This window comes from Bifidobacterium vespertilionis, assembly GCF_008698145.1.
Classification (GTDB): domain Bacteria; phylum Actinomycetota; class Actinomycetes; order Actinomycetales; family Bifidobacteriaceae; genus Bifidobacterium; species Bifidobacterium vespertilionis.
The window spans coordinates 1-57,671 of record NZ_RZNZ01000005.1; the positions used below are offsets into that span (position 1 = coordinate 1).

36 protein-coding genes, 1 tRNA gene and 1 pseudogene (1 of these 38 running past the window's edge) are annotated in these 57,671 nt (G+C 63.7%); 13 read left to right on the plus strand and 25 right to left on the minus strand.

Translation table 11 applies throughout. From position 1 onward, the window contains the following. Positions 1-338: 338 nt before the first annotated feature. Together EMO90_RS04605 and EMO90_RS04610 are read right to left on the minus strand one after the other, a co-directional pair. A complete protein-coding gene (locus EMO90_RS04605) occupies positions 339-797 on the minus strand; it encodes an Hsp20/alpha crystallin family protein (protein WP_150355006.1) in 459 nt (152 codons plus the stop codon). Between the two features lie 202 nt (positions 798-999). After that, complete coding sequence (locus tag EMO90_RS04610) at positions 1,000-1,320, minus strand: helix-turn-helix domain-containing protein (protein ID WP_317909204.1); 321 nt, start codon at positions 1,318-1,320, stop codon at positions 1,000-1,002. Between the two features lie 188 nt (positions 1,321-1,508). On the opposite strand from EMO90_RS04610, the gene EMO90_RS04615 reads away from it, so the two are divergent. After that, positions 1,509-2,600 (plus strand): Ldh family oxidoreductase, encoded by a 1,092-nt coding sequence (locus EMO90_RS04615; RefSeq protein ID WP_150355005.1) that lies wholly within the window; start codon positions 1,509-1,511, stop codon positions 2,598-2,600. 626 nt (positions 2,601-3,226) lie between these two features. Continuing rightward, on the plus strand, positions 3,227-4,330 hold the full coding sequence (locus EMO90_RS04620) for an ATP-binding protein (protein ID WP_150355004.1): 1,104 nt from the start codon (positions 3,227-3,229) through the stop codon (positions 4,328-4,330). Positions 4,331-4,701: 371 nt separating this feature from the next. Here EMO90_RS04620 and EMO90_RS04625 read toward each other — a convergent pair whose 3' ends face one another. The 4 genes from EMO90_RS04625 to EMO90_RS12585 all read right to left on the minus strand — a co-directional run bounded on the left by EMO90_RS04625 (position 4,702) and on the right by EMO90_RS12585 (position 14,638). Further along, a complete protein-coding gene (locus tag EMO90_RS04625; RefSeq protein ID WP_150355003.1) occupies positions 4,702-5,904 on the minus strand; it encodes an NAD(P)/FAD-dependent oxidoreductase in 1,203 nt (400 codons plus the stop codon). Positions 5,905-7,236: 1,332 nt separating this feature from the next. Next, a complete protein-coding gene (locus EMO90_RS04630) occupies positions 7,237-11,574 on the minus strand; it encodes a murein biosynthesis integral membrane protein MurJ (protein WP_150355002.1) in 4,338 nt (1,445 codons plus the stop codon). Then, positions 11,571-13,853, minus strand: coding sequence for a DUF6049 family protein (locus EMO90_RS04635; protein WP_150355001.1), 2,283 nt, complete (start codon positions 13,851-13,853; stop codon positions 11,571-11,573). The genes EMO90_RS04630 and EMO90_RS04635 overlap by 4 nt, the downstream gene beginning before the upstream one ends. Continuing rightward, positions 13,850-14,638, minus strand: a complete 789-nt coding sequence (locus tag EMO90_RS12585; protein WP_150355007.1) for an NUDIX hydrolase — start codon at positions 14,636-14,638, stop codon at positions 13,850-13,852. The genes EMO90_RS04635 and EMO90_RS12585 overlap by 4 nt, the downstream gene beginning before the upstream one ends. Before the next feature lie 688 nt (positions 14,639-15,326). Here EMO90_RS12585 and EMO90_RS04645 point away from each other — a divergent pair. Beyond that, positions 15,327-16,745 (plus strand): CCA tRNA nucleotidyltransferase, encoded by a 1,419-nt coding sequence (locus EMO90_RS04645; protein ID WP_190972114.1) that lies wholly within the window; start codon positions 15,327-15,329, stop codon positions 16,743-16,745. Positions 16,746-16,923: 178 nt separating this feature from the next. Here EMO90_RS04645 and EMO90_RS04650 read toward each other — a convergent pair whose 3' ends face one another. From EMO90_RS04650 to EMO90_RS04665, 5 genes are all read right to left on the minus strand, one after another. Next, positions 16,924-17,586: a VanZ family protein gene (locus EMO90_RS04650; protein ID WP_150354999.1), complete on the minus strand. Its 663-nt coding sequence runs from the start codon at positions 17,584-17,586 to the stop codon at positions 16,924-16,926. A 110-nt stretch (positions 17,587-17,696) separates the two neighbouring features. Then, entirely contained in the window at positions 17,697-18,875 is a 1,179-nt protein-coding gene (locus EMO90_RS04655) for a hypothetical protein (RefSeq protein WP_150354998.1), read from the minus strand. Next, positions 18,865-19,536: a response regulator transcription factor gene (locus EMO90_RS04660; RefSeq protein ID WP_190972113.1), complete on the minus strand. Its 672-nt coding sequence runs from the start codon at positions 19,534-19,536 to the stop codon at positions 18,865-18,867. The genes EMO90_RS04655 and EMO90_RS04660 overlap by 11 nt, the downstream gene beginning before the upstream one ends. Before the next feature lie 189 nt (positions 19,537-19,725). Then, positions 19,726-19,851: a hypothetical protein gene (locus EMO90_RS12590; RefSeq protein ID WP_263390668.1), complete on the minus strand. Its 126-nt coding sequence runs from the start codon at positions 19,849-19,851 to the stop codon at positions 19,726-19,728. A gap of 52 nt (positions 19,852-19,903) precedes the next feature. Then, positions 19,904-20,305 (minus strand): hypothetical protein, encoded by a 402-nt coding sequence (locus tag EMO90_RS04665; RefSeq protein ID WP_150354996.1) that lies wholly within the window; start codon positions 20,303-20,305, stop codon positions 19,904-19,906. A 30-nt stretch (positions 20,306-20,335) separates the two neighbouring features. Between EMO90_RS04665 and EMO90_RS04670 the strand changes: the two genes are divergently transcribed. Further along, a complete protein-coding gene (locus tag EMO90_RS04670) occupies positions 20,336-21,649 on the plus strand; it encodes an ATP-binding protein (protein WP_150354995.1) in 1,314 nt (437 codons plus the stop codon). A gap of 122 nt (positions 21,650-21,771) precedes the next feature. On the opposite strand, the gene EMO90_RS04675 is transcribed toward EMO90_RS04670, so the two are convergent. From EMO90_RS04675 to EMO90_RS12365, 7 genes and pseudogenes are all read right to left on the minus strand, one after another. Then, positions 21,772-22,437 carry a LytR C-terminal domain-containing protein gene (locus tag EMO90_RS04675; protein ID WP_150354994.1) on the minus strand — a complete coding sequence of 222 codons (666 nt, stop codon included), beginning with the start codon at positions 22,435-22,437 and terminating at the stop codon, positions 21,772-21,774. Positions 22,438-22,466: 29 nt separating this feature from the next. Continuing rightward, positions 22,467-23,471: a 4-(cytidine 5'-diphospho)-2-C-methyl-D-erythritol kinase gene (locus EMO90_RS04680; protein WP_150354993.1), complete on the minus strand. Its 1,005-nt coding sequence runs from the start codon at positions 23,469-23,471 to the stop codon at positions 22,467-22,469. After that, complete coding sequence (rsmA, locus tag EMO90_RS04685; RefSeq protein WP_150354992.1) at positions 23,468-24,499, minus strand: 16S rRNA (adenine(1518)-N(6)/adenine(1519)-N(6))-dimethyltransferase RsmA; 1,032 nt, start codon at positions 24,497-24,499, stop codon at positions 23,468-23,470. Before rsmA ends, EMO90_RS04680 begins: the two co-directional genes overlap by 4 nt. A gap of 106 nt (positions 24,500-24,605) precedes the next feature. Further along, entirely contained in the window at positions 24,606-26,267 is a 1,662-nt protein-coding gene (locus EMO90_RS04690) for an aggregation-promoting factor C-terminal-like domain-containing protein (RefSeq protein WP_150354991.1), read from the minus strand. A 1,841-nt stretch (positions 26,268-28,108) separates the two neighbouring features. Next, positions 28,109-28,182: transfer RNA gene (locus EMO90_RS04695), tRNA-Thr, on the minus strand. 267 nt (positions 28,183-28,449) lie between these two features. Then, positions 28,450-29,385, minus strand: a complete 936-nt coding sequence (locus tag EMO90_RS04700) for a DsbA family protein (RefSeq protein ID WP_150355153.1) — start codon at positions 29,383-29,385, stop codon at positions 28,450-28,452. Between the two features lie 616 nt (positions 29,386-30,001). Further along, positions 30,002-31,240 (minus strand): annotated as a pseudogene (locus EMO90_RS12365) (serine/threonine-protein kinase); the annotation flags it as partial. Between the two features lie 1,199 nt (positions 31,241-32,439). On the opposite strand from EMO90_RS12365, the gene EMO90_RS04715 reads away from it, so the two are divergent. The 3 genes from EMO90_RS04715 to EMO90_RS04725 all read left to right on the plus strand — a co-directional run bounded on the left by EMO90_RS04715 (position 32,440) and on the right by EMO90_RS04725 (position 38,265). After that, a complete protein-coding gene (locus EMO90_RS04715; RefSeq protein ID WP_223849725.1) occupies positions 32,440-35,319 on the plus strand; it encodes a glycoside hydrolase family 3 N-terminal domain-containing protein in 2,880 nt (959 codons plus the stop codon). 298 nt (positions 35,320-35,617) lie between these two features. Continuing rightward, positions 35,618-36,745 (plus strand): ABC transporter ATP-binding protein, encoded by a 1,128-nt coding sequence (locus tag EMO90_RS04720; protein ID WP_150353832.1) that lies wholly within the window; start codon positions 35,618-35,620, stop codon positions 36,743-36,745. A gap of 98 nt (positions 36,746-36,843) precedes the next feature. Then, the gene (locus tag EMO90_RS04725) at positions 36,844-38,265 is read left to right on the plus strand and encodes a DUF4032 domain-containing protein (protein ID WP_150353836.1); all 1,422 of its coding nucleotides are present in this window, start codon (positions 36,844-36,846) and stop codon (positions 38,263-38,265) included. Positions 38,266-39,176: 911 nt separating this feature from the next. On the opposite strand, the gene rlmB is transcribed toward EMO90_RS04725, so the two are convergent. Then, the gene (rlmB, locus tag EMO90_RS04730; protein ID WP_150353831.1) at positions 39,177-40,163 is read right to left on the minus strand and encodes a 23S rRNA (guanosine(2251)-2'-O)-methyltransferase RlmB; all 987 of its coding nucleotides are present in this window, start codon (positions 40,161-40,163) and stop codon (positions 39,177-39,179) included. A gap of 222 nt (positions 40,164-40,385) precedes the next feature. Here rlmB and EMO90_RS04735 point away from each other — a divergent pair, with 222 nt between their 5' ends. Then, a complete protein-coding gene (locus tag EMO90_RS04735; protein ID WP_150353830.1) occupies positions 40,386-43,334 on the plus strand; it encodes a cation-translocating P-type ATPase in 2,949 nt (982 codons plus the stop codon). Positions 43,335-43,777: 443 nt separating this feature from the next. Here EMO90_RS04735 and dcd read toward each other — a convergent pair whose 3' ends face one another. Next, positions 43,778-44,359 carry a dCTP deaminase gene (dcd, locus tag EMO90_RS04740; RefSeq protein WP_150353829.1) on the minus strand — a complete coding sequence of 194 codons (582 nt, stop codon included), beginning with the start codon at positions 44,357-44,359 and terminating at the stop codon, positions 43,778-43,780. 609 nt (positions 44,360-44,968) lie between these two features. Between dcd and EMO90_RS04745 the strand changes: the two genes are divergently transcribed. From EMO90_RS04745 to EMO90_RS04755, 3 genes are all read left to right on the plus strand, one after another. Continuing rightward, positions 44,969-45,799: a sulfite exporter TauE/SafE family protein gene (locus tag EMO90_RS04745; protein ID WP_223849722.1), complete on the plus strand. Its 831-nt coding sequence runs from the start codon at positions 44,969-44,971 to the stop codon at positions 45,797-45,799. A gap of 222 nt (positions 45,800-46,021) precedes the next feature. Continuing rightward, a complete protein-coding gene (locus EMO90_RS04750; RefSeq protein WP_150353827.1) occupies positions 46,022-47,035 on the plus strand; it encodes a ribose-phosphate diphosphokinase in 1,014 nt (337 codons plus the stop codon). 180 nt (positions 47,036-47,215) lie between these two features. After that, on the plus strand, positions 47,216-47,533 hold the full coding sequence (locus EMO90_RS04755; RefSeq protein WP_223851258.1) for a DUF3139 domain-containing protein: 318 nt from the start codon (positions 47,216-47,218) through the stop codon (positions 47,531-47,533). Positions 47,534-47,732: 199 nt separating this feature from the next. Here EMO90_RS04755 and EMO90_RS04760 read toward each other — a convergent pair whose 3' ends face one another. Both EMO90_RS04760 and EMO90_RS12595 read right to left on the minus strand, forming a co-directional pair. Beyond that, positions 47,733-48,503 (minus strand): sugar phosphate isomerase/epimerase family protein, encoded by a 771-nt coding sequence (locus EMO90_RS04760; protein WP_150353825.1) that lies wholly within the window; start codon positions 48,501-48,503, stop codon positions 47,733-47,735. Positions 48,504-48,637: 134 nt separating this feature from the next. Beyond that, complete coding sequence (locus EMO90_RS12595) at positions 48,638-50,056, minus strand: hypothetical protein (protein ID WP_150353824.1); 1,419 nt, start codon at positions 50,054-50,056, stop codon at positions 48,638-48,640. Between the two features lie 774 nt (positions 50,057-50,830). Between EMO90_RS12595 and EMO90_RS04770 the strand changes: the two genes are divergently transcribed. Continuing rightward, a complete protein-coding gene (locus tag EMO90_RS04770; protein WP_150353823.1) occupies positions 50,831-51,592 on the plus strand; it encodes an alpha/beta hydrolase in 762 nt (253 codons plus the stop codon). A 615-nt stretch (positions 51,593-52,207) separates the two neighbouring features. On the opposite strand, the gene EMO90_RS04775 is transcribed toward EMO90_RS04770, so the two are convergent. Both EMO90_RS04775 and EMO90_RS04780 read right to left on the minus strand, forming a co-directional pair. Next, complete coding sequence (locus EMO90_RS04775) at positions 52,208-54,292, minus strand: Na+/H+ antiporter (RefSeq protein ID WP_150353822.1); 2,085 nt, start codon at positions 54,290-54,292, stop codon at positions 52,208-52,210. Positions 54,293-54,779: 487 nt separating this feature from the next. Then, positions 54,780-55,013: a hypothetical protein gene (locus tag EMO90_RS04780; protein WP_150353821.1), complete on the minus strand. Its 234-nt coding sequence runs from the start codon at positions 55,011-55,013 to the stop codon at positions 54,780-54,782. A gap of 262 nt (positions 55,014-55,275) precedes the next feature. Here EMO90_RS04780 and EMO90_RS04785 point away from each other — a divergent pair, with 262 nt between their 5' ends. Continuing rightward, entirely contained in the window at positions 55,276-56,055 is a 780-nt protein-coding gene (locus tag EMO90_RS04785; protein ID WP_150353820.1) for a rhomboid family intramembrane serine protease, read from the plus strand. A 1,240-nt stretch (positions 56,056-57,295) separates the two neighbouring features. Here EMO90_RS04785 and crgA read toward each other — a convergent pair. Beyond that, positions 57,296-57,671: the 3' portion of a cell division protein CrgA gene (gene crgA / locus EMO90_RS04790; protein ID WP_150353819.1), read on the minus strand. Its footprint extends 47 nt past the window's final position; 376 of the gene's 423 nt are visible here — the last part of the coding sequence; the start codon falls outside the window, past its right edge — the gene reads right to left on this strand; the stop codon is at positions 57,296-57,298.

The following is a 57,671-nucleotide window of genomic DNA, read 5'->3' on the forward strand; positions in this document are numbered from 1 at the left end:
GGTACGACAAGCCCAGTGAAAGGATCCTCGCGCTCATCAACGCCTCATGATATGATCGCGTCATCGCGAAGACCACCGTTCGAGGTGGCAAATCACTCAGGTGTTGCAACCACCACTAAAATCCGCCGTGCTCGCTTTGGGTGACAGAGGGGGAAGGTGTGATCACTCGGGATCGCGGGGAGTTGGCTGCGTTCGGAATGAAGGCAGATGCCATGTTTCACGTGAAACACAAAATGCCGGACGGCTGACGTACGCAGCGAGTGCGCACGCCGAACCGTCCGGCATTGCTTGGTTATGCAGTTCCGTGATTACGACCGATCACGATCGGCGCGAATCAATCAGCCTTCGATGGCGATCTGGTGCTTGGACTCAACCTGCGGCTTAGCCTCGATCTTCGGCAGTTCGATGCAAAGCGTGCCGTTGTTGTAGCAGGCGTGGATATCGGACTCCTTGATCTGATCGCCCACGTAGAAGCTGCGAGAGCAGGTGCCCACGTAGCGTTCGCGGCGAATCCACTTGCCATCGGTGTCCTTGTCGCCGGAGTTCTCATCCTTGCGAGCGGACACGGTCAGGTAGCCGTTGTTCAGCTCAAGGTTGATATCGTCCTTGTTGAAGCCAGGCATGTCGATGTCGACATCGTAGCCCTTGTCGGTCTCGCGCACATCCGTGCTCATCATGTTCATCGGGGAAGCGGTCATCGAACCGTTGTTGGCGGCCGTGCGCCAACCCTCGAAGAACGGATCATCGAACAGATCCGAGAACATCGTGTCATTCATCAAAGCCGGAAGCATTGCCATAATCGGTACTCCTCACAAATCAATGCATGGAGTGGAACGGTTTGGCTTGGCGGCATCCCGGAATCCTTGCGGACCCCGCGGCGCCGACCTATCGTGGCCGTTCCCGGAACCCCTGCCGGAGCTCCTGCCTTCGCCTTGCACTTCCCCCAACCCGTTTCGCGCCCTGTCATTCCCGGTGTTTACCCACGGTGAACAGGGGCATTCAGTTATGATGCTGTCGCTCTTCCTTCTCTGCAGCTTTGGTCGCTTTGATAACGTCGTCGATGGTGTTGTAATGCGGCTGGGCGAACAGGGCATCGAAGTCCTGCTCGCATTGCAGAGCGAATGCGATGCAGACCAAGGAGTTAAGGGAGATTTCGTGGCGTTGCTCGAATCGACGAAGTGACCCAAGACTGACGCCTGCCTTGCGAGCAAGGTCGGCCTGTGTCATGCCGTGCTCCTTGCGGCGCCTTGCCACGCGTTGCGCGATGGAGGCTAGAACATCACCGGGCATAGGTTCGTCCAATAACGCAAACATACTCATATTTTGGCAGATTTTGGCATTTTTTACTCAAATATGCGTAGTTATGATGGCATCCAATTCCCCTGTGTTTTATCTATCTGATTCATGTGATCGTTCGGGTGTACTGTGCAGACTGTATGGAGGACGATGTGGCAACGGCATCGTTTGAGCGTTAACCGCGTGACTTGGATGAAAGTGGAGTGCTGGCGATGGATAGTGCCAAGAAGGATGATGTGTTTGCGATCGAAGCCCTTCGCGATTGGGCAACGCGACTGTACCGTGCCTATGGGTTCGATGAGCGGGATGCTGATCGGATCGTCGACTCGCTGTTCTTCGCCGAGCTGCATGGCATTGCGTCGCACGGTCTGCAGCGCATCGGCATGTACGATATGCTGATCGGCAATCCGAACGGCGGCGTTGATGTGAATGCGAAGGCCGAAGTTGTTCGTGAGACGCCGGTGAGTGCGGTGGTCGATGGGCATCACGCGATGGGACAGATCACCTCGGCCATGGCCATGGAGCTGGCGATCAACAAGGCCCGAACGAGTGGCATCGGCATCGTCACCGTGCGGGAATCGAATCACTTCGGGGCGGCCGGCTACTACACCAACATGGCCGCCGAAGCTGGATTGCTCGGTTTCGCCTCCACTAATACGGGCCCGATCGTGCTGCCGCTGTATGCCACACATCCGTTCCTCGGCACTAATCCGATCGCGTTCTCCATGCCGGCTAAGCCGCATCCGTTCTTCTTCGATGCGGCGACCAGCATCGTCTCGCACGGCAAGATCGAGGTGTGTAAGAAGGAAGGTCGGCAGCTGCCCGAGGCATGGATGGTTGATGGACATTACCAGCCGATCTGGGATCCGAAGCAGGTGCCGGCTCGCCCTGGACTGGATGTGGATGGCGGAATGCTTCCGGTCGGTGGCATGAGCGAGGAAACCGGAGGCCACAAGGGATACGGCTTCTCTATACTCGCGGAGATCTTCTGCGGTATTCTGTCGCAGGGCAACACGTCCAGTGAGGTTGACGGGCTGGGCATCCGCCATGGTGTTGGCCACTGCTTCGCCGCGATCGATCCTGGGTTGTTTGGGGATCCGGACGTGATTATCGATCGTTTCTCTGATTATCTGGAGCAGATCCGGCGGGTTCCGGCTGCGCCCGGCCATCGCGTGTACGTGCACGGCGACAAGGAGGAGATCGCATATCAAGCGATCACTGCTGAGGGCGTGGTGCGGCTCGATCCGGAAACCGTCGCGTCGATGCGTTCGGTGGGGGATCGGATGGGTGTGGCGTTCAGATAATTGTCAGGGAAACGCTGGGTGGTCTTGGAGGTTGTGGCGGTTATATAGATACCAGCAGCAGCCGCAAGGCCGCCGATCATAATTGAACCTTTCTTCTTCTTTCCTTTCCTTTCTCTGCGTTGAAGGCCCGGCCTAATTGGTCGGGCCTTCAACGTTTGTGGGGGAGTGGCGGGATGTTTCACGTGAAACGTGGGTGGATTCCATTGCTGTCCTGAGTTGTTTCTCGGTGGCCCTGAGTTATTGCCCCTTTGTCATCCTGAGCGAAGCGAAGGATCCTTAATCTCTCGCACACGGTCGCAGTGCAGAAGTCGCAGTGCAGAAGGTTAAGGATCCTTCGCTTTGCTCAGGATGACGGAAAGTGCGTAGTGACGAAGGATCCTTCGGCACCGCTGCGCTTTGCTCAGGATGGAGAGAAACCTGGGATGATTCCTGAGCTGTTCTATTTGTTCTATTTGTTCTATTTCGTTTTTCGTCAGAGCTTGAAAGACATGGGATTTCAATGGTTTCTGGCTACTTGACCACAAACTGCCACAAACTGCCATTTGTTCTATAGATTTTCTATTTGTTCTATGCTGGATATTAGAGGGTGGTGATGCCACAGCTGTAAAGCGTAGTAAGGGGTCTAAATGGTGTTTCCAGCTAATCCGTTCAAGCCCACGGCTGGTGTGATGCCGCCCGTGCTGATCGGCCGTGAATCCATCAGCGCGGATTTCTCTGAGGGTCTCGATGACGGCCCAGGCGCCCCCGATCGTTTGATGTTGATTACAGGGCCTCGTGGCAGTGGCAATACTGTTATGCTGACGGAGCTGGGGCTTATAGCCAAGAAACGGCATTGGATCGTGATTGATGAGACCGCTTCTGCGGGGTTATGTGATCGGTTGATTGCGCGTATCGCACCTCAAGCGGGCCGCGTGGCAGATGCTACGCTTAAGCCTGCTTTCATGGGACTGAGTCTCGGAGAACTTACGTTTACCCCGGCGATGCGTCCATCCACGTTGCGGGATGCCATTGCCGCTCGTCTGAATAGTTTGGGTAAGGGTAAAGGTTTGCTGGTGACCATCGATGAAACGCAGGATGCTTCTCTGGAGGACATGACTGCCATTGCCACGGCTGCACAGCATATGCTGCGTGAGAATGCCGAGGTCGCGTTTGTATTTGCTGGATTGCCTTCATTAACGTCCGATTTGCTCAATGCCAAGGTGCTGACATTTCTTCGCCGCGCATCCATCAAAGAGCTCGGAGATGTTTCTCTGGTCGACGTGCGTTTGGCTTTGGCAAGGACGATTCGCCATGCGGGCGTATCGATCGATGATCCAGCGTTGGATGCGGCTACGAAGGCTACGGGTGGATATCCGTATATGATTCAGCTGGCTGGGTACCATATGTGGCGTCAAGCCCGTCGCAGAACCGAGGGGCCTGCAGATACAATCACCATTGATGATGTGCGTAGTGGAGTTGAGCAGGCGAGGGCGCGTTTGGGAGAAGGCGTGTGCGCGCCAGTGGTGAAGCGCTTGTCTGATCGATCGGTTGATTATCTACGAGCGATGGCTCAGGATGATGGCCCTTCCGTTACCTCGGAGGTGGCCAAACGGATGCATGAAAGCATGGATTATGCCAATATCTACCGGCAGCGTCTGCTTGATGAACACATCATCGCTGCTGTTAGTCGAGGGAAGGTCGATTTCGCCATCCCGTTCCTTCGCGAGTATTTGCGATCCATGGGGGAGTGAGAAACCGGTGTGAGTGGGATTAGGCGGGATTCGTGGCGAATGTTTCACGTGAAACATGGGTGGATTTCGTGTCCATCCTGTGTTGTCTCCCGGTGGTCCCGAGTTCTGCCTCTTGTCATCCTGAACGGCGTTTCCTGTCATCCTGAGCGAAGCGAGGGATCCTTAACCTTCTGCACTACAACCGTGTGCGAGAGGTTAAGGATCCTTCGCTATCGCTCAGGATGACGGAAAGTGTGTAGTGACGAAGGATCCTTCGGCTCCGCTGTGCTTTGCTCAGGATGACGAAACTGATCCAAACAGGCAAAAGGCTGATGTTTCACGCGAGTGTTTCACGTGAAACATCAGCCTGAAGAGGGTGATCAGGGTTATGGTCAGTTCTCACCCAGATAGGCTTGGGCGTCGAGCGCGGCGCGGCAGCCCATGCCGGCGGCGGAGATGGCCTGGCGATAGACACGGTCGACCGCATCGCCGGCTGCGAATACGCCCGGCGTGGAGGTGCGGGTGGAGGCGCCATCGACGGTGATGTAGCCATCGGCGTCCAGATCGACCTGACCCTTGAGGAAACCGGTGGAGGGGGTGTGGCCGATGGCGACGAAAATGCCGCGGGCCGGAATGGTGGTGAGCTCGCCCGTGATCGTGTTGCGCAGCTCCACGGCACCCGCATGCTCGTTGGCGGTCGCGGCTGCGGCTGGCGCGAGGGAGGGGAGGCTGATCGTGGGGTTGGACAGTCCGGGGATGCTGAGCTTCAGGCCGGAGCTCGCGTTGTTGTCTGCCGCATTGCCGTTTGCTGCGGCGGGAGCGGTGGCGGGTGCATTCAGTCCCGGAATCGACAGCAGGTTGACGGTCGGTGCTGCGGCGGCAGGTGCGGCGGTCTCGTTGTGACCGTCGGCAGGCGCTTCCGTCTCGGCCGGCAGAATGCGGTTGACCACGCTGTTGACGACCACGGTGATCTTCGGGTCGTTCATCACACGATCGACCATGATCTGCGAGGCGCGGAACTGGTCACGGCGATGCACCAAAGTCACGGACGAGCCGTAACGGGTGAGGAACAGCGCCTCCTCCATGGCGGAATCGCCGCCGCCGACCACCACGATCGGATGATCCTTGAAGAAGAAACCGTCGCAGGTGGCGCAGTAGGAGACGCCACGGCCGGAGAATTCCTCCTCGCCGGGCACGCCCAGTTTGCGGTAGTTTGATCCGGTGGCCACGATCACCGCACGCGCGCGGATCACATCGCCACCGTCGCAGGTGATGGTTTTGATGTCACCGGCAAGATCGGTGGAGACCACGTCATCGTGCAGGAGCTCGGCGCCGAACTTCTCGGCCTGTTCGCGCATGCGATCCATGAGCTCGGGACCAAGCACGCCATCCGGGAAGCCGGGGAAGTTCTCGACTTCGGACGTGTTGGTCAGCTGGCCGCCCGGCATGAGCGCGCCGGTGATGATCAGGGGCTTGTATCCCGCGCGACCAAGGTAGATGGCGGCGGTGTAGCCGGCCGGGCCGGAGCCGATGATCACGGCGTCGCGGACATCGTCGTTGGTGTTGGAAATAGTGGATTCTGCGGAGTCTGTCATGCAACCTAGCATACCGTTGCGTGGGTAGAAATGGGTGGTTCCTCTATGGGCGTTGTGGAGTGACCGGCTGCGTCATCCTGAGTCGCGTCACCTGTCATCCTGACCTCCCTTCGGTCATCCTGAGCTTCTCTCGGTCATCCTGAGCGAAGCGAAGGATCCTTAACCTTTGTGCACCAAATGATCAGTGTGTGGTGACGAAGGATCATTCGACTCCGCGATGCGGTGTCCGGCTGCGCCGGACCGTCGCCGCCTTGGCGGCGGCTCCCATCGCCTACGGACAGCCCACCGGGCTGTCCGCTTAACGGCTCAGTGCTCAGGATGGCCAAACGGTTAATTCCCCCGATGCTCCTATTAGTTTGTCAAGTGGTTTTGTCGGGGTGTCGCCGATGGCGTGGAAGTAGTCGAAGCAACGGCGTTCGAGCCCGGGAAGGAACCTTTTGCCCATCTCGATCTCGCTGATCCTCGAGGACGCCACGGCGAGGACCTCGCCGAGACGCTGCCGGCCGGCGCCCGGCGACCGGCGCGGCCGGACGCCGCAACGCAGTCGGAGGATCCTTGGGTTTCCCCATATTAGGGATCCTCCGCTGCGCCCTTCGGCTTCCGCTCGGGATCAAACCTCTCTCCGGAAGGTGGACTGGTATGTGACCGGGCGTGCGTGACCGGGCGTGTGACATGGCGTGCCCATTCCCGGTCACAGTGATTTCAAAATGGCTTTATTCCAACGATTCCGGCACCCCGTGACCGGGCGTGCCCACACCATGTCACGCACCCGGTCACACCGCACGCCGGGTCACACTCCCTGTCACACGCCGGGTCACGCCGGATCCCGGAACCGGCCCGATCTGCCCGGTTGGCGCCCGGTATGCGCCCGATCTGCCCAGTTCTCGCCCGATTGCGCCGCAAACTGGGCAGATCGGGACGTCCCCCGCGCAAACTGGGCGGATCCTGCCGTCTGGAGGCCGAAAACCGGTTGCAGAAGACCGGATCTGCCCAGTTTGCGAATCCAGTGTCCCGATTTGCCCAGTTTGTGGGTGGGCCACCGCAGATGGCACTTCCGTCATCCTGAGCTCCCCTCGGTCATCCTGGGCGAAGCGAGGGATCCTTACCTTTGTGCACCAAATGAGCAGTGTGTGGTGACGAAGGATCCTTCGACTCGCTCCGCTCGCTCAGGATGACAGGGGTGGCGCAATTCTGCGTCATCCTGAGCGAAGCGAAGGATCCTTGGCCATTTCGCACAAACGATTTGGTGCACAAAGGTTAAGGATCCTTCGCTTCGCTCAGGATGACGGATGAAAAAAAGGGGCTGCATATCAGCAGCCCCTTTTTCATCCGTCAGTACACGTTGACGCCTTGGAACGTGAGCCTGCCGCCGGAGGGCAGCTGGCCGGTCGGGAACCAGATCACGATCTCCTGCGTGTTCACCGGCTGCTCGAACTGCACGGTGGCGCTGCCGTTGGCGTCGATGGTGAACGTGCCCACGGGGGCGCCGTTGTTCGGGTTCTGCGCGTTCGAGTTCACGAACACCTGACCGGAGCCGCTGGACTGGCGGATATTGATCTCCACCTTGTACACATCGTGCGGCGCATCCAGCTTGATGTAGCGGCCGTAGCCGTTGAGTCTGGCCGGGCGGCTCAGGAAGGTGGATGTGGTGATCGGGTACGGCGTGGTGTTCGTGGGCGTGGGCACGGGTGCCGGGACGGGCGCGGCCTCCACGTCACGATCGGAATGATCGACCGCCTCCTCGGTATTCGCCGAGGCCGACGCCGAGCCGGATTCCGAAGCCGCACCGGAGGAAGGCGCCGCGCTTGTGGGCGTCTCGCGTCCGGGGAATCGGGCGTTGTCCAGATCGGTGGGCCACTGGCTGGCGGCCGGATCCTTGAAGCCCAGCGATCCGGCGGAATCGAACAGCTGGCTCATGGACAGCACCAGCGCGACCACCAGGAACAGCGTGCCGAGCACGATCACGAAGGACCGGGTGCGCATCTTGCCGAACACGACGGAATTGGATTCGTTGGAGATGTCGTCGGTGTTCGGATCGACGCCGGCATCAGCCCCGCCGCGCGCTCGCGAACCGGCGCCGGAGCCCGTACGGGAACCCGCGGCGGCGGACGAACCCGCGTAGGCATCGCGGTGAGGCCCGTACTCACCGGGCAGGAAGCTCGGCGGGGCGCTCTCCACATGCATCGGGCGCATGGCCTGTTCCGATTCGATCGAAACGGGCTCCTGAACCGTGGTCTTTTCCGTCAGATCCTCTTCCGATGCGGCGGTGCTTCGAGCCAGATCGGCCAGCCGCGGCGAGGCGGTCTCGCCCACGTGGGCGGCGGCATCGAGTGTGTTGATCGCCCCCGCGCGCTCGATCAGATCGTCGCTCGCGGCCTGACCGGCCTGGGCGGCTCCCTCCGCGCGTGCGGCCTTGAGCGCCTCAAGCGCCTCGGCCCGCTCCTGCGCAAGATTCTCGGTATCGCCCTCCATGGAATCGCCGGGGACGCCCTTGGCGAGGCCGTCTAGCGGTTGCGCGGGCTTCGGCGCGGCTGCGGCATCGGGCACGCTCGCATGGTCCTCCACGATCGGCGCTTCAACGAACGGAATGTCCGGAACCTGAACGTCGGAAATGCGGATGGGTCGGATCGCCGAAACGTCCACGGCCTGCGTGGGCTTGTTCTGCGGCAGCACGCTGGTGGACGGATCGCCCAGCGTGGCCAGCAGATCGTCCGTGCCGGTCTGCTGCGGCTTGATCATCTCCACTTCGTCGCGCTCGGGGAACAGCAGCTGGTTCGCGTTCCACACCGGTTCCTTGGGCTTGTTGAGATTGGGACGCGTGAGCACGCCGTCGGGCAGCGTGAGCAGCTGCGACTCGTCCACGTCCTTGACGGGCGTGCGCGCGATGGACGCCGCACCGGGCAGGTCCGGCCAAAGGATGTCCTGATCGGTGAGCCCGTCCAACGGCTTCCAGTAGCCGAGCAGCGCGATCAGCTCGTCCAGCGTGCTGATGGGGGTGGGCGTCGATCCATCCGGGTTGGGCAGTCCCAGGCCGCGCTGGCAGATGATCCAGAAGTCGTGCGGCTTGTCCGCCACGTCGATCAGCAACTTGGCCGGGTAGGTCTGGCCAGCGGTGTACGGGCGACGGGTGAGCATGTTGTACAGGACCGCGGCGAGCTGGCGGACGGCCAGCGCTTCGGCGGTGTCCATCGGATCGTCCGGATGCAGCATGGGCCCCTGCAGCACGGGGCTGACGGGGGCATCGGCGATGCGGATGTGCTTGGCGTCGAGGCGGATCGTGTCCGTGGTGACCGCGCGATCCGTGAGGCGCTGATCGATGAGCATCTGCAGGGCGAGCGCGCATTCGCCAATGATCACGCGCATCGCGTCGACGCTCAGCGTATCCTTGGCCGGGCTGAGCAGATAGTCGCTCAGGGACACGCCCTCGTCCAGATTGGTGACCAGCAGGGCCACGTCGTCGATCGAACGCATCTGCAGCACGGGGGTGAAGCGATCGTTCTTGGCCAGGGCCAGCGCGGAGGCGATCGCGTTGACGCGTGTGGAGGCGGAGGGATCCGTGACCAGGAACAGCTGGCAGTCGCGGGCGAGCACATGGTCGTTCACGTGCCATGCCTCCAGGCCGGGTTCGCGGCGCAGGGCCTTGACAAGCGTGTAGCGGTCGATCAGCACATCACCCGGTTGAGGCGTCATTCTAAACCTGTTCTTTCCTGTCCCCAGCGGTCGCACGGGCCGCGCGTTCATGGGCTCCATCCTATCGGTTGGGGTGTCCGATGGGATGGTTGTGTTCGATTGGTTTGAATCGTTTTTGAAATCGGTTTCAATTGGGCGGTTTTCATTTATATTGAAATCGGTTTCACTGGAATGGGATGTGGAAGGGGGCACGACCGATTCGGTCGCAACGGGGGAGACGGGTCGATCGGGCTGGCCGGACGGACTGGATTGATCGGCAGGGCCGGTCGGGTTGATCGGACCGCTCGTCGCCTTCGCATCGCCCGATCCATCGCCATCGGCGCCCCGGCGTCCCGCAAGCCGTCCCAGCCGGCTCTTCGCCATCGCCACGATCGATGTGAACTCCTCGGCCTTCAGCGCCCACAGCGCCACCGCGTAGGCCGCGCCGGCCGCGATCGACACCACGGCGCACTCCACCACGGCGAGCACCCATCGGGTGGCCGTATGCATCTGCGGATCGTCCAGCGCGATCACATGCCCCAACGTCCACTGGCACAGCCATCCGGCCGCCCATGCCATCAGACCGGCCACCAGCGCCTTGCCCAGCGACGTCATGATCCGCCGGCCGTCCAGATGCCCACCGAACCGCTTGCGCAACATCACGTAGATCGCCGGCAGCGTGGGCACATAGGACAGCGTGACCGCCACGGCCACCAGCGTGGCCCAGTACTTGGGCGGGAAGACGGCGATCAGACCCAGCAGCAGGGCCAGCTGCACGCCGTTCTGCAGCAGTGCGAACGTGAACGGGTGCTTGCCGTCCTCGAAGGCGTAGAACGTGCGCTGGATGACCAGCAGACAGCTCACGGGCACCAGATTCAGGGCCAGCGCGATGAGCGGATCGGAGATCAGCAGCACCTCGCTGTAGCTGATCGAGGGCACCAACGCGATCGTCACCGGCGTGGGGATGAGGATCAGCACCACGGTGAAGTACATCATCACCAGGCTCATCGAGCGGATGGACGAGCTCAGGTCGCTGCGCGCGGTGTCGTAGTCGCCGTCGCTGATCGAACGCGACAACTTGGGGAAGATGGCCGTGGCGATGGACACCGCGACCAGCGAGTACGGCAGGATCTGGATGGAATACGCGTACTGGTAGGAGGCGTTTCCGGCCACCCCGTGGGGGTCCCCGGCCATGGTGGGCGCGCCCGTGAGCACCTGCGAGTTGACCATGCCCATGATCAGGTTCAGAACCACCAGGGCCATGCTCCACACGGCCACGCGGCCCATGGAACGCAGGCCGATGCCGCGCAGGCCCCACAACGGCCGGTAATGGAAGCCCATGCGGATCAGCGGCACGAACAGGACCACCGCCTGGAAGGCAACGCCCGCGGTCCATGCGCCGGCCGTGAACGCGATCTTGTCCTGCGTCCACCAGCCCACCGGCTGCATGGCCGCGTTGCCGAACATCCAGATGAACACCGCGAAGCCCGCGCAGCTGACCACGTTGGCGCCCACGGAACTCCATGCGTACAGGCCGAACCGCTCCTTGGCGGCCAGAATCTGGCCCAGGACCGTGTACAGGCCATAGAAGAAGATCTGCGGCATGCACCACAGCGTGAAGGCGTTCGCCAGGGCCTTCTGCTCGCCGTTCCAGCTCGAGCTCACGTACAGCTGCGTGACCCACGGGGTGAGCAGCATCATCACGCCCGTCACCACGATCAGCAGCGTGATCGCGTCGGTGATGAGCTTGTTCAGGCGGTCCTGGGCGTCCTCCTCCTTGAGCGCGCGCACGATCTGCGGCACCAGCACGGCGTTGAAGATGCCGCCGGAAATGAGGTTGAAGACCACCTGCGGGATCTGCGAACCGGTCTGGTATGCCATTGCGGCGATGCCCGTGGTGCCCACGGCCGCGGCCAGCAGAATCTGACGGATCTGGCCGGTGATGCGGGAGGCGAAGGTGCCCACGGCCATGATCATCGAATTACGGCCTACGGAACTCATTCGTCGGGGTCCTTCTTCCTGTGGAACTGGCGCCACAGGCCGAGCACGCCGAGCAGCACGGCGATCACCACGATCGCCATGCCGCTCATGTCGCTCACCTGCAGGCGGCTGGAGATATGCGTTTCATGCGCGCTGCCGAACTCGGCGCCGTCGGAATCCTGCAGCGCCAGATGCGCGGTGGCGTGCCCGGAGGTAAGCACGCGGATCAGGAACGTGACCTGCACCTCCCCGTGCGCCGGCACCACGGCCTCCACCTCGCGCGAGGTGACGATCTGCATCGAATCGGTTTTGGACGTGACCGTGACGCGCACCGGGAAATCGTGGCTGTTGCTCACGGTCACCGGCATCTGCGCGGTCTCGCTCACCACGTTGATCGCCTCGGTGGGGGAGATGGACACCCCCTGGAACAATTCGTCGCCCAGACCCTTGGCCTGCGCGGCCAGCCCGCGGTTGAGCCCCGAGCCGTCCAGGGACATGAGCGCCAGCTCGTGCTGGGCCGCGTTGAGCCGATTGATCCAGTTGGTCGCGTCGCCGCTGCGCTTGGCCGTGGCGGAGGCGTCCTGACGGGCCAGAGCCTGCGTATCCGTGTTGGGGGAGGCGGAGGACGACGGCGATGCGCCGGCGCTCGCGGACTGGGATGCGTTCGGGGATGCGGTGGCGGATGATGATCCGTTGCCGGATGAGGATTCATTATTGGGCGAAGACCCATTTCCATCCGCGGTCCCACCCGCCGTGCCGGTGGACACGATCACCTTGGTGGCGAAGCGTTCGATGTTCTCCCGCGCCTGCGCCAGCGTGTCCAGCGTGCCGCCGATGGCCGCGATGGTCTGTGAGGGCACGCCGGACTCCTTGGGCAGCGCGGCGATGGCCTGATTGCCTGTGCGGTACGGCGTGGCCGCCTCGAGCTCGCCCAGATTACTCAGCGAGATCCAGGAGGCCTCCTCCATGGCCGTGATCATGCGCGAGACATGGGCCGCATCCATGCCCGGCGCGAACGTGACGAGCAGAATGCGTTCGGCGTACGGCTGCTCCATCTGGTAGAAGGCGCTCTGCGCGATGTACCGGGCCATCTGGCCGGCCTCGGTGGTCTCCGCGGCCGCCGCGTCCGATGTGGCCTGCCCCTGCGCCAGACGGGTCAGCGTGACCTGCGAGGCCAGGACGGTCACCATGCCCGCGTCGGTCTTCACCAGATACGATCCGGTGTGCGCGGCCGCGCTGGAGGCCGACGAGGCCGCTTCGAAATCGGCATTGGCGATCACCGTGGTATAGCCCTGCCGGGCCGCGCGGGTGAGGGCGTCCATGGTCCACGCGCCCTGGCCCTGCCATGCGATCGCGTTGGAATCGCCGGCCTTCCAGTCGTCGTCCGTGATGCCGGCCTCCGTGAACTCCCCGGTGGCCTGCGTGCCGGCGGCCGTGATGTCGAAGAACCCGTTCTGCATGGTCGCCGCGGTGTGCGGGGCATTGTCCCCGAATGTGGCCAGATACGACGGGTCGGCCACCACCTGCAGATCGGGGTGTTGGGAGATCAGACTGGCCTGCGTCTGGCGCTGCGCCTCGTCCGAGGCCATGATCGACTCGGTCTGCGTGGTGGCGCTGGCCGCATGATCGCCGGAGACCAGCGAGGTGAACGTGCCTGCGTTGACGTTCCACGCCCCGGCCGTCAGCGGCATGGCCACGGTGACCTTGAGCGGCGGGGTGTCCGCGGATCGCAGGCCGTCCGGGGAGCGCGTCAGGAAGCTGCACAGGGAGGCGTTCGTGGCCTTGGAGCCGGTGTCCAGACTGATGCGCAGCGGCTTGGGACCCCATGTGGTGATCGCCTTGATCTGGTCGTTGTCCGCCGGCACGCTGACGCTGGCCTGCGTGCTGGAGCCCGCCGCGAGGTTCAGCACGGCCGTGGTGCCCAGCACGTTGCGCGTGGGGATGGCCGTCTCGCCTTCGGCCCACGCCTGCATGTCCACGCGCGAGCTGAACGTGTACAGCGCGTTCGTGGCCACGTTCAGGGTGGCCTGCGGGATGTCCTGGGCCGTGGCGTTGGTGATGGTGACCGTGGCCTGGTATCCGGACGAGGAGGTCACCACGGGGGTGAGCGCGTTGGCGGTGATGCATACGGCGTTCTCGCACTTGGCGGCGGCTTGGGCGTCGGCCGCGAGTGCGGTTTGGGGTGCCCCGAGGGCCATGGCGAGCGCCATGGGCAGGGCGATGGCGAGGGCCGCGATCATGGCGCCGAAACGACGCGGCGCTTGCCACTTGCGGTTATGGGCGGTGGTTGGTCGTTTCATGCTTGTTTCTTGGTTTTCCTTGCGTACAGCCATGCGATTTTGCGTTCGTTGGGGTAGCTCAGCACGTCGTCCAGATCGCTGAAGTCGACCCAGATGGCATCCTCGGCCTCGTGGTCCGGATCGCCCTCCACGCTCAGTTCGCCGTCCACACGCCGCAGGGCGTAGTGGTGGACCAGCTTGTGCACGCGCTGGCTGGTTCCGGTGAACCAGTAGTCGATCGTGGCGATGGATTCGATCACCTCGCCCAGAATGCCGGTCTCCTCGTGCACTTCGCGCACGGCGGTCTGCTCGGGCGTCTCGCCCTTCTCGATGTGCCCCTTGGGCAGGCACCATTCCAAGTGTCCCGAGCGGGAGTGCCGGGCGATGATCGCCACGCGGCCCTGATCGTCGAAGATCAGTCCGCCGGCGGAGTATTCGCGGACCACGGGCAGCTCCTGCGCGTCCAGCGAGGCGAACGTGGACGGGGCGTCCTGCGTGCGCCGCTGAGGCATCATGGCCGGCGTGGGCGCGCGGGGGGCGAGCGGGTTGAGGCTGATGGCTTCCAGCGCGCCTAGGCCGTCGGTGCCCAGATCGTCAGTGCCCAGGCCGTCCTCGATTTCGTCCTCGCCGCGCACGATGGCCGGCGTCTCGTGGCTTTCACGGCCGCTGTCCTGACCGTTTTCCTGGCTGTTTTCCCGGTCCGGTCGGACTTCGCTGGCCTCGCCGGCGGCGGGCGTCCTGCCGGGCGCAGAGGCCTCCTGGGCGTCGTGATGGATGGCCGCGTGGATGGCGGCGATGGCCTTCATGGCTTCGGCGGGCGTGCGCGGGCTGGGAACGACGGGTATGGAGATGGGGACGAGCACGGGAGCGGGCTTGGGATGCTCGTACAGGCCGGGGCCGGGCTTGGGGGCCGCCGCGGCCTGCTCGGCTTGTGCGGCTTGCGTGGCGGATCGATGAATCGTGGCGCTGATCTCCGCCAGCGTGACCGGCTTGACGGGGGCGGGCTTGGCGTCCGGGGCGGTCTGACTGGGATCGCCGGGCTGCGCGGGATGATTGGACGGCGCGGCCGGGCTGGGCTGCGCGGTTTGGTCGTGCTGCGCGGGCTGGCTGGGCTGTGCGGGCTGTACGGCCTGATCGGTTTGGCCGGCCTGATCGGCCCGTCGTGCGGCTTCGGCCACCATTCTCGGGGTGATCGGGGCGATCTGCGTGGCCGGGGCGACCGGAACGGTCCGCGGCTCCGGCGCGCGCGTGGCCGTGCTGTACATCAGCTTGCTCGGCTCCTCGGGGCGGATGCGGGAATCGCGCGAATCGGACGAATAGAGCATTCCTCCAAGGCCGGTTTGGGTATGGTCGTCCGCATCATCGGCGGCACGCGAAAGCATGCGTGCGAGGTCTGCGGGCGTAATCATGCCTTCCACCTTACTCAATTCTGTGTGCAGGTGGGGTAACGGTATGCTGGTATGCGCACAGAAAAACGGCTGTGAAAGGTATCGAGTGGGATTTGAAGTCTGGCCTGAGGCCATCGAATTGGGACGATTGTTCGCCGAACGCGGGTATGAGCTGGCCTTGGTGGGCGGGCCCGTGCGCGATTTGCTGCTGCATCGCAAATCCCACGATCTGGATTTCTGCTCATCCGCGCGTCCCGAGGAGTTCGAACCGATCCTGCGCCATTGGGGGCGCGACGGCTTCTGGGACATGGGCCGCAAGTTCGGCACGCTGGGTGCGATGCGCCGCCGCCCGGACGGCACCGAGGTCAAGGTGGAGGTGACCACCTACCGGTCGGACACGTACGAACCCGATTCGCGCAAGCCGGAGGTCAACTACGGCGACACGCTGGAGGGCGATCTGTCCCGCCGCGACTTCACCGTGAACGCCATGGCCCTGCGCGTGCCGCAGCTTGAGTTCGTGGACCCCTTCGGCGGCGCGAACGACCTCGCCAAGGGCGTATTGCGCACCCCGGTGGACCCGTCGCAATCGTTCGATGACGATCCGCTGCGCATGATGCGCGCGGTCCGCTTCGTGGCCCAGCTGGGCTTCCGCATCGAGCCCGAAACCGCCGAGGCCATTTGCCGCATGGTGGACCGCATCGACATCGTCTCCGCCGAGCGCGTGCGCGACGAGCTGGTCAAGCTGCTGCTGTCCGATCGTCCGCGCGCCGGCATCGAGGCGCTGGTGGAATCCGGGCTGGCCGATCGCGTCTTCCCGGAGATCCCGGCCCTGCAGCTCGAGCTGGATGAGCATCACCGCCACAAGGACGTCTTCGAGCACACGATGATCGTGCTCGATCGCGCGGTGGCCCTGGAAACCGGCCCCGACGGCCCGGTCCCGCGCCCCGATCTGACCCTGCGTCTGGCGGCGCTGATGCACGACATCGGCAAGCCCAAGACCCGCAAGTTCGAGGCTGGCGGCAAGGTCAGCTTCCATCATCACGACGCGGTGGGCGCCAAACTGGCCCGCAAGCGCCTCAAGGCCCTGCACTTCGACCACCACATCATCGACGACGTGAGCGATCTGGTGGAGCTCCACCTGCGCTTCCATGGTTATGTGGACGAGCCGTGGACCGACTCCGCCGTGCGCCGCTACGTCAAGGACGCCGGCCACCTCTACGAGCGCCTGAACCGCCTGACCCGCGCCGACGCCACCACGCAAAACAAGCGCAAGGCGCAGATCTTCGCCTCCGCGATGGACGAGATGGAGCAGCGCGTGCGCGAGCTCAAGGAGAAGGAGGACTTCGACGCCATCCGCCCGGACCTCGACGGCAACGAGATCATGGCCCTGCTGGACCTGGCCCCCGGCCCGATGGTCGGCCGCGCCTACAAGCACATGCTCGAATACCGCCTCGATAACGGCCCGGTGGACCACGATGTGGCCGTGGCCGAGCTCCGGCGCTGGTACGCGGGGCTTGAGGAGTAGCGCAACAAGCGCGAAACGGGAAAATACGGGCTGCGCGGGCCGAAATCCGGAATTCACAGCGCAATCGGGCCGTTTTTGCGCCGATTTTCGGCCCGATCGTGCTGCGAATTGCAGATTTCGGCCCGCATAGCCCGTAAGTTGCCCAGTCCGGCAAATCGGTGCGCGTCGGGCGTGGCGATCAGTGCCGGAACGAGTCATCCGTGCTGATGATTGTCGTCCCGCGGTCCTGGCGCAGAATCCAGCCGTGCTTTTTGAACAGATCCGCAAGGATGACGCCGGAAACCGCTCCGAGAATATTCAATATGATGTCGATGATATCAAAGAACCCCGTTCGGAGTATAGGCTGTAATATCTCGCAAACAATGACCATTAAAGATAATGTAATTGCTGCTTTTATGTTTGATTTTAGCCAGTAGTTAAAGGCAATGCCGCAGGGGATAAATACTAGCAAGTTAAAGAGTGAGACCAGCGGATCATAGTGCAGTTGGTCGGCCAAATCGAATATATTGAAGTTATATCCGCTAATCCCTCGGCTTTTATTCATGATGGCAACAATGACTGCGATGGTGTAAATGATATTCACAAAGGATGCGTAGGTATAATTGATTTTATTGATGAGAATTTGATAAATAAATATTCCTAAAATAATAGCGTTGATGGCAAGAAAAGTAATAATAGTAACTGCTGATTGTAAGATATAGTCGTAAGGGTAAATTATGACAGTAAGCAATCCCCAGATTGGATAAACGCCTACAATAATATAGCGCAGTGTGAAGAACCATATTACGGCAATGATAAGCGATATTGCAGCGGATATTCGCTTGCTGGTGTTCTTGCTCATGATATTACTTTCTATTGTTGAATAGTCATTATAAATGGTTGCTCCAATTGGAGGTGTAGATGAGGTCCGCTATCGTTGCCCTCCTTGGCTGCGATGGTGGTGTGATCATGTCAATCATTGATTCCGATAATTGCTAGTGGTACTAGTAGGTAGCATTCCCATCGATTTGGTTGCTCGTTGATGTAGAAAACTCCACCGGCTTGTTCTATGGCACGACGATGCAACTGCAACCCGCCGGATCTGGTAGATCGAACGCGCGATTGCTGGGGTGTCTCCCACGTGCACAGCTCTGTGATTTCCACTGCAGAGGGGGAGCACAGTACGGACAGTTCGTAGTGGCCGGTGCGTGCCGGCAGATGCTTTTCGATGTTGACGCACAGCTCTTCGAGCATATCCGCGATTACCGTTGATCGGACGTCTGCAGTTGGAGTGTCGGCGGCATTGCCGCAGCTTCCGGAAATCTTGCAACCGCCATCAATCCCCTGTGCGCGCAGCCGGTCATCCCAGCGGCGGAGGATATCGGCCAATCGTTGTTCCAATGGGACGCGGATTGAATCGCGACCGTGCCGATCAACATCATCGCCGGAGCTGCTCGTAAGCTGCGAGATGACATCATCAAGTCCCTGACGGGCAAGAACCAGATGCTCTTCCGCATCCTTCCACGCTGCAAGCGCGCTGGCATCATGCGTCAGTCGCTGCTGCCTTTGCGCGGCGCGAAGCACGTATGCCAGTTCGCCGCTGATGGAATCGTGAATCCTTGCGGCGGTGGCTATGCCCTGTTCGTTGGCACGCAATCGTTCCCGCATGTTCCGCTCGGCGGTCTGCGTCTGTGCAATCTTTCGGCGTTGGCGCAGAAACCCTCCGATGATGCAGGGAACGGTAAACCAGCCAATGAAAGTGGCCAATAAAGGCAACGTGAGCTCGTCCGAGGGTGAATACATGGTCTGCACCGTCTGTGCAGTCACGGTGATAAGCCAGGCCGTGGCCGCAATCACCGTGCGCGAACGATCCCACAGTAGTCCCAAGGCCAGCATGATGCCCCATATCTGCGTGGGGCCGGACTGAAGATTGGACAGGGAGCAGGCCGTTCCGACCAGTACCGTGGCAATGCCACCCGCAACGGGGAACCGCGGTATGGATAGCAGCGCAAGGAAGTGCAGCGCCGTGATTGTCGTGGCCAATGGCCCGATAGGCGGCATGAACCACGTCTCCCATAGGGTGATCAATGCCACCAATCCCCATGGCGCATATCTGGCCCATTGCGGGCTGCGCAACGCCTCATAGTTCATACTTGCCCAACCATCGCAGTACCGCCTGCACCCGATTGTGCACTTGCAGCTTCCTCATCACGGTTTGGGCATGCTTGCGGACGGTGGGCTCGGCAATGTTCAATTGGGCGGCGATCTGCCGGTCGTCCAATCCTTCGGATACCAGATCCATGACCTGCGTTTCGCGTCCGGACAGCAGATCCTGTTGCATTTGCGGCGCTGATCGTAGACGGATGTGGGACAACGCCGCGGATTCGAACGTATCGCCATACGTTTCGTTTCGTGCCATGGCAAGCAGTCCGCGGATGATGTCCGGCTCGCTGCTCTTGCTGACAATCCCTTGTGTTCCTGCACGCACGGCACGTTCCCGATACACTTCCAGCGAGAATGAGGTCATCGCCAGCAGCTTCACCTGATCGGTCCGTTGCCGAATCCTCCGGCACACCATGAGGCCCGGCATGTCCTCCATGGACATATCCACCAGCACGATGTTGGGTTTGACAGGGCCGAGTGCCTTGCGCACGGCTTCGGCGCCGGACGACGTGAGCCATGCGATCCTCACCGCGGGAATCAGTTCCTTGATTTCCCGTGCCAGCGAACGCAGTGTGATTTCGTCGTTATCCACGATCCCCAAGATTAAAGTGCCTTGGTTCGCGCAGACAGGAGAATCTGTCGCTGCCATGCTTCGCTGCCTTCCCCGGTGCAAGAAAAAGTATTCTCCGCTCATTCTAGACGATTCGAATGGCGTCGAAGGAGGTGGCGTTACACAAATGCGGTAAGGCGCCAACGCATCATTATGTGTGTCTCCTGCGTGAACGAAACCATCTGTCCGGAACTATCGGTCAACGGCGCGGAATACCAAGTCTGCGAATCAGTGCGCGTCGGGCATGCTGCGGAACAGGGGGATGAAGCCGGCGCACAGTATCAGGGCGATGGGCGCGAGCAGATGCCATTGCGCGGAGAGCAGCCAGCCGGCCCATGCACCTGCGGCACTCAAAGTGCGCCACGATGAGGTCTTCCCCATAGTTACGGCTTAGACCTAGCGACTTTTATGGTCTCGTGATTGCGAAAATACGGGCTGCGCGGGCCGAAATTCGGGATTCACAGCGCAATCGGGCCGTTTTCGCGCCGATTTTCGGCCCGATCGTGCTGTGAATTGCAGATTTCGGCCCGCGCAGCCCGTAAGTTGCCGCGCAACCTCGCCACAGCTCCGCCACGTACTCGTCCGGATGGCTCGCCACCCATCCGTTGGCGACCAGACAGCCGCGGGTGTTCATGTTGCGTGCATGCCGCACAAATCCGCCCGCAAGTCGCGCCATTTGCGGGCTTCTGGGCAGATTGTCCGCGATGGAAAATGCAACAATTTCGGATTTATCAGGTTGGAAAATGCAACGCAGCATGTCTTTCGAAGGTTGGAAAATGCAATCATGCAAACGGGAAGCTGGTAGCATCCATAAGGGAATCGTTGGAATGGAGACATTATGCTGAGACGAAAGATTGAGTCGAGACTTGAGGCATGGCGCGCTGCCCCGAAACGAACCGCCCTGCTGGTCACGGGGGCTCGACAAACGGGGAAGACCTACATTATCCGCCATTTTGCGCATGAGCACTATGAGCACGTCGCTGAGATCAACTTCATAGAGAATCCGGAGCTGACGGCCGTGTTCTCCAATTCTCACGATGTTCGGAACCTGCTCATGCGCCTCGAATTGGCGGTGGACGTTCCGCTGGTGCCGGGAAAGACCCTAGTGTTCTTCGACGAGGTTCAGCAGTGCAAGGAGCTCGTTACGGCGATCAAGTTTCTGGTGGACGATGGCAGATTCGACTATGCGTTGTCCGGTTCGTTGCTTGGTGTGGAACTCGAGGACATCCGCTCCGTGCCGGTTGGCTATTTGAGTGAGTTGGAGATGTACCCACTTGATTTCGAGGAATTCTGCTGGTCTCAGGGCGTTGGCCGTGAAGTGTTCGATGTGTTGCGCGACTGCTTCGCCCAAAAGACCGAGGTGGACAGCTTCATCCACGATCGATTCATGAAACTCTACGCCAAATATCTTGTAATTGGTGGCATGCCGGCGGCCGTTGATTCCTTCTCCGCCAATGGAAGCGTCATGGATGTGCGCATGATCCAGGAGAACATCAAGCGTGAATATCGTCGTGACATAGGACAATATGCGCGCAAGGAAGACAGGTTGCATATTTGTAGCATCTATGATCTGGTGCCCAGCGAGTTGAACAATCCCAACAAGCGTTTCACGTTTTCCAAGATCGATCAGGGTTTGCGGTTCAAAGCCGTTGCGTCTGATTTTGATTGGCTGGTGGCTGCGGGCGTTACCATCGCCGCCTATAACGTGGATGCCCCATGCGTACCGCTGGAAATGAGTAAAGATCGGAATTTGTTCAAGCTCTTCTATAACGATGTTGGTTTGCTGACCGGATCGTTCCTTAGGCGCACGGCGTTGGATGTGCTTGAAGGCAATCAGGATGTCAACTACGGCAGCATCTATGAGAACGTCGTGGCTCAGGAGCTGAGTGCTCACGGGTTTGACCTGTACTACTACAACAGCAAAAAAATGGGCGAGCTGGATTTCCTGATTCAGGACCGTGACGACAACGTTCTGCCCATCGAGGTCAAGTCCGGAAAAGCGTATAAACGCCATCGAGCGATGGATAATGTGCTAGACCAGCCGGATTATCATCTTGATGCCGGGGTTGTGTTCAGGCCATGCAACATCTCGGTGGATGGCAAGGTGACCTATCTGCCCATTTACATGGTTGGTCTGCTGGAGAACGCGTAGGGCATAACCGGGTGCGTTCGTGCCGCGGGTGCCGGAATGGACAAAAACCGGCCCGGAAATGTCCATTTCGGCACCCATGGTCACCGCGCTGGGGCCGGGGTGGCCATTCCGGACCGTCTGCGTCAGACCGCCGTGTGGCCGAGCGCCTTGGGCAGGTTCTGCATGGAGGCCGAGGGCAGGCATCCGGTGATGTTGGCCAGCGGGGCATCGTCGCTGATCGAGGCATCGGACTTGCTCTTGAGGTTGTAGAAGGAGGTGCCGATCACCACGTCGATGAGCTTGTCCTGACGGTCGTCCATCTGTAGCGTGGCGTCGGTGAACAGCGAGCCGAGCGTATAGGCCTCGGGGATCGCGTTGGCGCCGAAGTAGATGATGGTGCGGGACAGGACGATCACGTTCTCGCTCTTCACCTCGGCCTGCGGGTTGACCAGCCTGTAGTAGTCGAACACGCTCTTGTCCTGCGGGGTGTAGCCGCGGTTGACCAGCTCGTCCTGCACGGCTCGCGCCAGACCGGTGTACTTGGTGGCGTTGCTGGTGCGGATGGTGATCTGCGCGGGGTCGATGCGCTTGCCGTCGAAGCCGTCGGGCAGGCAGGGCGCGGCCACGCCGAAGTTGGGTTTGGCCTCCTCCACACGGTCCTGCTTGCCGATCACGCCATAGAACACGAGCAGCGCGACCACCATCGCCACCGTCAGCACGGCCACGGCGATCGAGAACACGAGCTTTTGCCGGTTGCGCACAAAGACCTTGCGGGCCGCGCGCTCATCGTACTGCTCAGGAATCGTCATAATCACCCTTCCGCCAAGTTGCCACAAGCTTATCGTCTTACGGTGACCGGATCCGTGGCCGGCACCGCGCTTCCGGCCGCCGAAGCCGCCTTCCGCACGCCGGCGTTCGCGTCCATGCCGGCGCCAACGGTCACCGTGGCGCTGATCCGCGGGGCCGCCGGAGCGTCCGCTGCGATGATCCGATCCACCGCCCGGGCCGACTGCCAATCGGCCACGATGAGCCCGCGCACCTCGTCGTTCGGCGCGCACGCCACCACGGACGGGCCCGATCCGGACACGAACGCCATCGACGCCCCGGCCGCCAGGGCTACGTCGATCGCCAGACGCGAGCGCGGGTGCAGATCCTCAGCCGCATGCTGAAGATCGTTGAAATGATCGGGATTCGCGCCAATCTCATCGAACCGGCGGTACACGTCCGGCGTGCTCAGCTCGTCATCGTACGCGCCGATCAGCAGCCGTCCGGCGAACCCGGCCTCGCGCAGCCGCACGATGTCCGGGTCGTCGTCCGCCAGCGGGGTGATCGTTTGCCCGAACCCGCCGCCGTGCGCGTACCCGCCATGCAGGCAGAAGGGCATGTCCGCGCCCAGCGAGGCGGCGATCGGCTCCAGACGCTCCACGGGCCAGTTCAGGCCCCACAGCACGTTGAGCGCGAGCAGCGTGCCGGCCGCGTCGGACGATCCGCCGCCCAGACCGGCGCCCACGGGGATGCGCTTGTCCAGCGTGATCGCCACATCGGGGTTCATGCCGCTCGCCTCGGCCAGCGCATACAGGGCCAGCACAGCGTGATTGCGGCGCATGTCCGACTCGCTCAGGGCCAGATCGCCCAGATGCTCGCCGGCCAGATCCAGCGAGAATCCGGTGCCGGGCAGCTTGCGGGTCACGGTGACGCTGTCCGTCACGCCCACGCCGCAGTAGATGGTGTCCAGCGCATGGCGGCCGCCCCATTCGGCATGCGTCTCGCCCACGCGCAGGACCAGATTCGTCTTGGCCGGGCAGTCGACGGTGACGCTGGCGATTTCGTGCGCGGCCATCATGCCACCGTGCTTTCCATCGCAGTGCCTTCCGCCGTGGTTCCGGCGACGGGGCCGGCGTTGTTCGCGGGCGCTTCGGCGACCGTGCGGACCGCGTGCGCAAGTCGCACGAACTCGTCGATCGTCAGCGTCTCGCCGCGCCGCGTGGGATCGATCCCCGCGGCTTCGAACGCCGCGGCCGGGACCATCTTCTTCAGGGCCGCGTGCAGGGTCTTGCGGCGCTGCCCGAAGGCTGCGTCGATCAGCGCGAACACGTCCCTGCGCTCGGCCGGATCGTAGCCCGCGCCGGGAGCGAACCGGCGGAAGCGCACCAGCGCGGAATCCACATTCGGAGCCGGCCAGAACACGTTGCGGCCGATCACGCCGGCCCTCTCCGCGGTGCCGTACCAGGCGAGCTTCACGCTCGGGGTGCCGTAGATCTTCGATCCGGGTGCGGCGGCCAGACGATCGGCCACCTCCTTCTGGACCATGACCAGAAACGAATCGAGGTTCTCGAACCGTTCGAGAAGCGTAAGCACGATCGGCGTGGCCACGTTGTACGGAAGGTTCGCCACCAGGCGGAACGGCTCGCCGTCGGCGAACTGCGGCACATCGGCGGGCTGGATGGTCAGGGCGTCGTGAAGGACCACGGTGAGGCGGTCGGTGGCCTCGGGCATGAACTCGGCCACCGTGTCCGGCAGGCGCTCGGCCAGCGGCGGGTCGATCTCCACGGCGGTCATGGTGGCGCCGGTTTCCAGAATCGCAAGGGTGAGCGAGCCCAGGCCCGGGCCCACCTCCATGACGTGCGTGGAGGCCTCCACGCCGGCTTCGCGCACGATTTTGCGCACGGTGCCGGGGTCGATCACGAAGTTCTGGCCGAACTTCTTGGTGGGGCTCACGCCCGCGCTGGCTGCGATGCGGCGGATGTCCGCGGCGCCCAGCAGATGACCCGGACGGCCGTCATCCGTGACGGCGTTCGCGGCTGCGGCGTTTGCGGCGCCCGTGAGACCTGTGGCTGCGGGGCCGGAGGGTGCGGATGCGTTGTCTTCCATGCGGTTGCTCCGATTGCTATGCGTGTGGTGCTATGGGTTGTTGATGGTGTTCGATATGTTCGATATGGGTTCCGGTCGGCTGGTTCGTCGCCGCCTGTGCGGGCGACTAGTACCACTTCTTCTGTTGCCAGAAGGCCCACGCCTTGGATGGCGTCCCGTAGCGCTGGGCGATGTAGTTGAGGCCCCAGTCGATCTGCACCGCGCCGTCGTCCTGCCAGCCGTAGCCCATGTTCCAGCCGAGCAGGGCCTGCGGAATGCCGTACGCGGAGGACGACGGGTTGTCCGCCGACCATGTCCACGACGACTCCTTGGTCCACAGCGTTTCGAGGGCCGTCCAATCGTCGCCGGTCCAGCCGCGCTGCGCCGCGTTGGCGCGGGCATATGCCTTGGCCTGAGCCGCCGTGGGGTGCCACAGGCGGGCCTCCGACTGCGGGATGCGGTTGTGGTTCTCGTACCAGGTTTCGAGCTCGTCGCGCGAGACACCGGTGGGTGGAGTGTCCGAGTTGTTTGATCCACTGTTCGACCCGTTCGACCCGTTATTCGATCCGCTCGAGCTGCCGGAGTTGCCGGAGTTCCCGGAGTTTCCGGATCCCGAGGAGCCGCCGGTGGTGGGCTTCTGCGTGGGCGTCGACACGCTGGGCTTCGATGAGGGGGCGGGCGATGACGGCTGCTCGGACGGCTTCTGGGTGGCCTCGGGCGTGGCCGGCGTGCTGGGCGTCGTCTCGGTCGTGCTGGGCGTGCTCGGCTTCTCGCTCGGCGTGGGGCTGGTGCTCGTCGCGCTGTCCGACGGGGTGGGATCCTCGCTCGGGCTGGCGCTGCCGCTGGAAGCGCTGGGGGAGGGGCTTGGGCTGCCTGTCGTGCCGTCGCCACCGGCCGCCTCGCTGCCGGTCCCGTTTTCCGCGGGCGTCTCCACTTTCTCCGGTCCCACCGCGATCACCGTGTCCACGGCCAGCTTGGTCACCGTGCTGCTCACCAGCGTCTCCGTGTCGGCCACGCCGTCCACGAAGGTGGTGTTGTACGTTTCGGTCTTCTCGCCGTCCTCGCCCTGGATGCGGACGACGGTTTCGCCGGGCGCGAGGGAGTCGTCGATCACGGTCTGCGTGCCGTGGGGGATGGCCACGGTCTTGGTGGTCTGCCCGTGGGTGACGCGCTGGACGCGCAGAACGGTCTGATCGCCGTCCTTCTCCACGCTGACGCGGTCCTCCTTGCCCAGCGTGATGCCCTTGGAATCGAGGATGGATGCGGCGGGCAGCTTGCCGTCCGGGGCCACCGACGTCTTGCCGTCGGCGATCACCGTGACCGGGCCGTTCTGATTGATGATCAGTCCGCCGGTGAGCTGGTTGTACACGTTCTTGATGTCGACGGTCACCTTGGCCGCATCCGCCTCGTTGCTGGCGAAGAAGCCGAGCAGCTGGTCGGCGCTGGTGGCGATGGTCCAGAAGGGGACCTGCGCGCCGTCGATGGTCACGGTGGTCTGGAAGGCCGATCGCACGGTGACCACGTCATGATTATTGATCGTGTCCGTGCCCGACGTGGACTGCACCACGTCATGGGTCTTGACGGCCACGCCCTGCTCCTGCAGCAGACGATCGACGCTCATCGCGTACGTGGAGATCGTCCTCGTCTCCCCGTTGACGTCCAGAGCCACGGTTTTGCGCGCGCCGATGCCGAAACTCAGCGCGCTTGACGCGAGCACGGCCGCGACGACCGCCGCAACGCGAATCCTGCGGCGTATGACGAACCGCTTCGGCGTCCAACGACGAGCCATGAAACCTCCTGACGACATATTCTGTGCCGATTGTAGCCGCGGCCGCGGTCGAGGAGGGGGAGCGGCGGCGGTTTTGCCAGCAACTCCCACATTTGGCGGACGCGATGGGCTTGGTGGGCTTGGGCGTTGATCTGGGTGTTCCTCCCCAGACATCCTGAATCGTCCCCACCCATCCTGGGCCGTCCCCTTGCCGCTCTGGGCCGTCCCGGTGCCCCTGAGCCGTCCCCTTCGTCGTTCTGGGTCGTCCTCTTCATCCCGAGTCGTTCCCTGTCGTCCTGGGCCGCCCTCGGTCGTCCCCCCCGTCATCCTGAGCGCAGCGAAGGATCCTTGGCCATTTCGCATCGATGGACTGGGTGCGTGGTGCCGAAGGATCCTTCGATGTCCGGGTGCGCTCAGGATGAGCGGGTTTCCCGCTTTGCAAACTGGGCAGATCGGAACGTTGGTTGTGCAAACTGGGCAGTTTGGTACTTCTAGGGGCCGATTTCGAGGTCCAGAAGCCCGGATCTGCCCAGTTTGCGGCGCGAAGGGCCGGATCTGCCCAGTTTGCAGGCCGCGGGGGTGCGGATTTGGCGGATTCGGGCGCGGGGTCGGGTTGGCGCGCGTCACGGGGCGCGAAGGGTGCGTCACGGGGCGCGAATGGCGTCACGTGGTGCGGTCGCGCCGGGTGACGGGGTTTGGGAGGGCTTGCGGCAGTAGGGCTCCGGGATGGCGTCACGGGGAGCGGTCGCGCCCGGTGACGCGCCTCGCGCCGGGTGACGGTGGGTTCGCGCCCGGTGACGGGGAGGGGCGATTGGTTCAACGTCGCCCCGGGTCGTCCCCGTCATCCCGGGTCGTCCCCTGTCGTCCCTCCTGAGTCCCCCGGGCCGTCCCCGTTGTCATCCTGAGCGCAGCGAAGGATCCTTGGCCATTTCGCATCGGTGGACTGGGTGCGTGGTGCTGAAGGATCCTTCGACTCCGGATGCGCCTTCGCTCAGGATGACCGGGGGGCGGCTCCCGCCCCGCCGAACTGCAAGATCTGCCAGCAACTTCCCCCGCTTTCATGTTTGCTGGCAGAATTTGCGCCTGAGAGCCCCCGGCAGCCCGCCAGGATACAAGATCTGCCAGTAGACAGGAAAGAGGAACGGCTTGCTGGCAGATCTTGCAGTTCGGTTTGGGGTACCGGGCGCCGCAAGGCGAATTCCGCGTCATTCCGATCGCAGCGAAGGATCCTTCGCTTCGCGCAGGATGACGGCGGGAGGGCGACTGTGCGGACTGGACAGCGCTAACTGGGCAGATCCGACCACTTCATTTGCGAACTGGGCAGATCGTGTCCGTTAGGGGCTCAAATCGGCCTCCAGATGACCGGATCTGCCCAGTTCGCAAAATGGGCGTCCCGTTTTGCCCAGTTTGCGTCATCAGTCGGGCCAAACTGGGCATTCTGAGCGCAGTGGAGGATCCTTGGCATGTCACAGCATGTCGCAGCATGTCGCAGTAATGGACGTGCGCGTAATGACGAAGGATCCTTCGCTGCGCTCAGGATGACGAAGGGACGACTGGGAACTACTCAGGATGACGGGGGGATTGTCCTCTTCATGGCTCGGCGTTCAGGATGGCGCCTCGACTGCATTCGGCAAACTACGTACTTTATGAAAAAGAAAAAAAGGGGGCGGGAGAGAAGGGGATGGTCCCGCCCCCTTAACGGGCAGAGCTGGTTGGGGGGACGCTCTGCCCTTAGCCAGAAGCCGTGTTTGGGGGAAGGCTTCTGGGGTAACTTACACAAGAGAAGTATTGAATTATCCCCGTTCGTGGTTTCCCCACTGCCCGCTATTCTACGCGGCCGGCTGGAAAAAACACACCCGGTGAGCCTCCTGTCGGGATCGAACCGACGACCTGCCGCTTACAAGGCGGCCGCTCTGGCCATCTGAGCTAAGGAGGCGTTTCGGTGATTGACACCGAACGAGTGACTAGCATAACCCGAATGTCTCGGATTCGCTAATCACGCTTCCCCGGCCTGTCCCGGAAAGGCTCAACAGCTATTATGCATGCCCTTGCTGAAAACGATGCACGTTGTGTCGCAGGGCGTGTTGTCAGAGCCGCAAAACCGTTGGAAACACTGGGGAAACGCCGAATCAAGCCCGTGTCGGCCCGATTGGGCCCGCGGATCGTCCGCAAGACCCCCGCAAGCCGACACGGACTGGGCGGATCAGGACTCCGGGTACAGCGCCTTGCCGTCGGCACCGATCGTCGGAACCGTGTCCGTGCCCACCTGGGATTCCTCCAAGCCGAGTGCCCTGAGCAGCGCCTGGTCCAGCGTGACGCTGGTATCCACGGAGTTCCAATCCCAGTAGGTGCCGTTGATCGTCACGATCGGCGTGCTGACCTGGCCCTTGTACTGGCCGGACACGTTGGCGAGCTCCGGACGGTTGATCGTCACCTGCGTCTCCGCCTTGATCCAATCGGCGTACTGGCCCTCGCTGATCGTCTTGGCCACATCCTCGCTCACGCCGGCCTTGATGGCCTGCTGCTGGATCTGCTCATCGGACGTGGCTACGTAGCCGGAGCCCTCCTGCGGCTGGAAATCCTCCGCGTACAGGTTGGAGATGAAGGCGAGCAGGTGGTCGGGATCCTTCTCCGCCACGTTGATCACGGCACCGGCCGCGCGGGTGGAGTAGTTGTCCGTGGAGTACCGATCCATGAAGGACAGCGGGTGGATCTCAAGGTTGATCTGGCCGGACGCGACCAGCTTCGAGGTGGTCGCGCCGGTGCTGCGCTCCATGTTGCCGCAGCCGGGGCAAATGTAGTCCATGTAGAATTCGACGGTCGGCACGCCCTCGACCGGCTTGTTGATGCCGTTCTTGGAGATCAGGAAGCCGTAGTCGTCCGTGGCGTTCGCCGGCTTGACGGCCACCTTGTCCACCTCGCTCTTGAGCGCGGCGGTGTCCACCGGACGGTTCCTGTACCAGATCACGCCCGCGACCACGGCGATGATCACCACGATCACAGCCACTACGGTGGCGCCCAGAATGGTCTGCTGGCGGCGGTCCTTGGCGGCCTGCTCGGCGAGTGCTTTCTCGGCGGCCTCACGCTGGGCCTGCCGCTGCGCGCGCGTGGCGGCGGGACGAGTTGTTTTCTTGGCCATGGATATCCTTCCCCGGTTCGATGAACGGCCCGCAGTGAGCCGCGGGCAAACTGCGACCTAGTGTATAGGGCTCATCTGAACAACTTGTGATGGTTCTTCCATCGCGAAAATGCGCGGTTCCGAGGTGCGATCCGCGGGGTTCGGCGGTTCTGGAATCGGCGACCCTGGGTTTGGCGGTGCGGGGTTCGTAGGCCCGCGGCCGTCACATGCCGAAGAAGGCCGCGACGATCGCCACGAGGAACATCGCGGTCACGGCCAGACCCACGATGAGGTCCGATCGCGGGCCGGAGGCGGGGCGCTGGCCGTTCGGATCGACCGTGCTATCCGAGTCGTCCGGTTCGTCCGATGCGTTCGGTTCGCCGTCGTACAGGGTGTTCGATGTATTCGATACATCCGATTCGTTCGGATCGTCCGTTCCATCGGAGGCGTCGCCGTCGGCCGGGGTCTGCGTGCCGTCAGTGGCCTGCGCGTTGGCGGTGAGCGCCACCAACGCGGCCAATCGTTCGGACTGCCGGGGTTGCGGGCCGGTTTGGGCGGTCGGCGAGGCCTGGGGTGATGTGGTTTGGCGGTTCCCTGGGGCCGATTGTGCGTTTGGCCGCCATGGGTTGAGGTCCCACAGCGTGCGCGGATTGTCCTCATCGGTTTCGCGTGCCGGATGCGCCGGACTTGCGCTGCGCTCCAGGTCTGTTCCGCGCGCCGGATCTGTCTCGCGCAACGGCCTCGTGCGGCTGGGGATGATCGCCGGCGCCGATGCGCCACCGCCGATCACGACGGTCTCAGCGGCCGCCGAAGAGCTTGCGCCAAAAGGGCGCACCACCTGCGTTTCCGCGCCCTGACGAGGGGTCGGGTCGGCCGAGGATGCCGATCGCGGGCCGGACTGATCGGTCTGCCCGGATGACGTAAGAGAGAAGGATGGCAGCGCGGATGCCGGTGCCGGCGGCGCGGGCGGCGTAGCTAGGATCGCGGTCGGTATGACGGCGTCGGCCTCCTCGTCGTCGGCGGACCACGCGCCGGCCTCCATCGCATCCTCGGCGATCGCCTGCAGCAGATCGTCCGGCGTGCGGCGATCGGCCGGATTGGGGCTCAGCGCCGATCGGAACGCGGCCATTGTGCGCGGTGGCAGACCCGTGAGGTTCGCGTTGCCCGAGGCGGCCCGCTCCAGGACCGCCATCATCGGCTTGGTGCCGAACACCGGCTCGCCTGTGGCCGCGAACGCCAGCACGGCCGCGGTGCTCCACCAGTCGGTCGCCTCCGTGGACTCCGCGCCGTCGATGATCTCCGGGGCGATGAAGCCCGGCGTGCCCATCACCAGGCCGGTGCGCGTCACATGGCTTTCGCCCTCGCCCATCGCGATGCCGAAGTCGACCAGCACCGGCCCGCGCGCGGCCACCATCACATTGGTCGGCTTGATGTCGCGGTGCACGATCCCGGCCGCGTGCACGGCCTTCACCGCGTCGATCAGCTTGGTGGCGAGGCGCTCCAGATCGTCGCCCTCGTAGCGCCCGTTCGCCGCCACATCGTCCTTCAGGTTGCGGCCGTCGATCAGCTCCGTGACGATGAAGGCCACCGCGTCGTCCAGTTCCATGTCCACGATCTGGCACACGCCCGGATGATGGATGCGCCGCATGGCCATGGCCTCCCGGCGCAGGCGTTCGCGGGCCGGCACGTTGCTGCGCAGCTCGTCGTCGTTCAGCGAGTCGCGCAGGATTTTCATCGCGTAGATCTGCCCGCCGTCGTCGCTCACGCGCCACACCGATCCCATGGCCCCGGCGCCGAGGCGCGAGATCAGCGTGTAGCCGCCCACGATCGCCCCGGGCTCAAGATCCAATACGCCTACATCACTCATGAACTCCATTGTGCCGTGCTGTGCGCATTTCGCGTGTCATTCTTGGGGCGTCTTCGTCCCTGGGCTGTCATCCTGAGCGAGTGGTGGTCATCCTGAGCGGAGCGAAGCGGAGTCGAAGGATCCCTCGCTTCGCTCAGGACGAGAGGAGATTTTGCAAACTGGGCAGTTTGGTACTTCTGGAGGCCGATTTGGGGGTCCAGAAGCCCGGATCTGCCCAGTTTGCGGCGCGAAGGGCCGGATCTGCCCAGTTTGCAGGCCGCGGGGGTGCGGGTTTGGCGGATTCGGGCGCGGGTTCGGGTTGGAGTGCGTCACGGGGCGCGAAGGGTGCGTCACGGGGCGCGAATGGCGTCACGTGGTGCGGTCGCGCCGGGTGACGGGGTTTGGGAGGGCTTGCGGCAGTAGGGCTCCGGGATGGCGTCACGGGGAGCGGTCGCGCCCGGTGACGCGCCTCGCGCCGGGTGACGGTGGGTTCGCGCCCGGTGACGGGGAGGGGCGATTGGTTCAACGTCGCCCCGGGTCGTCCCCGTCATCCCGGGTCGTCCCCTGTCGTCCCTCCTGAGTCCCCCGGGCCGTCCCCGTTGTCATCCTGAGCGCAGCGAAGGATCCTTGGCCATTTCGCATCGGTGGACTGGGTGCGTGGTGCTGAAGGATCCTTCGACTCCGGATGCGCCTTCGCTCAGGATGACCGGGGGGCGGCTCCCGCCCCGCCGAACTGCAAGATCTGCCAGCAACTTCCCCCGCTTTCATGTTTGCTGGCAGAATTTGCGCCTGAGAGCCCCCGGCAGCCCGCCAGGATACAAGATCTGCCAGTAGACAGGAAAGAGGAACGGCTTGCTGGCAGATCTTGCAGTTCGGTTTGGGGTACCGGGCGCCGCAAGGCGAATTCCGCGTCATTCCGATCGCAGCGAAGGATCCTTGGCCATTTCGCTCGGGTGGACTGGGTGCGTGGTGCCGAAGGATCCTTCGCTTCGCGCAGGATGACGAGAGAAGATTTTGCAAACTGGGCAGATCGTGTCCGTTAGGGGCCCAAATCGGTCTCCAGATGACCGGATCTGCCCAGTTTGTGGCCCGGGGTGCGGACTTGGGCGCGGAGGGGCTGCCCGCCTAACGACTCGGCGTTCAGGATGACGAAAGGGACCATGGGCCCGGCGCGTGCGGCACCATGCGGCGAATCGTACGACAATAAGCGTATGAAGCATGTGAAGCGTATGGCTATCGAGGATCTGAGTCTGGCTGAGCGGGCGGCGTTGCTCGCGGGGGCGTCGCAGTGGACCACGCGGGCGGTGCCGAGGGCTGGCGTGCCGCCGATGGTGATGAGCGATGGCCCGCACGGGTTGCGTCATGAGGTCGTCCGCCCCGCTGCGCAGCCCGCCGCTCCCGCCGCCCCGACTGCTCCCGGCGCGTCCCTGCCGGCCACGTGCTTTCCCACGGCCGCGACCGTCGCCTGCTCATGGGACCCCGAACTGGCTTCGCGCATGGGCGCCACGATCGCCCAGGAGGCTCGCGCGCAGGGCGTTGATGTGCTGCTGGGGCCGGGGCTGAACATCAAGCGCAGTCCCCGTTGCGGTCGCAATTTTGAGTACTACTCGGAGGATCCGGTGCTCGCTGGCCGCATGGGCGCCGAATTCATCCGCGGGGTGCAGTTGCAGGGCGTGGCGGCCTGTCCCAAGCATTTCGCGGTCAACGGCCAGGAGCTGCGCAGGCAGTCGTCCAATTCCGTGGTGGACGAGCGCACGATGCGCGAGCTGTATCTCACGGCCTTCGAGATCGCCGTGCGCGAGGGCCGCCCGTGGGCGATCATGAGCTCGTACAACCGCGTCAACGGCGTTTATGCGCATGAGAACCGTCATCTGCTCACCGAAATCCTGCGAGACGAATGGGGCTTCGACGGCATGGTGGTGTCCGATTGGGGCGCCTCAAACAGTGCGGTCCGGGCGGTGGCCGCGGGCGGTTCGCTGGAGATGCCCTGCCCGGGGCTAGCGTCGGTGCGCGAGGTGATGCGTGCCGTGGAGGACGGTCGGCTGGCGGAGGCCGATGTGACCGCGCGCGCCCGCGAAGTGGCGTTGTGCGCGGCGCGGACGCATGGCGGCGCGGCACATGGCGATCGAACCGGTTCGATGCCGTTGATCGGATTCGCCGGTGCGGCGTCCGGGGCCGGAGCGGCCGCAAGTCCCAATCCGCCCGCAAGTCCAGATCCGGCCGCTGCCCATGAGGCGCCCGCCGGGGTGCTTCCCCCCGATATGATCGACGCCCATCATCGCGTGGCCCGAGACGTGGCCGAGCAGTCGATGGTTCTGCTGCGCAACAAGCCCATTGCCTCCATGGGCGCGCGCGCAGGCAAACCCGTCCTGCCCCTGCCCGCCGGGACTCGCGTGGCGCTGGTCGGCGACATGGCCGCCCGTCCGCGATTCCAAGGTTCCGGATCGTCCAAGGTGAACGCCACCCGTGTGGATGCGCTGATCGGTGCGCTCGCCGCGGAGGGTGGGCTGGCCTTGGCCGGGTACGCACCCGGGTACAGGCATGATGGCACGCCGTCGCGGGAGCTGGTCGATCGGGCCGTCGCCGTGGCCGTGCGCGGGGACGTGGATGCCGTGGTGGCATGCGTGGGGCTCGACGAGCGCAGCGAGGCCGAGGGACTGGATCGCTCGACGCTGGCCATGCCGGCCCCGCAGCTCGACCTCATGGCCGCGCTTGCCAAGGCATGCGGGAAGGCCGACAAGCCGCTGATCGCCGTGCTGACGGCCGGTTCCCCGGTCCTGCTGCCTTGGGCGGACGATTGCGACGCGATCCTGTACGCCGGGCTGGGCGGTCAGGCGGGCGCGTCGGCCGTGGCGCGCATTCTGTCCGGGAAGACGAACCCCTCCGGTCGGCTCGCCGAAACGTGGCCGCTGGGGGAGTGTGATGGCGTGTACGGGGAGCCGAATGTGCCCGAAGGCCCCGGAAAGCCCGGTGCGTCCGCCGTCGCGCCCGCATCCGCATACCCGTGCCCCGATCGTGACGTGGTCTACCGCGAGGGCTCGCTGGTGGGCTACCGGTACTGGACCACCGCCGGCCTGCCCGTGCGGTTCCCGTTCGGCCACGGCCTGACCTACACGCGCTTCGATTACGCCGACCTTGAGGTGGGGCAGACCGGCGTGAGCTTCACGCTCACGAATGTGGGTGATCGTCCCGGCGCGGAGGTCGCGCAGCTGTATGTGACAGGCCCGTGTGGCAGTGCGGGTGGCGATCCGGCGTCCGATGGTCCGGCCCGTGTGGCGCTGGAGCTCAAGGGGTTCGCCAAGGTGCGGCTCGATCCGGGCGAATCGACGCGCGTCACCATCCCGTTCGATCGGTACACCTTCCGCCACTGGGATGAGGCGAGCGGGTCGTGGCAGGTGGAATCCGGCCCGTGGCGGGTGACGATCGGCTCCGACTGCCTCACGCCGCGGCTGTCCGCCACGCATATGGTCCGCGGCACGATGGGCGCTCGGCTGGGCGGCTCGGGTGATCTGAGTGGTCAGGGTGATCTGGATAGTCCGGGTATTCCGGCCGTTCTGGGCGTTCCGGGCATGGCCGGCGATCCGGCTGCAGCCGATGCCGATCATCGCTGCCGCCTTGCCGCCGTGCGTGCGGAGACCGCCCGCGCGCTCGCGGATGTGGCATCCATGGGCGATGGAATCGTGTCTGTGGCCCCGGCCCCGATCGTGTCTACAGCGCCAGTCGTGTCCACAATGCCGATCGTGTCCGCCGTTACGCCACAATCGGCCAAATCCCGCGTGTTCGACGCCAATGACCCCTTCTCCAGCTGGAATGGGTCACGCGATCCCATCGCCCGCTGGTGGGCCCATCGGCTTGCGAGGGACGAACGCCGTGCCCGCGAACGCCGCGGCGAGCCCGATCTGGACGCGCTGTTCCGGCTCAACATGCCCCCGCGCGCCCTCGCCAAGCTCTCCGGCGGACGGGTCGACGCCCGGGCCGCCCGCAGTCTGGCCCGCATCCCCAACGGTCATCCGGTCCTGGGGCTGATCGGTTTCGCCGTGGGCGTATTGCGCAATCAGGCGGCGAATCGGCGCACGGCCGCGCTGCTGGGTCGATTCGGGCTGAAGTGATGCCGATTGCGGCCTCCGGCGCATGATACCGGTTACACCCCCGTTCACGCAGAGTTCATTCAATCGTTGAACAAATCTGAGGCAAATTCGCGCAACACGCCTTGCGCATGTCGCGGCGTCGTGTATAGTGGGCGGTGGCTCAACGAAGAGTGATCTTCTAAGAACCACCGAAAAAACAAGACTGCTACGAAGGCGTTGTCAAGAAGTTTTGCCGATGAGTTTCGTGGCGGTACCACAAGTGAAAACCCCTTCACTACGGATCGTTCGGCACGTACCTGCCGATGAAAGGATATTGATTATGGCAGAAGTGGTATTCGAGCACGTTACTCGAATCTACCCGGGCAACGACAAGCCCTCGGTGGATGATCTGAATCTGGATATCAAGGACGGCGAGTTCCTCGTCCTGGTTGGCCCCTCTGGCTGCGGTAAGTCTACGACCCTTCGTATGCTCGCCGGCCTGGAAGAGGTCAACAAGGGCCGCATCCTGATCGGTGGCAAGGATGTCACCACCATGCAGCCCAAGGACCGCGATATCGCAATGGTGTTCCAGAACTACGCTCTGTACCCGCACATGACGGTTGCCGACAACATGGGCTTCGCCCTGAAGATCGCCGGCACCCCGAAGGACGAGATCCGCAAGCGCGTCGAGAAGGCCGCCGAGATTCTGGATCTGACCGAGTACCTGGACCGCAAGCCGAAGGCTCTGTCCGGTGGTCAGCGTCAGCGTGTGGCCATGGGCCGTGCAATCGTCCGTGAGCCGAAGGTCTTCCTCATGGATGAGCCTCTGTCCAACCTGGACGCCAAGCTCCGTGTGCAGACCCGTACGCAGATCGCCGCCCTGCAGCGTCAGCTCGGCGTCACCACCCTGTACGTGACCCACGATCAGACCGAGGCCCTGACGATGGGCGACCGCATCGCCGTCATCAAGCTCGGCATCCTGCAGCAGGTCGGCGCCCCGACCGAGCTGTACGATCGTCCGGCCAACGTCTTCGTCGCCGGCTTCATCGGCTCCCCGTCGATGAACCTGAACACCCACCCGGTGGTCAACGGCAAGGCGAAGATCGGCGAGGACACCATCGATCTGCCCACCGAGGCCGTCTCCAAGCTGACCGCCGAGGACAACGGCGAGATCGTCGTCGGCTTCCGTCCCGAGGATGCCTCCCTGGCCGCCTCCACCGACACCAACGCCTTCTCCCTGAAGGTTGTGAACGTCGAGGATCTGGGCTCCGATGGCTACATCTACGGCAACATCATCACCGACGGCTCCGCCCTCGAGGAATCCCAGCTGATGTCTGATCAGAATAAGCTGACCACCGTCCGCGTTCCTCCGCGCCAGCTGCCGAAGGTCGGCGATGTCGTCAAGATCAAGATCGACCCGGCCAAGATGCACCTGTTCGCTCCGTCGACTGAGCTGCGTCTGAACTAATAGGCTTTATCGAGGCGACTCTCTTCCTCTCTATCCGCCTCGTTAAAGTAACCCCCGCACAATTGATGTGCGGGGGTTTTCTTATCATGAGGAGCATGATGACCCCTGCAATCGACCTGAATCTACTCGATCCGCGAGCCGCCAAGGCCACGTCCGTCAAAGCCGAGGACGCCGGTGCCGCGACCAAGGAGCCCACGGCCCTGACGATCACCGCGTCCGTCTCCAACCCCAAGATGTTCACGCTGCCTTGGGAGCAGCCGCTGGCCACCTGGCCCCAGGAGCTGCTCGCCAACCTGCCGCGAGGCATCTCCCGCCACGTGGTGCGATTCGTGCGCGTGGGCACCGACGTGTACGCCATGAAGGAGATCACCCGTCAGGTGGCCGAGCGCGAGTACGAGCTGCTGCGCCGGCTGGAGAAGCTCGAACTGCCCTGCGTGTCCCCGGTGGCCGTGGTCACCGGCCGCCACAACCGCGAGGGCGAACCGCTCGAGGCGATCCTGGTGACCAAACACCTCAAGTTCTCCCTGCCGTACCGCGCGCTGTTCGCCCGCAACCTGCGCCCGGACACCGCGGAGCGTCTGATCGACGCGCTGGCCGTGCTGATGGTCCGCCTGCATCTGGCCGGCTTCTACTGGGGCGATGTGTCGCTGTCCAACGTCCTGTTCCTGCGCGACGCCTACGCCTTCTCCGCGTGGCTGGTGGATGCCGAGACCGGTGATCTGCACGCCACCCTGACCGAGGGTCAGCGCGAGTACGACATCGATCTGGCGCGCACCAACATCATCGGCGAACTCATGGATCTGAGCTCCGGCAAGCTGCTGCCCGGCGAGGTGGACGAGGTCGAGGTGGGCAACCGTCTGGTGGACCGCTACCACTCGCTGTGGAGCACGCTCACGGACACGGACAAGTTCAGCCCGGACGAGATGTGGAAGATCGAGAAGCGCGTCAACAAGCTCAACGATCTGGGCTTCGACGTGGACGAGCTCGAGATGAAGACCGCCGAGGATGGCAAGCGCGTGCTGGTCCGCCCGCGCGTGGTGGACGCCGGCTACGCCTCCCGCAAGCTGCTGCGCCTCACCGGCCTCGACGTGCAGGAGAACCAGGCCCGCCGACTGCTCAACGATCTGGACGCCTACCGCGCCTCCACGTGGCGCGAGGGCGAGGATCTGGAGATCGTGGCCACCGACTGGATGCGCGAGGTGTTCGAGCCGACCGTGCGCATGATCCCCAAGGAGTACCGTTCGCAGATCGAGCCCGCGCAGTTCTTCCACGAGGTGCTCGATCACCGCTGGTTCCTGGCCGAGAAGGCCGGTCATGATGTGCCGATGGCCGAGGCCGTGGAGAGCTACATCGCCAGCGTGCTGCCGAGCTACAAGATCGACAGCAAGACGATGGAGCAGCTCAACGCCGAGGCCGATGCCGGCGTGATCGACGACGAGTCCACCTACAACTCGCCGGACGATCCGGACGATGGCTACAACCCCGACGACGATCCCGACGCGGCGGTGTGGAGCCACTGAGTTTGGGGTGCCCGTCGTCCTGATGGGCGTCCCGTCATCCTGAGCACTGAGCCGTTAAGCGGACAGCCCAGTGGGCTGTCCGTAGGCGAAGGGAGCCGCCGCCAAGGCGGCGACGGTCCGGCGCAGCCGGACACCGCAGCGGAGTCGAAGGATCCTTGGCCATTACGCACGTAATCAAGGTTCTGACCAGTGCAGGAGGTTAAGGATCCTTCGCTTCGCTCAGGATGACGAAAGATACATCCCCATGTCATCCTGAGCGAGCGCGGAAGCCTCCCCGCGTCATCCTGAGCGGAGCCCGGCAGGGCGGAGTCGAAGGATCCTTCGCTGTGCTCAGGCTGACGGCAGCGCTCACCCAATCGCCGTAATTTCAGTCGTTTTGGATATGTTTGAGGGTTAAACCAAGGCATTTTTGCCATCTGTTGCTTCGAAAAGAGCGTATGGTGAGCGTTGACGCGGCAGGAAACGCGGACCAAGGAGGTTCGCGCGGGAACCACCCACCCGCCGTCGCAATCAGCACATCGGTGTGTCGAAAGGAATCATCATGATGCTCAACATCATCGCCGGATCGATTATGGCAGGCTTCCTCGTGGCGGTGGCGGGCGCGATGGGTATCGCAGTGTTCGTCAACCGCGATCGCGACTGATCGTCAACCGGACAATCAATCAGACCTTAAACCAAGCGCCCGGCCTCACCATTCGTGGGGCCGTGCGCTTTTCTCGTTGTTCTGAGGCGTCCCCGGTCATCCTGGGTTGTTCCCCGTCATCCTGAGCGGAGCGCAGCGGAGTCGAAGGATCCTTAACTTTGTGCAAGAGGTTAAGGATCCTTCGACTCCGCCCTATCGGGCTGCGCTCAGGATGACGGAGGGCGCTCAGGATGACGCGAGAGGGCGATCGCGCAGGATGAGGGCCCGGCTACTTCCCGACCGACTTGCGGCGCGCGTTGGCCACGGCGTACAGGCTGATGCCCGCCGCCACCGAGGCGTTCAGCGACTCGACCATCGAGCTGATCGGGATGCCGGCGATCGCGTCGCACTGCTCGCGCACCAGACGGCTCAGGCCCTTGCCCTCGGAGCCCAGCACCACTACGAGCGGATCGGTCTCGAAGCCGGTCTCGCCCACCAGCGCGCTGCCGCCGCCGTCCAGACCCACGGCGTAGTAGCCGCGCTCGTGCAGCGACTGCAGGGCCTTGGTGAGGTTGACCACGCGGGCCACCGGCATGTGCGCGGCGGCACCTGCGGACACCTTCCACGCGGCGGCCGTCACCGAGGCGGACCTGCGCTCGGGCAGGATCACGCCGTTCGCGCCGAATGCGGCGGCGGAACGGATCACAGCGCCCAGATTCTGCGGATCGGTCACGCCATCCAGCGCGATGAACAGCGGACGAGCCTGGACCGAGGCCAGACCGCCCACGCCCTTCATGGCCTGGGTCTTGCGATCGGCCTGATCGACCAGCTGGCTGAGCGAGGTGTATTCGAACGGACGGACCTTGAGGATCACGCCCTGATGGTTGCCGGAATGCGCGATGCGGTCCATCTCCAGACGATCGGCCTCGAGGACGTGCAGGCCGTTCGCGCCGGCGATCTTCACGATCTCGCGCGTGCGGTCATCGTGCTCGATGCGCGCGGCGATGTACAGCTGCAGGCTCGGGACGTTCATGCGGAGCGCCTCGAGCACGGAGTTGCGGCCGTACACCAGCTCGTCGGAATCGGACGTGAACTTGGCCACCCTGCGGCGGGCGGCGAGACGGGGATCGGCGGCCTTGCGGCGATCGGCCACGACCTTGGCCTTGAACGCCTTGTGATAGACGCGGTTCTCCGCCTTGGGAGTGGGGCCGTGCCCCTGGAGCTTGTTGCGGTGCTTTCCACCCGACCCTTTGGTCGGTCCTTTCTTCATTGCCATAGGGTTCATTGTCCCAGCACCCCGCGCCAAATGCTTCCGGTGCCGCATGCGTCCCGCCCGCAATCGACACAGCCGCGCGAGTTGTTACGTCAATCGGTAAACGCTGTATGCAATAATGGGGAATCGTGACGCGAATGCGTCGAGACACAACCGCGCAACGCGAGCGGCAAGGAAACCGCACGACGTTGATTACTCCGCGGCCAACCGAGGAGCAATGAGATCATGGCCAAGGCCTTGAATGATCAACCCATCCCCGTAAAGGAAGCCCTACCCTCCAACGTCGATCCGTCGCTGACCGACGCGTTGGACGTGGCCAAGGCGCTGAACGTAGACCCGAACGTCGGCCTGAGCGAGGCCGAGGCAAGGCGCAGACTAGAGGAATTCGGCCCCAACCAGCTGGCCGGCGCGCCGCCCGTCCCCAAGTGGAAGAAGTTCCTGCAGCAGTTCCAGGACCCGCTGGTCTACCTGCTGCTGGTGGCGACCGGCATCTCCCTGGTCGCATGGTTCATCGAGCGCAACCACGGCGAAGGCGGCGAGGTGCTGCCGTTCGACGCGATCGTGATCGTGCTGATCCTGATCCTGAACGCCGTGCTCGGCTACATCCAGGAAGCCAAGGCCGAACAGGCCGTCGACGCGCTGAGCAAGATGGCCGCGCCGCAGACCAGCGTGCTGCGCGACGGCAAGATCGTGCGCATCAACACCTCCGACGTGGTGCCCGGCGACGTGCTCGTCCTCGCCGAGGGCGACAGCGTCTCCGCCGACGGCCGACTGTTCGCCGCCGCCTCGCTGCGTATCGCCGAGGCCAGCCTGACCGGTGAATCCGTGCCCGTGGGCAAGAAGCCGGACACGCTCGCCTCCGCCAAGGCGCTGGGCGACCGCGCCAACATGATCTTCAATGGCACGTCCGTCACCCAGGGCACCGGTCGCGCGATCGTCACCGGCACCGGCATGAACACGCAGGTCGGCAAGATCGCGGACATGCTCGCCAAGACCGAGGACGACGACAGCCCGCTGCAGAAGGAAATGGACCATGTGGCCAAGATCCTGGGCATCGCGGTGTGCATCATCGCCGTGCTCGTGCTCGTGGCCCTCGCCGTGATGAGCGGCTTCCATTCGCTGCAGGACGTCATCGACTCCCTGCTGCTGGCCGTCTCCCTGGCCGTGGCCGCCGTGCCCGAAGGCCTGGCCGCCATCCTCACCGTCGTGCTCGCGCTGGGCGTGCAGCGCATGGCCAAGCACCACGCGATCGTCAAGAAGCTGCACTCCGTGGAGACGCTGGGTTCCGCCTCCGTGATCTGCTCGGACAAGACCGGCACGCTCACCCGCAACGAGATGACCGTCGAGCGCATCGTCACCCCGTCCGGCGAGGTCCAGGTGACCGGCACCGGCTACGCGCCCAAGGGCCAGATGATCGGCATGGACGGCAACGATCTGCCCGCCGACTCGCCACTGCGCGTGGAGGCCGTGACCACCATCGCCGCCGGCGCGCTCGCGAACGACGGCGATCTGCGCGAGGAGAACGGCAAGTGGGAGATCGTGGGCGACCCCACCGAGGTCGCGCTCGTGGTGGCCGCGCGCAAGATCAAGGCCCTCAAGGACTACGGCCGATTCAGCCGCGTGGCCGAGGTGCCGTTCACCTCGGAGCGCAAGCGCATGTCGATCATCGCCAAGGACGGCGCGGACGGCGACAAGCTCACCGTCTTCGCCAAGGGCGCCCCGGACGTGCTGCTGGGCTACTGCTCGCGCATCGCCGTGGGCGGCCAGGTCCGTCCGCTCACCGAGGGCGATCGCCAGACGATCCTCGCCACCGTGGAGCGCCTGTCCGGCGAGGCCTACCGCACGCTGGGCGAGGCCTACCGCCCGCTGGAGACCGAGTCCCTGGCCGACGTGCCGGGCATTCAGGTGAACGCCGCCGGGCAGGTTTCGGACATCGCCGACCAGGCCGATGCGATCGAGACCGATCTGATCTGGGCCGGCATGGTGGGCATCATCGACCCGCCGCGCACCGAGGTCCGCGACTCCGTGGCCGAGGCGCACCGCGCCGGCATCCGCACGGTGATGATCACCGGCGACCACCCGCTGACCGCCGCCCGCATCGCCTCCGATCTGGGCATCATCGACAAGGGCGGCAAGGCCCTGACCGGCGACCAGCTGGACGATCTGGCCTCCAAGGGCGACGACGCGTTCGACAGGGCCACCAGTGAGGTGTCCGTCTACGCCCGCGTGGCCCCCGAGCACAAGCTGAAGATCGTCGAGTCCCTGCAGCGTCAGGGCAACATCGTGGCCATGACCGGCGACGGCGTGAACGACGCCCCGGCCGTCAAGACCGCGGACATCGGCGTGGCCATGGGCATCACCGGCACCGAGGTCACCAAGGAATCCGCCAAGATGATCCTGGCGGACGACAACTTCAGCACCATCGTGGCCGCTGTGCGCGAGGGCCGCGGCATCTTCGACAACATCCGCAAGTTCCTGCGCTACCTGCTGAGCTCCAACGTGGGCGAGGTGCTCACGGTGTTCGGCGGCGTGATGTTCGCCGGCTTCCTGGGCATCACGCAGCCCGGCGTGGAGGGCGTGACCGTGCCGCTGCTCGCCACCCAGCTGCTGTGGATCAACCTGCTCACCGACGCCGCGCCGGCCCTGGCCATGGGCGTCGATCCGCAGACCGAGGACGTGATGAACCGCCGCCCGCGCAAGCTCACCGATCGTGTGATCGACGCGGACATGTGGGGCGACATCATCTTCGTGGGCCTGATCATGGCCGTGGTGACGCTGATCGGCATGGACATGCATCTGGCCGGCGGCCTGTTCACGGACCGTTCCGTGGATGCGCTCGGCCACGACGCGCAGATGGTGGAGGCCCGCACGATGGGCTTCACGATCCTCGTGTTCGCCCAGCTGTTCAATGCGATCGCCTCCCGCTCCTCCAAGCAGTCCGCCTTCGTGGGCCTGTTCGCCAACAAGTACCTGTGGGGCGCGATCGGCATCTCGATCGCCCTGCAGCTGCTGGTGATCTACGTGCCGTTCCTCAACACCGCCTTCGGCACCACGCCGCTGGGCGCCGTCGCATGGCTCGAGTGCATCGGCCTGGCCGCGTTCGTGCTGGTGGCCACCGAGCTGCGCAAGCTCGTGCTGCGCGTGGTCGACAGGAAGCGCGGCATCGCGGGCTGAACCGTGCGCGATCCTGCATAGCGACCGCATAGCGGCCGAATGACCGAAGGGGCGGTCGCCGGGCTGGAAACGCCTGGCGACCGCCCCTTTTGCGTGCTGTGCCGCGTGCTGTTTTATGCGGAGGTTATCTGTCTGGTGCGGATGCCGCTTTGAGGCCGCTTTGGTGTCATTTCTGTATGAACGTTACGGAATGGACGTCGGGACCGGGGCTCCGCGGCATGTTTTGTAACGGATTTACAATAACGACGTTGAACGGGGGTGTTTGAGGTGCGTTTTGTAACGGATTTACAGAACGCACCGCGAGACGGTGTCTCCCCGGTACTTCTTGTAATTTTTTTACAGAAAGTACCGGAAAGGCGTGCCGGAAAGGCACCGGAAGATAGAAGACGCCGGTGGTGCCGGGGGATGGGGTTGTGGCGCCGCAGGGCCGGGGGAGTCGCCCGTCAGTCGTCGATGTGGGCCCTGTAGAAGTTCACGTAGGAACGGCTTGGCGTGGGGCCTCGCTGGCCCTGATAGTGCGATCCGACGCCCTTGGAGCCGTACGGGTGCTCGGCGGGGGAGCTGAGCTGGAAGAAGCACATCTGGCCGATCTTCATGCCCGGCCACAGCTTCACCGGCAGCGTGGAGACATTGCTGAGCTCCAGCGTGATGTGCCCCTCGAAGCCGGGGTCGATGAATCCGGCCGTGGAGTGCGTGAGGATGCCCAGTCGGCCCAGCGAGCTCTTGCCCTCGAGACGCGCGGCGATCGTGGCGTCCAGCTTCACGTACTCCCATGTGGAGCCGAGCGCGAACTCGCCCGGGTGCAGGATCCACGGCTCATCCGGCTGCACCTCGAACTGCTCGGTCAGTGCGCCCTGGTTCTCGGCCGGGTCCACGTACGTGTAGGCGTGGTTGTTGAACAGGCGGAAGAACCGGTCGAGGCGCACGTCGATCGACGCCGGCTGCACCATATCGGGGGTCCACGGGTCGAGCGAGATGTGCCCCTCGTCGTGGGCGGCCAGAATGTCACGGTCGGACAGCAGCATGATTCTCCTTCGGGCGGGTCGGCGCGGTGTGGCGCCGGCGGCATTGGACGGCATTCGACGGCGCGGCGTGCGATGCCGGCATGTCATCCCCCAGTGTAGCGCGGGGCGTGGTGGGACGCGGGGTGGCATGGGCGTGACGAAAGGAAACTCCGTCATCCTGAGCGAAGCCCGAAGGGCGAAGTCGAAGGATCCTTAACTTTCCGCGCCAATCATCGCATGCACTGGTGCGAAAAGGTAAGGATCCTTCGGCTCCGCTCCGCTTCGCTCAGGATGACGGCAGAACGCCCTGCCCCGCCCCCGCCGCCCAACTGACACATACTCTCAGAATATTCTCAGGAAACACGATCAATGCGTCAAGGTACGACTGTTTTACTTATTCATGTCAGCGGAAGGCAGCACTCCACTGAACAGGGGTGCAAGCCTCCGATAACAGAATCCTTTCTTCTTCTCTCCTTTCTCTCTACCCGGCGAGTTTCCCCTCGCCGGGTTCTCTTTTTCCGGACGTGTGTCCCCTCACATGCAGCGGGGTGGATAGACTGAGTCTGATTCCACCGGTCGGGGCGCTCGGCGGCGCCCGATCGGCAATGACCAATGAGAGAGGTTTCGACCATGGCTCAAACGGCTCAGTCGGTTCAAGTGGACGAAGAGAACAATCTGGATGAATCCCCGCGTGGGATCGCGGTTCTGGTTGTGGTGGGCGTGCTGGTGGGCATCCTGTCCGGCCTGTTCGGCATCGGCGGCGGCACGGTGATCGTGCCCGCGCTGGTTTGGCTGGGACTCACCCAGCGCCATGCGGCCGCCACCTCCATGCTCGCGATCGTTCCCACATCCATCTCCGGCGTGGTGTCCTACGCCTCCAACGGCAACGTGGACTGGATCGCGGCCCTGTTGCTGTTCATCGGCATGTTCTTCGGCGGGCAGATCGGCAGCTGGCTGCTGTCCAGACTCCCCGAACTCGTGCTGCGTTGGGTGTTCGTGGCCTTTCTGGTCTTCGTGATCGTCAACCAGCTCATCTTCACGCCGTCGCGCGACTCCGCCATCGACATGAACGTGGTCACCGGCATCAGTCTGGTCGCGATGGGCCTGGTGATCGGCGTGCTGGCGGGCCTGCTGGGCATCGGCGGCGGTGCATTGGCCGTGCCGGCGCTGTCTATCATCTTCGCCGCATCCGATCTGATCGCCCGCGGCACCTCGCTGCTCGCCATGTTCCCGAACGCCATCACCACCACGGTCGCCAATGTGAAGCGCAGGATGGTGCACTTCAAGGCCGGTCTGATCATCGGCATCGTGGCCGCCTGCATCACGCCGTTCGGCACGTGGATCGCCGGCGCGGTCAGCCCGGTGGTGGGCCAGTACCTGTTCGCCGCATACCTCGGCTTCCTGCTGATCCGTTCGTTCTACGTGGCGATGCAGGCCACCAAGAAGGTCCGCAAGGCCTGAACGCCCGGTTGCGCTCGGTTGCTCGATTTGTGCCCGGTTGCCGCCGACCGCCGCTGTCAGCCGGGCGCGCGATGCCGCAGACAATGCCACATTGTGGGATTTTGGTGCGGAATCGTCGCCATATCGAACGCGTTCGCGGCAACTTCGTGAATTCGGCGATGCGACGGCCGGGCCTATGGGTATAGTGGATAGGCGGTAAAGACACATCGAAGCGGAGGTCGTATGTCTGCAGTCCTGGAAGGCGTGCCCGAAAAGCGTTTGGCGGTGGTGACGGGCCGGGCCTACCCCGAGCTCGCGGAGGAGGTCACCCGTTGTCTGGGGGTCGATCTGTTCCCCACACAGGCGTATGACTTCGCGAACGGCGAGATGTACGTGCGATTCGCGCAGCCCGTCCGCGGCGAGGATGTGTTCGTGCTGCAGTCGCACACCGACCCGATCAACAAGTGGATCATGGAGCAGCTCATCATGATCGACGCCCTCAAGCGCGCGTCGGCCCGCTCCATCACCGTGGTGGCCCCGTTCTTCGGCTACTCCCGCCAGGACAAGAAGCATCAGGGCCGCGAGCCCATCACCGCCCGCCTGATGTTCGACCTCTTCCGCACGGCCGGCGCGGACCGCATCATGACCGTCGATCTGCACGCGGCGCAGGAGCAGGGCTTCTTCGACGGCCCGGTGGACCACCTCACGGCCATGCCCGTCCTGCTCGACTACGTGCGCAACAGCATGCCGCTGGAGAACACCACCGTGGTCTCCCCGGACGCCGGCCGCATCAAGGTTTCCGAGCAGTGGGCCGCCCGACTGGGCAACCTGCCGCTCGCGTTCATCCACAAGAGCCGCGACATCACGCGCCCCAACCACGCCGAGGCCCATGGCATCATCGGCGACGTGCTGGGCCGCGACTGCGTGGTGGTGGACGATATGATCGACACCGCCGGCACCATCTGCGAGGCCGTGCGCACGCTGCGCAACGCCGGTGCCAAGTCGGTCACGCTGGTGGCCACCCATGGCCTGCTGTCCGGCCCGGCCGTGGAGCGCCTGTCCCAGTGCGGCGCCCGCGAGATCGTGCTCATGGACACGGTTCCGGTGCCCGAATCCAAGCGCCTGCCGAACATGACCGTCCTATCCTGCGCGCCGCTGCTGGCCGCCGGCATCCGATCGGTCTTCGAATCGCGCTCGGTGACCCACCTGCTGGAGGGGCTGCCGTCGGACATGCGGCCGAAGAACATCTACGCGTGAGCTGAGCCGGTTGTCCGGCCGATCCGGCTGAACTGATTTTGGGGCGTCCTTCGGGGCGCCCCTTGTGTTGCCCCGGTGTTGCCCCGGCAAGCGGGCGCGTTGTACGATTGTTTTGCATGACATCGATCAAGGAGGACCTGATGCCAAGAAAAAAACGTCGTCCCGCTGCTGATCGCCGCGATCGTGGTGGTGTTTGCGGGCCTGATCTACTACTTCCCCGTGCAGCGTGCGATGGCCGAGCGCAAGTATGCGGAGTACTCGCGGCTGCAAGGTGTGCCCGATGGCGATGTGGCGTCGAAGAGCGTGCATAAGGACTACACGCAGGACGGCTACTTCATCGACGTCACGTACCACAGCGACCCGCAGTACCGCTACGAGTACCTCTATCGGCTGGTGGACGTCCGGAACGATGGCGTGCGGTTCGACACCATGACCTGCGCGGTGTACCTGGGCTCCACGAGCTTCACCGGCGACGTGCGCTACGATCCGCTGGAGTAATGCGGCTGCCCCGTCATCCTGAGCCGCCCCGTCATCCTGAGCGCAGCGAAGGATCCTTGGCCATTACGCAGAAAAACACAATGCGGGAAATTAAGGATCCTTCGACTCCGCTACGCTCCGCTCAGGATGACAGAAAGGAGGCCTTGTCATCCTGAGCGGCTTCGCACCAATGGACGGCGCTCAGGCCGACGTTGCCGCCCTACGCCAGTTCGCGCTTGGCGATGGCGACCTCGGCGTCGATCCGGTCGAGCGGCGACGGGTACTCCAGCGTGACCGGCACGAGCTCGGGCAGGCGGCGGATCTGGCCGGCCCAATCGACCGTGCCCTCCTTGAGCAGCGCCGGTGCGGGATGGTTGGGCGCATCGGGCGCGTTCACGTTCTTGATCTGGTATTCGCCGATCGCATCGGCCGCGAGCAGGGCGTCGAAGGCCTCGTTCGGATCGACGCCGGCCCACACCCAGTTGCCGCAGTCATAGCAAAACTTCACGCTGGCACCAGCCTCGACGAGCCGCTGCATGGACTCCATGGCCCATTCCAAGCTGCCGTGCGAGGCCGTCTGATCATTCTCCACGCATACGGCCACGCCCTCGCGGCGGACCATTTCATCGGCCGTCTTCAGGGCGTCCAGCGGCGTGTTCGGCACGTCACCCACGGCGAACTTCATGCCGGACGCGCCCAACGCGGTCGCTTCGGCCAGGAACATTTTGAGGTTCGGATTCACGGTGCCGCTGGTGCAGAAATCCTCGGGTACGGAGTAGTAGAGGGTCATGTCGCGCGATGCGGCGGCGTCGCGGATTGCGCACAGCTCGGCCTGGAATGCGGGATCGGCCTCATTGCCGCCGGCGATGAACTCTCGGCGCACCTCGGCGATCGGGAAGAACTCGGCGATCCTGCCAATCAGCGCGGACTGTGGCGTGCCGGCCTTCATCGCATCCAAATACATCAGCGTGTTGATTCCCAGCTGCACCATGCGGCCATCCCTCTAATAGTCTGTACACTGCCCGGATATGGAACGGGCGCGGAGACGGTTCTCTCAGTTGTCTCCACGCCCTATTGTATGACTGACATGCCAGCCGGTGGGCCGATTGCCGTTACTTGCCGGTGCTACTTGACGTCGGCCGTGTCGCCCCTGTCTGCGGTTGCGGCATTGGCGACGGTTGCGGCCTCGCGGCGGGACCGCAACTTGAACAGGTAGCCGATGCCCGCCAGCGCGAGCATGATCGCGCACAGGCCGGAGATGGCCACGCCGGTGGTGGCGAGGGACTGCTGGGTGGCCGCGTCGGACACGCTGGAGGAGTCGCCGCCCAGCTTGGCGGCCAGGGAATCGTCCTTCTTGGCGGTATTGCCGGAATCGGAGGCCGCGGTGTTGGAACCGCTGTCGGCCGTGCCGGAGCCGTCGCCCGATCCGGCGGAAGTGCCGGTGGTGGTCGTGCCGTTGCCGGTCGACACGGTGGGTACGGTGGTGCCGGCCTGCTTGGCGGCGTCGGCCAATGCCTTGGTGAAGTCGTCGTGCCACTGCTTGCGGGCGGCGATGTAGTCGTTGTGCGTCTGCTTGATCGCGTCGTGATCGGCCTTGAGGCTGGCCAGCAGGTCCTTGATGTGCTGCTGCGCGTCGGTCACATCCGCGTGGACGAGCTCATGGATGGTGTGCAGCGTGGTGAAGGCATCGTCGATCACGCCCACGAGCGTGTCGTGTGCCTCCTTGAGATCGGCCATGAACTGGTCGTGGTTGGCCTGCGCGTTGTCCAGATCCTTCTCGAGCTGCGCGAAGATGTTATCGATGTCCTGCTTGATCGCGTCGTGGATCTGCTGGATCGCGTCGAACAGCAGCTGGTTGTGTTCGCCGGCGTCCTTGAGGTCCTGGATCAGCTTCTTCACGGCGGTGTCGATGTTGGCCTGCAGACGATCATGCTCCTTCTGCAGCGCGTCCTTCATCGCGTCGTGGTTGTCCTTCAGATGCTCCCAGTCGTTCTCGAGGTTGGCGAAGGCGTCGTCGATGTCGCCCACCACCGTGTCGTGGAACTCCTTGAGGATCCTGACGATGAGCTTGGCGTGCTCGATGGTGTTCTGCACGTCCTGATGCAGATCCTCGGCGGCCTGCTGCTTGTTGGCGTGCACGTCGTCGATGGTCTGCTTGATGTCGTTGTGCGCGTTCTGCAGGCTCTGCTGCAGCTGCTGGAGGTTCTCCTGATGCTGCTGGGCGCGATCGGCGGCATCCTGCTTGAGCTGCGCGTTGAGGTCCTCGAGGTTCTTGAACGCGTCGGTGAGCGCCTGGTGCTCGAAGGACAGGCCTGCGGCGTTGTCGTCCTGGGTGGCGGGCGCGGGGGTGGTGTCGGTTGCGCCGGGCGTGCTTGCGCTGGTGGTCTGGCTGCTGGTGGCGCTTGTCCCCGTGGCCGACGGATTGGCGGTCCGGTTCGCGTCATCCGCCTGGGCGCCCGCCGGGAACGCACCAAGCGCCAGCATCGTGGCCCCCGCCACGATCGCCGCGACCCAACGATGGTTGCCGTGTGAATACCTTGCCATGATCGTTTTCTTGTCCACTCTCCGAACGTATTGAAATCCACCCCAATTGTAGGCGCGTGCGGGGCGTAGGGGGAGCGACAACAAATGCACACAGTGTCGATCTAAGCGCGTGCTGTCCTGATCGTGCCGTGTCATCCTGAGCGTGCCGTGCTGTCCTGAGCGTGCCGTGTCATCCTGAGCGAGCGGAGCGAGTCGAAGGATCCTTAACCTCCCGCACCATGGCGTCATGGGGGGCGACTAGCTCCGCTTGCTCAGGGTGGCGTCCGGCTCATCCCAGCCGGCTCATCCCAGACTCCGCCCATCCGATTTGCTCACTTTGCGCTCCGCCGGCTACAAAATGAGCAGATCCGATGTCCTGCAGGGCCGATTGGGGGTGCAGGACATCCGATTCGCTCATTCTGTGATTTGGCGTGGGCAGAATGAGCGAATCGGATGCGGGCGGGTGCCGCGGGGTGCCATTGGGCGTCACGGGGCGCGGCTTGCGTCACAGGGCGCGGCTTGCGTCACAGGGAGCGATCGCACCCGGTGACGCCGAACGGGAGGCCCTGTGCCGCAATGGTTTTCAGACCCCGTCACGGGGAGCGATCGCGCCCGGTGACGTGATTCGTACCCGGTGACGGGTATCCCGCGCCGAGTGACGCGCTTCTCCCGGTTCCCGCGCGATCCAGCGTGCCCGATGCCCAGCCGGCCCGCTCGCCCGGTGTGACGAAGTTCATAGTTCCCCAGATGGAATCCGGAAAGCCATGCACCCCGCGCTGGATATAGTGGATTGGTATGAGCGAGGAGAACAACGAAGTCAATAATCTGATCGGCCGTGAATCCAGCGTGGTGCCCGGGCGCTTCGGGGAGCCATTCACGATCGACGACGAGCATGTGCTGATGTCCCGCGGTGACGCCTCCGCGGCGCCGAACCGACCGCTGTTCCTGAGCCTGCACGGATGGGGCGCCAACGAGGAGGATGCCGAGGACCTGGTGCAGATGGTCGCCCCCTTCAACGACTATGTGGCCCCGCGTGGCCCCTACACGCTTGAGGAGCCGAGGGGCACGTACATCCCGGGCGCCTACGCCTGGTTCCATGATGCGATCGTGAGCGGCGACGATATGGACTACGACGTGTACGCGGCCGCGAAGGCCGTGGACGATTGGGTCGCCTCGCATATTCCGGCCGATCGCGAGGTGGTCCCGATCGGATTTTCCCAGGGCGGCACGATCGCCGTCCATCTGCTGCGTCTCAACCCCGAGCGCTATAGCGCGGCGATCTCCTTCTCCGGGTATCTGGCCCCCGGCCGCGTGCCCGGCACCGCGCCCGCCGACGATCTGCTCACCTCGCTCGACAGGCCTGTCTACTACTGCTACGGCAAGAACGAATCCGTGGTGCCCAAGTACGAGCTGTATGCCTGCGCGGCTTGGCTTGAGGAGCACACGTGGCTCAATACCAAGAGCTACCGCGGTTTGGACCACGCGGTGAGTCTCGACGAGTTCAACGACATTCGCGAGTGGCTCATCACCAACGCCCTCGCCTCCGGTGTGATGTAGCCGCCGAGCCCGCCTCCTGAGTCAGCCTGGGTTGTCCGCCGTCAGCCTGAGCGAGCGGAGCGAGTCGAAGGATCCTTGGCCACTGGATGGGGGAGGGCGATCTTGCAAACTGGGCAGATCGGGACGTTGATTTTGCAAACTGGGCAGATCCGGTCATCTGGGGCCTCAAATCGGCCTGTAGAAGACCGGATCTGCCCAGTTTGTTTCGGCCGCGTCGGATTCTGCCCAGTTTGGGTCCGGGAAGTGGGGGTGTGGAGCGGTTTCTCGTCAGCCTGGGTTGTTCCCGTCATCCTGAGCGCAGCGCAGGATCCTTGGCCACTGCGCGGATGAGCATAATGCAGGAAGTTAAGGATCCTTCGACTTCGCCCTTCGGGCTTCGCTCAGGATGACGGGAAAACTTACAGCCCCGAATCCGCGTCAACCTGCTGAGCCGTTAAGCGGACAGCCCGGTGGGCTGTCCGTAGGCAGGCTGAGCCGTCTGGCAAACGCCGGTGGCGTTTGTAGGCGAAGGCGAACGGCAGTGAGCGAATAATGCTGCGGCCGTCGGCCGTCCGCAGTTGCGGTCGAGCCGCCGCCAAGGCGGCGACGGATGCAGGTTGACGCGGATGAAGGGGCTTACAGCCCCGAATCCGCGTCAACCTGCATCACATACACATTGCGCCTCAGGTTCCGCGCCTCGGCGCGGCTGATCTCGCCATCGTCCGCCATGTCCTGGATGATGCGCAGCTCGATCGCATAGCTTTCCTTCTTGATCTCCTCGGCCATGTTCTGCGCGCGGGCGCTGTAGCCCACGTTCGGCCGGGCCTGCAGGGCGGCCTTCGCGCGCTGATAGTCGAGGATCATGCCGCTCACGTTCTCGGTCTTGAACCGGCTGGATCCGAGCTCGCCGTACAGCTTGTTGATCGTATGATCGATCGCGGCCACCTGCAGGCGGCGGGTGTGGGCGAACAGCTCGTCGTCGCTCATCATCGGGGCCGTGTGGCGCACGCGGTTCTCCGCGCGCTTGGCCAGGCTGTGGGCGCGCCGGGTCATCGAACTGAACCGGCGGTGGATGTGCCTCCAGGCCACATGGGCGCGCGACTCGGTCTCGTCGATGCTGCCCAAGTGCTCAAGGGCCTGCGAGATCCGCTCGAGCAGCAGATCGCACGCCTCCTCGGCGATCTCCTCCTCGCCATCCGGGCTCGGCTCGTGCGCCTTGATGCGCTTGAGCTGCTGATCGATGTAATCGTGCTCCCACTTGAGCGCCTGCGCCTGCAGACGGTCGAGATCGTGCGAATCGGGGCCGCCCAAGCGCTGCTGGAGCCTGGTGATGCGCTGCGTGTACGAGTTGACCACCATCTGCATCGCGCGGCGGTTCTCCGGCGTGGTCTTGGCGCCGAGCTCCTCGATCGTGCGGCGCAGCACCTCGATGGTGATCTTGTTGTGCTCGGCCGAATAGTCCTTGTGGCGGTTGGGCGCGAGCAGTGGCAGACCGAAGTTGGCCATGACCAGCGTGAGGATGATCACGCCCGAGGCGATGAAGATCAGATCGTTGCGCATGGGGAACTCGTCGCCGTATTCGATCCAGTAGGGGATCGTGAACATCAGGGAGAGCGTGATCGTGCCCTTGGGGCCGCCCAGGGTCATCACGGCGGCGCTGCGCAGGCGCTCGCGGGTGATCGGGCGGCGCTTGCCGGTGTCCGTATCCTTGGTGAGCCGCAGCATGCCGAGCACCCAGACGAATCGCATGCCCACCACCACGAAGGTGACCAGCAGGATCAGGCCGATCAGCGTCCAGTTGCTGATCGTCGGATCCTCCCAGGAGGTGTGCATCGCGCCGGGCAGCTGCATGCCGAGCAGGATGAACACGGTGCCGTTGAGGCTGAACGCGATCACCGACCACACGCTGGAGCTCACGATGTTCGCGCGCGCCACATTGGGACCCACGCCGGTGCGGTCGAATCGGCCGATCAGACCGGACGCGACCACGCACAGGATGCCGGAGACGTGGAGCATCTCGGCGCTCATGTACATCAGGAACGGCAGGAAGATCTCCATGAGGATGCGCGTGGTCGTGTTCTCCCAGCCCAGCCGGCGCATCGTCTCGAACAGCCAGTTGACGATCATGCCGATCGCCAGGCCCAGCACGGTGCCGCCGGTGAAGGAGAGCACGAAATCGCCCAGCGCCTCGCCGAATTTGAACATGCCGGTGGCGGCCGCGGCGATCGCGAACTGGAAGCCCACGATGCCGGTCGCGTCATTGAACAGCGATTCGCCCTTGAGCACGGCGGTCTGGCGCATGCTCAGGCTGGCCTCGCGTCCTAGGGCGCTGACGGCCACCGCGTCCGTGGGGCCGAGCGCCGCGCCCAGGGCCAGCGCCGCCGCGAGCGGGACGGCCGGCCATGCGAGGCTGAGCGCGAATCCGACGGCGATCATGGTGGCCGCGGCCAGTCCGATGGCCAGCGACAGGGACAGCTTGAGATGCCTCAGCAGGGCCGATTTGTCGATGCTGTGCGCCTCCTCGTAAAGCAGCGGGGCGATGAATAGCACCATGAACAGTTCGGGGTTGAGCTTCACATCGGGGAAGAACGGCAGATATGCGGCCACGAGGCCCAGCACGATCTGAACGAGCGGCGTGGAGACGCGGGGGATGAACCGGCTGATGAACGACGAGACGATGACCGCCGCCAGAATGCACAGTATCAGTTCAAAGACTTGCACAGGTTCTCCCGCTCTCTCGCTCCTTGCCGCCGCCTTCCGACCGCTGGTTCCGGTCCCATTGTATGGAACCATGTTAGGAAATTGTTAGGGGAGTGCCGGGGGTTGCGGTGCGGGGCGGGCGGTTCCGTCATTCTGGGAGGTCGGGGTGGTCCCTTCGTCATCCTGAGCACTGAGCCGTTAAGCGGGCAGCCCTGTGGGCTGCCCGTAGGCGAAGGGAGCCGCCGCTAAGGCGGCGACGGTCCGGCGCAGCCGGACACCAAAGCGCGGAGTCGAAGGATCCTTGACCTCCCGCACCATGGACCTTGTGCGTAAGGTTAAGGATCCTTCGACTCCGCTACGCTGCGCTCAGGATGACGTTGGGTGCCTGCCTTTGCGCGGCGGGCTGATTCCGAACGTTTTCGCGGACAGCAAAAAGCCCCGCGGACATGACACGCGGGGCTTTTCCATTCAATTGCGCGATTCGCGCAAGCCTTATGCGGAGCGACGATCAGGCGGCGTCGGCGGCCGGCTTTTCGGCCTCCTCGGCACCGCTGGGCTTGTCCTCGTCATCGTCCTTGGCAAGGCCAAGATCAACCGGCGAGGAGCTGTTCTCCCACGGCTCCTCCCAAGGATCATAATCCGGATTCTGCTGCTTGTAAATGTAGAGCGCTCCGACGGCGGCCAGCAGGGCGCCGAAGAGCAGCGCGAAGAACTTCCAACCGTTCGACGACTTGTTCTCCATGACGGCTCCTTTCCTTGTTACAGGTGTCCGATGGCCTGCCCGTTCAAGCCAACGCTACTGTCCATCATAGAAGGTGGTTTGTGGCGGTTGCGTGTGGGAATCGCGCAAAGGCTCATGATGACGGGCTTAAGCGGACACCGGGACCCGTCGTGTCGTGGATGTCCAAATGGGCGTTTCTGGCCCTCGTCATGTTCGTCCAGGCGTCCGACGCCATCTGCCAGGCACCTGCCGCCATCTGCCCGGCATCCGATACAGTGGTGTCATGAGCAACAGACGATTCAGCCTCTTCCCCAACACCCCTGGCCTGCGCGACCTGTTCGATCGGCGCGTCCTCGCCAACCAGTGGCGCAGCGGCGGCCCGGTGATCACACAGATGATCATCGTGGTCTGCGTGGCCGTGTGGGTGGTCGAGATCGTGCTCCGGTTCCTCGCGCCCGGCCTGCTCAACATGATGCTCAACGCCGGCATGTTCAGCCCGCTTTTGGCCGTCTCGCGCCCGTGGACGTTCATCACCTCGATGTTCCTGCACGAGCCCGGCATCATGCACATCCTGTTCAACATGCTCGCCCTGTGGAGCGTGGGGCCGCTGCTGGAGCGCATGCTGGGCCACTGGCCGTTCCTGGCGTTCTACGCGATCTCCGGCGTGGGCGGCAGCGTGGGCATGATGGCGGTCGCCGCGATCTCCCCGTCGATGTCCGGCTGGATGACCGCCGCGTACGGCGCATCCGGCGCGCTGTTCGGCTTGTTCGCCGCGATGCTGGTGGTGTTCCGGCGGATCGGCGCGGATATCCGATCGATGCTGATCTGGATGGCGATCAATTTCGCGATGCCGCTGGTCGTCCCGGGCATCGCGTGGCAGGCGCATGTGGGCGGCTTTGTGACCGGTGGTGTGCTGGCTCTGCTGCTGACCTCGGGGATCCGGCTGCTGCGCGGCAAGTCGATCGTGACCCGGACCGCGGTGTACGGCGGCGTGGTGTTCGTGGCGCTGGTGGCCGCGGTGCTGGCGTGCAATCTGAACAATCCGATGCGCATGTTCATGTGAGGATGGGTTGACGGGTCTGGATGGGCCGGCCGGGCCGTCCGGCGGCGGGATTGCGGTGCGTAAATTACACGCATGTGATTATCCACAATCTGTGGGCAACTCTGTGGATAACTAGGGGATATGTCGTGGATATGCACCGCATTCCGGTGGGTAAACAGGGGTTTGATGGTGGATAAGCTGTGGAAACTGTGGATATCCACCTCGTGCATAAGTGAGTTATCCACATAATCGGTGTGTGATGTCCGACTTATCCACGAACGCACGTTCTAGTGGAGATTATCCACAAAAGGAGCATATCTAGTGCCTACGGGGGCTGAAATCGGCTATATGACAGCCGATTTGCTCATTTTGTTCGAATCGTATGACTGTGGCTGGTGGGGCCGTGATGGGGCGGAGGCGATGATCGACGGTCGAAAACAATGTGCATAACGCAAAATCTACGTTGTGCACGATGGAATCGGGTGCCCGATTGTGGATAACTTGCCGGTATCTGGCGGCTGGTGCCTGACCGGGGCTGGCGGGCACTAAGTCGGCGACAAACTGGGCAGATCCGGCCGGCTTTTCCGCAAACTGGGCAAATCGGGGCTTCTGGAGCCCAAATAAGGCCCGTACAAGACCAGATCTGCCCAGTTGTCGGGAGAACCATCACGATCTGCCCAGTTTGTGGCCCACGCGGCACTCCGCGTGCATGCAAAATGAGCAGATCCAGTGTGGAAGTGTCGAATTCGCGCCGAATCCGTCCAGCTGGCCATCGGATTCGCTCATCCTGATGCCTGATTTGGCTAGAATGAGCAAATCCAATGCGGTGGGGGCTGATTGGGGGGCGTAGGACATCGGATCTGCTCATTCCATGATTTTGCGAGCGCAAAGTGAGCGGAATCAGTGCGGTGGAGTGGGTTGCCGGCGGGCTGCCGCGGGCGCTCGAGGGGCTTGACCCGCGCGCCATCGGATTCGCTCATTCTGCATCTGGATGGGCTCGCAAAATGAGCGAATCCGATGGCCGGCTGCATGCAAAGTGGCGCAAGGCTGGCGGCGATGGCTTGGCGCGTGGTGTTGATACGTGGATTAAGGATCCTTCGACTCCGCCCTAACGGGCTCCGCTCAGGATGACGATAAGAACGGATACGCGAAGGGCCGGCGGATGCATGTGCGCGGACGCACTGCATCACACCGGCCCGTAAGTCGCGGAATCGCGGAATCGCGAGATCTCAAAATCGCGCAGCCGCGAAAGCAACGCGGCTCAGCGCCACCACATGGTCATCAGGAAGCCGACCATCAGGATCGCGAACGCGATGGCCAGGTTCCAGGCGCCAATGCCCGGGATCGGGTAATCGGTGGTCAGGTAGTAGACGACGGCCCAGATCAGGCCGATGATCATCAGCGTGCAGAACAGCGGGACGAACCAGCCGGGATTCGCCTTGGTGCCCTTGATCGTCTCCTCGACGCGCTTGGTGTTCTCCGCCTGGCGCTGCATCATGCGCTGCATCTGGGGGTTCAGGGCGGACTTGTCCGCCGTGGCGTTCAGGATCGCCTCGACCTTGTCCATCGAAACGCCGTACTCATCGTTCGTCGCGCCGGTTTCGCCCTCAGCATTAACGGAGGCGGACTTCTGCAGG

Excerpts from the sequence above, each read along its gene's own strand:
- EMO90_RS04720 (WP_150353832.1), top strand. The coding sequence starts at position 35,618 with ATGGCAGAAGTGGTATTCGAGCACGTTACTCGAATCTACCCGGGCAAC.
- EMO90_RS04635 (WP_150355001.1), bottom strand. The coding sequence starts at position 13,853 with ATGAAACGACCAACCACCGCCCATAACCGCAAGTGGCAAGCGCCGCGT.
- EMO90_RS04770 (WP_150353823.1), top strand. The coding sequence starts at position 50,831 with ATGAGCGAGGAGAACAACGAAGTCAATAATCTGATCGGCCGTGAATCC.
- dcd (WP_150353829.1), bottom strand. The coding sequence starts at position 44,359 with ATGCTGCTGTCCGACCGTGACATTCTGGCCGCCCACGACGAGGGGCAC.
- EMO90_RS04725 (WP_150353836.1), top strand. The coding sequence starts at position 36,844 with ATGACCCCTGCAATCGACCTGAATCTACTCGATCCGCGAGCCGCCAAG.
- EMO90_RS04650 (WP_150354999.1), bottom strand. The coding sequence starts at position 17,586 with ATGAGCAAGAACACCAGCAAGCGAATATCCGCTGCAATATCGCTTATC.
- EMO90_RS04615 (WP_150355005.1), top strand. The coding sequence starts at position 1,509 with ATGGATAGTGCCAAGAAGGATGATGTGTTTGCGATCGAAGCCCTTCGC.
- EMO90_RS04680 (WP_150354993.1), bottom strand. The coding sequence starts at position 23,471 with ATGATGGCCGCGCACGAAATCGCCAGCGTCACCGTCGACTGCCCGGCC.
- EMO90_RS04655 (WP_150354998.1), bottom strand. The coding sequence starts at position 18,875 with ATGAACTATGAGGCGTTGCGCAGCCCGCAATGGGCCAGATATGCGCCA.
- EMO90_RS04610 (WP_317909204.1), bottom strand. The coding sequence starts at position 1,320 with ATGAGTATGTTTGCGTTATTGGACGAACCTATGCCCGGTGATGTTCTA.
- rlmB (WP_150353831.1), bottom strand. The coding sequence starts at position 40,163 with ATGGCAATGAAGAAAGGACCGACCAAAGGGTCGGGTGGAAAGCACCGC.
- EMO90_RS04785 (WP_150353820.1), top strand. The coding sequence starts at position 55,276 with ATGAGCAACAGACGATTCAGCCTCTTCCCCAACACCCCTGGCCTGCGC.
- EMO90_RS04700 (WP_150355153.1), bottom strand. The coding sequence starts at position 29,385 with ATGGCCAAGAAAACAACTCGTCCCGCCGCCACGCGCGCGCAGCGGCAG.
- EMO90_RS04620 (WP_150355004.1), top strand. The coding sequence starts at position 3,227 with ATGGTGTTTCCAGCTAATCCGTTCAAGCCCACGGCTGGTGTGATGCCG.
- EMO90_RS04605 (WP_150355006.1), bottom strand. The coding sequence starts at position 797 with ATGGCAATGCTTCCGGCTTTGATGAATGACACGATGTTCTCGGATCTG.
- EMO90_RS04625 (WP_150355003.1), bottom strand. The coding sequence starts at position 5,904 with ATGACAGACTCCGCAGAATCCACTATTTCCAACACCAACGACGATGTC.
- EMO90_RS12585 (WP_150355007.1), bottom strand. The coding sequence starts at position 14,638 with ATGAAGGCCATCGCCGCCATCCACGCGGCCATCCATCACGACGCCCAG.
- EMO90_RS04675 (WP_150354994.1), bottom strand. The coding sequence starts at position 22,437 with ATGACGATTCCTGAGCAGTACGATGAGCGCGCGGCCCGCAAGGTCTTT.
- EMO90_RS04745 (WP_223849722.1), top strand. The coding sequence starts at position 44,969 with ATGGCTCAAACGGCTCAGTCGGTTCAAGTGGACGAAGAGAACAATCTG.
- EMO90_RS04630 (WP_150355002.1), bottom strand. The coding sequence starts at position 11,574 with ATGAGTTCCGTAGGCCGTAATTCGATGATCATGGCCGTGGGCACCTTC.
- EMO90_RS04750 (WP_150353827.1), top strand. The coding sequence starts at position 46,022 with ATGTCTGCAGTCCTGGAAGGCGTGCCCGAAAAGCGTTTGGCGGTGGTG.
- EMO90_RS04670 (WP_150354995.1), top strand. The coding sequence starts at position 20,336 with ATGCTGAGACGAAAGATTGAGTCGAGACTTGAGGCATGGCGCGCTGCC.
- rsmA (WP_150354992.1), bottom strand. The coding sequence starts at position 24,499 with ATGGAAGACAACGCATCCGCACCCTCCGGCCCCGCAGCCACAGGTCTC.
- EMO90_RS04715 (WP_223849725.1), top strand. The coding sequence starts at position 32,440 with ATGGCTATCGAGGATCTGAGTCTGGCTGAGCGGGCGGCGTTGCTCGCG.
- EMO90_RS04780 (WP_150353821.1), bottom strand. The coding sequence starts at position 55,013 with ATGGAGAACAAGTCGTCGAACGGTTGGAAGTTCTTCGCGCTGCTCTTC.
- EMO90_RS04660 (WP_190972113.1), bottom strand. The coding sequence starts at position 19,536 with ATGGCAGCGACAGATTCTCCTGTCTGCGCGAACCAAGGCACTTTAATC.
- EMO90_RS12595 (WP_150353824.1), bottom strand. The coding sequence starts at position 50,056 with ATGGCAAGGTATTCACACGGCAACCATCGTTGGGTCGCGGCGATCGTG.
- EMO90_RS04735 (WP_150353830.1), top strand. The coding sequence starts at position 40,386 with ATGGCCAAGGCCTTGAATGATCAACCCATCCCCGTAAAGGAAGCCCTA.
- EMO90_RS04690 (WP_150354991.1), bottom strand. The coding sequence starts at position 26,267 with ATGGCTCGTCGTTGGACGCCGAAGCGGTTCGTCATACGCCGCAGGATT.
- EMO90_RS04665 (WP_150354996.1), bottom strand. The coding sequence starts at position 20,305 with ATGCTACCAGCTTCCCGTTTGCATGATTGCATTTTCCAACCTTCGAAA.
- EMO90_RS04760 (WP_150353825.1), bottom strand. The coding sequence starts at position 48,503 with ATGGTGCAGCTGGGAATCAACACGCTGATGTATTTGGATGCGATGAAG.